The sequence below is a fragment of the Moraxella nasibovis genome (assembly GCF_029581575.1).
GTDB classification, from domain to species: Bacteria; Pseudomonadota; Gammaproteobacteria; order Pseudomonadales; family Moraxellaceae; genus Moraxella; species Moraxella nasibovis.
Window position 1 is genome coordinate 922747 of the sequence record NZ_CP089975.1, and the last position, 57671, is coordinate 980417.

49 protein-coding genes (1 of these 49 running past the window's edge) are annotated in these 57671 nt (G+C 47.6%); 31 read left to right on the forward strand and 18 right to left on the reverse strand.

The features are described 5' to 3' along the window. Positions 1-6 precede the first annotated feature (6 nt). Positions 7-747 carry a lipoyl(octanoyl) transferase LipB gene (gene lipB, locus LU290_RS04380; RefSeq protein WP_370688544.1) on the reverse strand — a complete coding sequence of 247 codons (741 nt, stop codon included), beginning with the start codon at positions 745-747 and terminating at the stop codon, positions 7-9. Positions 748-819: 72 nt separating this feature from the next. Between lipB and LU290_RS04385 the strand changes: the two genes are divergently transcribed. Both LU290_RS04385 and pncB read left to right on the forward strand, forming a co-directional pair. Next, a complete protein-coding gene (locus LU290_RS04385) occupies positions 820-1020 on the forward strand; it encodes a hypothetical protein (protein WP_277809327.1) in 201 nt (66 codons plus the stop codon). Next, positions 984-2201, forward strand: a complete 1218-nt coding sequence (pncB, locus tag LU290_RS04390) for a nicotinate phosphoribosyltransferase (RefSeq protein ID WP_277809328.1) — start codon at positions 984-986, stop codon at positions 2199-2201. Before LU290_RS04385 ends, pncB begins: the two co-directional genes overlap by 37 nt. Positions 2202-2356: 155 nt before the next feature. Here pncB and xseB read toward each other — a convergent pair whose 3' ends face one another. Together xseB and LU290_RS04400 are read right to left on the reverse strand one after the other, a co-directional pair. Next, positions 2357-2560, reverse strand: a complete 204-nt coding sequence (gene xseB, locus LU290_RS04395; protein ID WP_277809329.1) for an exodeoxyribonuclease VII small subunit — start codon at positions 2558-2560, stop codon at positions 2357-2359. Between the two features lie 120 nt (positions 2561-2680). Then, complete coding sequence (locus LU290_RS04400; RefSeq protein ID WP_277809330.1) at positions 2681-4132, reverse strand: NAD-dependent succinate-semialdehyde dehydrogenase; 1452 nt, start codon at positions 4130-4132, stop codon at positions 2681-2683. Positions 4133-4444: 312 nt separating this feature from the next. Between LU290_RS04400 and LU290_RS04405 the strand changes: the two genes are divergently transcribed. From LU290_RS04405 to LU290_RS04470, 14 genes are all read left to right on the forward strand, one after another. Beyond that, positions 4445-5884 carry an SLC13 family permease gene (locus LU290_RS04405; RefSeq protein ID WP_277809331.1) on the forward strand — a complete coding sequence of 480 codons (1440 nt, stop codon included), beginning with the start codon at positions 4445-4447 and terminating at the stop codon, positions 5882-5884. A 472-nt stretch (positions 5885-6356) separates the two neighbouring features. After that, on the forward strand, positions 6357-6674 hold the full coding sequence (locus LU290_RS04410; RefSeq protein ID WP_277809332.1) for a PepSY domain-containing protein: 318 nt from the start codon (positions 6357-6359) through the stop codon (positions 6672-6674). Positions 6675-6957: 283 nt separating this feature from the next. After that, positions 6958-7683: a UMP kinase gene (gene pyrH / locus LU290_RS04415; RefSeq protein ID WP_277809333.1), complete on the forward strand. Its 726-nt coding sequence runs from the start codon at positions 6958-6960 to the stop codon at positions 7681-7683. 138 nt (positions 7684-7821) lie between these two features. Beyond that, positions 7822-8376, forward strand: coding sequence for a ribosome recycling factor (frr, locus tag LU290_RS04420; protein ID WP_277809334.1), 555 nt, complete (start codon positions 7822-7824; stop codon positions 8374-8376). A gap of 122 nt (positions 8377-8498) precedes the next feature. Continuing rightward, on the forward strand, positions 8499-9260 hold the full coding sequence (gene uppS / locus LU290_RS04425) for a polyprenyl diphosphate synthase (protein ID WP_277809335.1): 762 nt from the start codon (positions 8499-8501) through the stop codon (positions 9258-9260). A 3-nt stretch (positions 9261-9263) separates the two neighbouring features. Continuing rightward, the gene (locus tag LU290_RS04430; RefSeq protein ID WP_277809336.1) at positions 9264-10112 is read left to right on the forward strand and encodes a phosphatidate cytidylyltransferase; all 849 of its coding nucleotides are present in this window, start codon (positions 9264-9266) and stop codon (positions 10110-10112) included. A 33-nt stretch (positions 10113-10145) separates the two neighbouring features. Continuing rightward, positions 10146-11378 carry a 1-deoxy-D-xylulose-5-phosphate reductoisomerase gene (dxr, locus tag LU290_RS04435; protein WP_277809337.1) on the forward strand — a complete coding sequence of 411 codons (1233 nt, stop codon included), beginning with the start codon at positions 10146-10148 and terminating at the stop codon, positions 11376-11378. Further along, on the forward strand, positions 11375-12739 hold the full coding sequence (gene rseP / locus LU290_RS04440) for an RIP metalloprotease RseP (RefSeq protein ID WP_277809338.1): 1365 nt from the start codon (positions 11375-11377) through the stop codon (positions 12737-12739). The genes dxr and rseP overlap by 4 nt, the downstream gene beginning before the upstream one ends. Positions 12740-12963: 224 nt before the next feature. Beyond that, on the forward strand, positions 12964-15387 hold the full coding sequence (gene bamA / locus LU290_RS04445; protein ID WP_277809339.1) for an outer membrane protein assembly factor BamA: 2424 nt from the start codon (positions 12964-12966) through the stop codon (positions 15385-15387). Then, positions 15387-16400, forward strand: coding sequence for a UDP-3-O-(3-hydroxymyristoyl)glucosamine N-acyltransferase (gene lpxD, locus LU290_RS04450; protein WP_277809340.1), 1014 nt, complete (start codon positions 15387-15389; stop codon positions 16398-16400). Before bamA ends, lpxD begins: the two co-directional genes overlap by 1 nt. Positions 16401-16451: 51 nt before the next feature. After that, complete coding sequence (gene fabZ, locus LU290_RS04455; protein ID WP_277809341.1) at positions 16452-16976, forward strand: 3-hydroxyacyl-ACP dehydratase FabZ; 525 nt, start codon at positions 16452-16454, stop codon at positions 16974-16976. Positions 16977-17135: 159 nt separating this feature from the next. Beyond that, the gene (gene lpxA / locus LU290_RS04460) at positions 17136-17909 is read left to right on the forward strand and encodes an acyl-ACP--UDP-N-acetylglucosamine O-acyltransferase (RefSeq protein WP_277809342.1); all 774 of its coding nucleotides are present in this window, start codon (positions 17136-17138) and stop codon (positions 17907-17909) included. A gap of 202 nt (positions 17910-18111) precedes the next feature. Then, positions 18112-19620 carry a sodium-dependent transporter gene (locus LU290_RS04465; RefSeq protein ID WP_277809343.1) on the forward strand — a complete coding sequence of 503 codons (1509 nt, stop codon included), beginning with the start codon at positions 18112-18114 and terminating at the stop codon, positions 19618-19620. Next, on the forward strand, positions 19613-19738 hold the full coding sequence (locus LU290_RS04470; RefSeq protein WP_277809344.1) for a methionine/alanine import family NSS transporter small subunit: 126 nt from the start codon (positions 19613-19615) through the stop codon (positions 19736-19738). The genes LU290_RS04465 and LU290_RS04470 overlap by 8 nt, the downstream gene beginning before the upstream one ends. A gap of 91 nt (positions 19739-19829) precedes the next feature. Here LU290_RS04470 and LU290_RS04475 read toward each other — a convergent pair whose 3' ends face one another. Then, positions 19830-20282, reverse strand: a complete 453-nt coding sequence (locus LU290_RS04475) for a threonine/serine exporter family protein (RefSeq protein ID WP_277809345.1) — start codon at positions 20280-20282, stop codon at positions 19830-19832. Next, a complete protein-coding gene (locus LU290_RS04480) occupies positions 20282-21118 on the reverse strand; it encodes a threonine/serine exporter family protein (protein WP_277809346.1) in 837 nt (278 codons plus the stop codon). Before LU290_RS04480 ends, LU290_RS04475 begins: the two co-directional genes overlap by 1 nt. Before the next feature lie 209 nt (positions 21119-21327). Between LU290_RS04480 and LU290_RS04485 the strand changes: the two genes are divergently transcribed. The 7 genes from LU290_RS04485 to LU290_RS04515 all read left to right on the forward strand — a co-directional run bounded on the left by LU290_RS04485 (position 21328) and on the right by LU290_RS04515 (position 28109). Then, positions 21328-22260: a branched-chain amino acid transaminase gene (locus LU290_RS04485; protein ID WP_277809347.1), complete on the forward strand. Its 933-nt coding sequence runs from the start codon at positions 21328-21330 to the stop codon at positions 22258-22260. A 155-nt stretch (positions 22261-22415) separates the two neighbouring features. Beyond that, positions 22416-23678 carry an O-succinylhomoserine sulfhydrylase gene (locus tag LU290_RS04490; protein ID WP_277809348.1) on the forward strand — a complete coding sequence of 421 codons (1263 nt, stop codon included), beginning with the start codon at positions 22416-22418 and terminating at the stop codon, positions 23676-23678. Between the two features lie 108 nt (positions 23679-23786). Next, positions 23787-24680 (forward strand): SEL1-like repeat protein, encoded by an 894-nt coding sequence (locus LU290_RS04495; RefSeq protein WP_277809349.1) that lies wholly within the window; start codon positions 23787-23789, stop codon positions 24678-24680. 24 nt (positions 24681-24704) lie between these two features. After that, complete coding sequence (locus LU290_RS04500; RefSeq protein ID WP_277809350.1) at positions 24705-25583, forward strand: EamA family transporter; 879 nt, start codon at positions 24705-24707, stop codon at positions 25581-25583. 268 nt (positions 25584-25851) lie between these two features. After that, on the forward strand, positions 25852-26982 hold the full coding sequence (nrdB, locus tag LU290_RS04505; RefSeq protein WP_277809351.1) for a class Ia ribonucleoside-diphosphate reductase subunit beta: 1131 nt from the start codon (positions 25852-25854) through the stop codon (positions 26980-26982). Positions 26983-27018: 36 nt separating this feature from the next. Then, the gene (locus LU290_RS04510) at positions 27019-27342 is read left to right on the forward strand and encodes a 2Fe-2S iron-sulfur cluster-binding protein (RefSeq protein WP_277809352.1); all 324 of its coding nucleotides are present in this window, start codon (positions 27019-27021) and stop codon (positions 27340-27342) included. A gap of 14 nt (positions 27343-27356) precedes the next feature. Then, positions 27357-28109, forward strand: a complete 753-nt coding sequence (locus tag LU290_RS04515) for a hypothetical protein (RefSeq protein WP_277809353.1) — start codon at positions 27357-27359, stop codon at positions 28107-28109. 82 nt (positions 28110-28191) lie between these two features. Here the strand turns inward: LU290_RS04515 and ppk2 are convergent, their stop codons facing one another. Further along, on the reverse strand, positions 28192-29283 hold the full coding sequence (gene ppk2 / locus LU290_RS04520) for a polyphosphate kinase 2 (RefSeq protein ID WP_370688545.1): 1092 nt from the start codon (positions 29281-29283) through the stop codon (positions 28192-28194). A gap of 508 nt (positions 29284-29791) precedes the next feature. Here ppk2 and LU290_RS04525 point away from each other — a divergent pair. The 5 genes from LU290_RS04525 to LU290_RS04545 all read left to right on the forward strand — a co-directional run bounded on the left by LU290_RS04525 (position 29792) and on the right by LU290_RS04545 (position 34622). Next, positions 29792-30157, forward strand: coding sequence for a hypothetical protein (locus tag LU290_RS04525; RefSeq protein ID WP_277809354.1), 366 nt, complete (start codon positions 29792-29794; stop codon positions 30155-30157). A 299-nt stretch (positions 30158-30456) separates the two neighbouring features. Beyond that, positions 30457-32586, forward strand: a complete 2130-nt coding sequence (uvrB, locus tag LU290_RS04530) for an excinuclease ABC subunit UvrB (protein ID WP_277809355.1) — start codon at positions 30457-30459, stop codon at positions 32584-32586. A 12-nt stretch (positions 32587-32598) separates the two neighbouring features. Then, positions 32599-33153 (forward strand): DUF8453 domain-containing protein, encoded by a 555-nt coding sequence (locus LU290_RS04535; RefSeq protein WP_277809356.1) that lies wholly within the window; start codon positions 32599-32601, stop codon positions 33151-33153. Positions 33154-33260: 107 nt separating this feature from the next. Then, positions 33261-33920, forward strand: a complete 660-nt coding sequence (locus LU290_RS04540; RefSeq protein ID WP_277809357.1) for a barstar family protein — start codon at positions 33261-33263, stop codon at positions 33918-33920. A 120-nt stretch (positions 33921-34040) separates the two neighbouring features. Further along, a complete protein-coding gene (locus LU290_RS04545) occupies positions 34041-34622 on the forward strand; it encodes a uracil-DNA glycosylase family protein (protein WP_277809358.1) in 582 nt (193 codons plus the stop codon). A gap of 27 nt (positions 34623-34649) precedes the next feature. On the opposite strand, the gene LU290_RS04550 is transcribed toward LU290_RS04545, so the two are convergent. Continuing rightward, positions 34650-34979 carry a branched-chain amino acid transporter permease gene (locus tag LU290_RS04550; RefSeq protein ID WP_277809359.1) on the reverse strand — a complete coding sequence of 110 codons (330 nt, stop codon included), beginning with the start codon at positions 34977-34979 and terminating at the stop codon, positions 34650-34652. A 52-nt stretch (positions 34980-35031) separates the two neighbouring features. Next, positions 35032-35730, reverse strand: a complete 699-nt coding sequence (locus LU290_RS04555; protein WP_277809360.1) for an AzlC family ABC transporter permease — start codon at positions 35728-35730, stop codon at positions 35032-35034. A gap of 201 nt (positions 35731-35931) precedes the next feature. On the opposite strand from LU290_RS04555, the gene gpmI reads away from it, so the two are divergent. Then, positions 35932-37497: a 2,3-bisphosphoglycerate-independent phosphoglycerate mutase gene (gpmI, locus tag LU290_RS04560; protein WP_277809361.1), complete on the forward strand. Its 1566-nt coding sequence runs from the start codon at positions 35932-35934 to the stop codon at positions 37495-37497. A gap of 138 nt (positions 37498-37635) precedes the next feature. Further along, a complete protein-coding gene (locus LU290_RS04565) occupies positions 37636-39066 on the forward strand; it encodes a S41 family peptidase (RefSeq protein ID WP_277809362.1) in 1431 nt (476 codons plus the stop codon). 179 nt (positions 39067-39245) lie between these two features. Here LU290_RS04565 and nfsB read toward each other — a convergent pair whose 3' ends face one another. Together nfsB and xseA are read right to left on the reverse strand one after the other, a co-directional pair. Continuing rightward, entirely contained in the window at positions 39246-39914 is a 669-nt protein-coding gene (gene nfsB / locus LU290_RS04570; protein ID WP_277809363.1) for an oxygen-insensitive NAD(P)H nitroreductase, read from the reverse strand. Between the two features lie 89 nt (positions 39915-40003). Beyond that, positions 40004-41557 carry an exodeoxyribonuclease VII large subunit gene (xseA, locus tag LU290_RS04575; RefSeq protein WP_277809364.1) on the reverse strand — a complete coding sequence of 518 codons (1554 nt, stop codon included), beginning with the start codon at positions 41555-41557 and terminating at the stop codon, positions 40004-40006. 301 nt (positions 41558-41858) lie between these two features. Here xseA and LU290_RS04580 point away from each other — a divergent pair, with 301 nt between their 5' ends. Beyond that, on the forward strand, positions 41859-46253 hold the full coding sequence (locus tag LU290_RS04580) for an NAD-glutamate dehydrogenase (protein WP_277809365.1): 4395 nt from the start codon (positions 41859-41861) through the stop codon (positions 46251-46253). A gap of 296 nt (positions 46254-46549) precedes the next feature. On the opposite strand, the gene LU290_RS04585 is transcribed toward LU290_RS04580, so the two are convergent. The 8 genes from LU290_RS04585 to argF form a co-directional block, all read right to left on the reverse strand. Continuing rightward, positions 46550-47785: a ribonuclease D gene (locus LU290_RS04585; RefSeq protein WP_277809366.1), complete on the reverse strand. Its 1236-nt coding sequence runs from the start codon at positions 47783-47785 to the stop codon at positions 46550-46552. A gap of 15 nt (positions 47786-47800) precedes the next feature. Beyond that, positions 47801-48394, reverse strand: coding sequence for a recombination mediator RecR (gene recR / locus LU290_RS04590; protein WP_277809367.1), 594 nt, complete (start codon positions 48392-48394; stop codon positions 47801-47803). 10 nt (positions 48395-48404) lie between these two features. Further along, positions 48405-48737, reverse strand: a complete 333-nt coding sequence (locus LU290_RS04595; RefSeq protein WP_277809368.1) for a YbaB/EbfC family nucleoid-associated protein — start codon at positions 48735-48737, stop codon at positions 48405-48407. A gap of 88 nt (positions 48738-48825) precedes the next feature. Continuing rightward, positions 48826-51102, reverse strand: coding sequence for a class 1a ribonucleoside-diphosphate reductase subunit alpha (gene nrdA / locus LU290_RS04600; protein ID WP_277809369.1), 2277 nt, complete (start codon positions 51100-51102; stop codon positions 48826-48828). Positions 51103-51513: 411 nt separating this feature from the next. Further along, complete coding sequence (putA, locus tag LU290_RS04605; RefSeq protein ID WP_277809370.1) at positions 51514-55095, reverse strand: bifunctional proline dehydrogenase/L-glutamate gamma-semialdehyde dehydrogenase PutA; 3582 nt, start codon at positions 55093-55095, stop codon at positions 51514-51516. Positions 55096-55400: 305 nt separating this feature from the next. Further along, the gene (locus LU290_RS04610) at positions 55401-56483 is read right to left on the reverse strand and encodes a L,D-transpeptidase family protein (protein ID WP_277809371.1); all 1083 of its coding nucleotides are present in this window, start codon (positions 56481-56483) and stop codon (positions 55401-55403) included. 145 nt (positions 56484-56628) lie between these two features. Further along, positions 56629-57345: an SIMPL domain-containing protein gene (locus LU290_RS04615; protein WP_277809372.1), complete on the reverse strand. Its 717-nt coding sequence runs from the start codon at positions 57343-57345 to the stop codon at positions 56629-56631. Between the two features lie 200 nt (positions 57346-57545). Beyond that, on the reverse strand, positions 57546-57671 hold the 3' end of the coding sequence (gene argF, locus LU290_RS04620) for an ornithine carbamoyltransferase (protein WP_277809373.1). It continues 795 nt past the right edge of the window; only the last 126 of its 921 coding nucleotides appear in the window; the start codon falls outside the window, past its right edge — the gene reads right to left on this strand; its stop codon occupies positions 57546-57548.

Here is a 57671-nt window from a genome sequence, read left to right on the forward strand (position 1 = left end):
GTAATATTAAATCGCTCTAAGTGCAATTATTCCTTCATGCCTAAGCTGAATATTTTTAATGAATTTTTGAATAAAGGCGTGCGTGTCATCGGCGGTAAATTTGCCAAAGCTTGCCAGTTTGACCATGCTCATGCCCGCATAGCCACACGGATTGATGGCGTTAAAGGCGGTCAAATCATTGCTTAGGTTGATGGCGATGCCATGATAGCTGTGTCCTTGCTTGATTTTAAAGCCTAGGCTTGCGATTTTGCCAAGCATATCGCCATCATTATTATAGACATACACACCAGGGGCGTCCTTGCGAGCCTTGGCAGTCAGCTCATCTGGCAAATATTCGCTCACCACATCTTCAATCGCTTGCTCGGCATGGCTGACCAAATCACGCACGCCAAGCCCAAGCGTGTGCAAATCCCACAGCCAATACACCACAAGTTGCCCTGTGCCGTGCCAAGTCACCTGTCCGCCACGGTCGGTTTTGATGATGGGTGTGCCAGTGTGGTACAAAATATGCTCTTCTTTGCCCGCCTGCCCAAGTGTATAGACATCTTGATGCTCGACAACCCACAGCTCATCAGGCGTGGTTTTACCGTATTTTTTTGCGTCAATGCGTGCCAAAATGCAAGACAGCATCGCATCATGCGTGTGGTTATACTCAGCGTGAATGTGCGTGCTGGTATGTAGTCGTTCCCACTGTAAATCTTGGTTGTCAAGCGTGGCTAAATCAAGCGAAATGGCAGAATGAGTCATGGTTATGATGGTTTTTGTTGTGATGATTGTTGCATTATTGTACTCTGATTTTGTGGTTTTTTTAAGTAATTTTTGGCAAATTTTGATGGCTTTGGCGATGGCTTGCCAAAAATGATGCCAAAAATTGACAAATATGAGAAAACTTCTCAAAAATTTGCAACATTTTTAGCAAAAACGGTGCAAATTGGCAAAATTTTCGGTATGATAGCGGTTTTATTAGTATTTTTAGGGTCGTCATGCAAACCGCCAAGCCCATCATTACTTCGTTATTAGATAATGATTTGTACAAATTCACCATGCTCCAAGCCATGCTACACCAGTTTCCCCAGACGCATGGTGTGTATCGTTTTCGCTGTCGCAATAACGACCAGCTTGCTTTTGATTTGGGCGACATTAAAGATGATGTAGAGACTCAGCTTGACTTTTTGTGTTCGCTCAAATTCAAACAAGACGAGCTGGATTATCTTAGAAGTTTGCGGTTTATTAAGACGGATTTTGTGGATTATTTGGAGCTGTTTCAATTAAAACGCCGATTCATCAAGGTCTGGGCGGACGATGAAAATCGCCTAAACATTGAGATTGAAGGAGCGATGATTCAGGCGATGTTCTTTGAGATTTTTGTGCTTGCCATTGTCAATCAGCTGTATTATGAGCGACTCAATGACAATCACGCCATCAGCGAAGGACAAAAACGGCTTGATGAAAAAGTGCGAATTTTAAAGCATTATGAAATGCTGCAACAATCCGACCTAAAAAATCCGCCTTTTACGGTGGCAGATTTTGGCACTCGTCGCCGTTATTCAAAAGATTGGCATTATCATGTGGTCAAAACGCTTGCCAAAGAGTCGCCATCTATTTTTCGTGGCACGAGCAATGTTTATCTTGCCAAAGAGCTGGGGCTGACCCCAATTGGTACGATGGCACATGAGTTCATGCAGGCGTTTCAGGCATTAGATGTGCGTCTAAGAGACAGCCAAAAGGCGGCTTTGGAGGCGTGGGTGCGTGAATACCGTGGCGATTTGGGCATTGCTTTGACCGATGTGGTGGGCATGGACGCATTTTTAAGGGATTTTGATTTGTACTTTGCCAAGCTGTTTGACGGTCTGCGTCATGACTCTGGCGATCCGTACGAATGGGGTGATAAGGCGATTCGTCACTACCAGATGCTAAAAATCGATCCAAAAACCAAAAGTCTGACTTTCAGTGATGGACTGACCTTAGAAAAGGCATGGGATTTGCACCAATATTTTAAAGAGCGTATCAAAACAGGCTTTGGCATCGGCACAAATCTTACCAATGATGTGGGGCTGACGCAGTTAAATATCGTGTTAAAGCTCGTGCAGTGCAACGGTCAGCCAGTCGCCAAGCTCTCTGACAGCCCTGGCAAGACCATGATTGATGACGATACTTATTTGGCGTATTTACGACAAGTATTTGGCATTGATGGTGAGTAATTTGACCGTTTCTATCAAATACTAAAATTACCAAAAACTATGCGGTCTTGTAGGTTGGGTTGAGCAAAGCGAAACCCAATAAATTCAATGAGTTACGCCACAAAATGTTGGGTTACGCTCAGCTCGCCCTACGCCCTAAAAAACTGTCTTGCTTATCAAACCGATTCGTCATCAAATGCCTTTGCTAAGGCTTGCTCTACCGCCAAAATGCGTTCTTGGCAAATTTTGTAGGCGGCGATGGACTCTTCAACGGTGGTCACCAGATTGTCAATGTCTAGCTCGTCTGACTTTTCTAACTGTTCGGCATTGGTTTTTAAAATATGATAAGCGTCTTTAAAGGTGCTTGGTGCTGTGGTCATGGTTTGTCCTGTTTTAAGAGGCTGTTGGGAAATTGTTGGAAAGCTGCTTAAAAAACTTCAATGGGCAGAGCAACCATTGTAATGTAAAATCATCGCTTTGTTAAGTGTTGTTTGTTCGTATCATTCGCCAATGTCCAAGCACCAGTATTTGGTCGTTACATATTCATCCATGCCATATTTTGAACCTTCACGCCCAAAGCCAGATTCTTTAACCCCGCCAAAGGGGGCGACTTCGGTGGACAGCAGTCCTGTGTTTTGGGCGACCATGCCGTATTCTAGGCGCTCCGTTACTCGCCATGAGCGTGCGTGATTGTCTGTATAAAAATACGCCGCCAAGCCATAGGGCGTATCGTTCGCCTGTGCGATGACCTCGCTTTCTGTATCAAAAGGATAAAGGGCGGCAATCGGTGCAAAAATCTCTTCGTGAGCGATACGCATCTGACTGGTAATGTCTGTCACGACGGTCGGCAAAAAGCACGCTGGGTGCTTGGGGTGGGGCGTGCCACCTGTGATGAGCGTTGCGCCCTTGTCTAGGGCGTCTTTGAGTAGCTCTTGGGTATTTTTGATGGCTTTTTCATTGATTAAGCAGCCCAAATCAGGGTCGTCAAGTCCGCTACCTACCGACAGCGCTTCGACTTTTTGCTTAAATAGACTGACAAATTCATCAAAAATGCCTCGCTGTACATAAATGCGATTGGCACAGACGCAAGTTTGCCCTGCATTGCGGTATTTTGAGCTCATCACGCCTTCGATGGCTTTGTCAATATTGGCATCGTCAAAGATGATGAATGGTGCATTGCCGCCCAATTCTAGCGAGAGTTTTTTGAGTGTGGATGCAGACTGTGCCATGAGTAGTTTGCCCACTTGGGTGGAGCCAGTGAATGACAGTTTTTTGATGTCGGGATGTTCAGTCAGCACACTGCCGATGACCTTGGCTTCGCCTGTGACGATTTGTAATACGCCTTTTGGCAGACCTGCTTGAATGGCAAGCTCGCCCAGAGCTAGGGCGGAAAAAGGCGTTTGGCTGTCTGGTCGGACAATCATCGTACAGCCTGATGCCAACGCTGGTGCGACTTTGCGAGTAATCATCGCTGCTGGAAAGTTCCAAGGGGTGATGGCGGCACAGACGCCGATGGGCTGTTTTAGGACGATGTGGCGGAGTTTGGCGTGCTTGGCGGGTATGGTGTCGCCATAAATGCGCTTGCCTTCTTCGGCAAACCAGCGGATAAAGCTGTTGGCATAGCCGATCTCGCCTTTGGATTCTTTGAGCGGTTTGCCTTGCTCGGTGGTCATGATGAGCGCCAAATCATCGATGTTTTGGTCAATCAAATCCGCCCAGCGGTGCAAAATCTCGCCTCGTTCAAAGGCGGTCTTATCCGCCCAAGCTTTCTGTGCGTCTTTGGCGAACTGCACAGCATCCCTGACTTCATCTGCTGACAGGTCAGGAATGCTGCCGATGATGGTCTGGTCAAAAGGATTGGTAACATCAATGCGCTTGCCGTGCGCTGATTGGCGCCATTCGTGGTTGATGAGTGCGTGCTGACGAAATAAGGTGGGGTTTTGTAGCTGCATGGATGATCCTTTTGGTTTTTGTTGTTGGTACTGCGCTGTGGGCGGTGCTTGTATGTTAAACCGCATAATAACCGTACAATATTGAACCAAAATTGTAACAGCAACAATAAATTATTTTGCGTTATGTAACCTTTGTGTTATTATGATGTAATCTATGCCAATAGGATTTAGGCATAAAACATCATTGATGATTTGCTATCAGTCATGCATACCGCTGGATTTGGCGAGAGCATGGCTATTTTCATGGCTGTTTTTTGAATGTTTGAATTGGATATTTGGCATTCCAAGCAGCTGCTTTAAAAGGAACTTCACATGGTTCAACCAACTCAACAAAAAGATTTCTCATTAGAGACTGATTATCAGCATAATGATAATCACACTCCACCGTCAGGTAAGGTACGAAAAGATGTGATCAAAGGCGTCGTCATCACCACCATCGCTGCGATCATCGCTTATTTTATGGCGACAAGCATTTTGCCATTTGAGCCTCTGGTCAATAAAGGCTTGGCGCTGGCGACATTCATCGGTATTTTGTGGCTGACAGAGGCGATTCACATCACCGCCACCGCCATCTTAGTGCCGATGCTGGCGATTTTTATTGGCATTCCAGAGTTTGACACCAAAAAAGCACTGGCAAGTTTTGCCGACCCCATCATCTTCGTGTTCTTTGGTGGTTTTGCGCTGGCGGCAGCACTTCATGTCCAAAAGCTAGACCGTAAAATCGCCTTTGGCATCGTCAGTCTGGCTGGGGGTCATCTGGGTCGAGCGATCGTGCTGATCTTTGGTGCGACTGCATTATTGTCAATGTGGATCAGTAATACCGCAACGGCAGCGATGATGTTGCCATTGGCAGTCGGTCTGTTAAGCCATGTTGACAGCCAAAAAGACCGCAACACCTTTATTTTTGTACTGCTAGGCATCGCATATTCAGCGTCTATCGGTGGTATTGGCGCTTTGGTTGGCTCACCACCAAACGGCATCGCTGCCAAAGAGCTTGGTCTTGACTTTGTGGGCTGGATGAAATTTGGTCTGCCTGTGATGCTTGTGATGTTGCCAACGCTACTGATTGCCATGTACTTTGTGCTGCGTCCTAAGCTAAACCTTAGAGTGAGCGTCGAGCGTGAAGACATCCCTTGGACAATGCCACGCATTCTGACCATCGTGGTGTTTTTGATCACGGCATTTAGCTGGATTTTTGGCAAGCAGTTGGGTGATGCCTTTGGCTTTAAGTCGCCAGATACGGTGATTGCCCTGTTTGCTGCGGTGGCAGTATTGCTGCTTGGTTTGGTGAGCTGGAAGCAAGTGTCGGACAACACCGACTGGGGCGTACTCATGCTGTTTGGCGGTGGTATTGCCCTGTCTGACATCATGAGAAGTACCGGTGCATCTGCGGTGCTTGCTGAGCAGATTTCTGGCGGTCTGGCGGGTGCATCTGCACTTGTGGTCATTCTTGCGGTGTCAGCTTTCATCATTTTCTTGACTGAGTTTACCAGTAATACCGCATCGGCAGCATTGCTTGTGCCACTATTTGCACCAATCGGCGCTGCGCTTGGCTTGCCTGAGCAGGTGTTGGTCATGGTTATTGGTATCGGGGCATCTTGCGCCTTCATGATGCCTGTCGCCACGCCGCCAAACGCCATCGTCATGGGTACAGGTCATGTGCGTCAAGGCGACATGATGAAGGTGGGCTTCTTCCTAAATCTCATAGCGGTCGTCATCGTCACCATCATGGCGTATCTATTTTGGATGTAACTCCTTTGCCATCAATGGCATGGTACGGACAGATGTCCTTAAAACACCCCAAACTGATTTGGGGTGTTTTTTTGTTGGATTGTGTTTTATTGTAAGTTTATGTAATTTTTTTAAATGAAAATGTGATATGAGGTCAAATTTGCGCCAAAAAATGCTGCAAAAATGCTATGATGTTGTAAGTTGTAAATAGCCATGTAGCCACTTGTTGTTATCATTTTTGTCATTTTACTTACTTTCCTACCCAAAACCCTTTAATTTTTTAAATCTAATGGATTGACTCAATTTGTTTAAGTTTGATTGATTTTATGGTGAGGGTGTGATGCAGGGATGCTAAGGATTGGTGTCTTGATTTGACTAAAAACCTGATTTAAAGCTTTGGCTAAGATAAAATTTTGGCTTAAATTAAAACCAAATAATCCATGTGCGGTCAATGGATGGCTGTGCGGATTTTTCTTTTATGGTCGAGTGTTTTATGATGTTACCAAAAAAGTTAGCGTTTTGCTCTGTATTGATGGCGGCGATGGCAATGCCTGCGATGGCGGATGGCTCGGTCTCTGCCGCTACGCTTGATGCTGTGGAGTTTAATAATAAACAATTCAACAAAAATCGCACGCAAGCCATTCGCAAGCTGCAAGAGCGTGGCTATCAAGTGCGCAGCATTCAGCTAAAATCGCATGGTGAGACGCCTGCATTTGTCATGTATGCCACAAAAAACGGCATGCGATATGTCATTAAGCTGACCTATGCCGACCTAAAAATCATTCAAGAAACCCGCTTGGACGCCGTCTGATACCAACCTTTCTACCCACTAAAACAACGCCGCTACAAAAGCGGCTTTGCCATTAAAGGCTGGCATGACAATAATGCTGGCAAATCAGCCACCAACCAGCAAATACCACAGGGCGAAAATTCGCCATTTTGCCCAATCTTGTAGCAAAATTGACCCAAAATCAACTTTGTCTGCCATTGTATGTTAGAAAAATTATCAAAATTGTCGCAAAATGTGATAAAATTATAAAAATTTATCTATGAGCTTTTGGGTAAGTTTGATTGATTCACCAAATGGGGTAGTTATGTCTGATAAAAATCCAAAATTTTCTCGTATTTTATTAAAACTGTCTGGCGAGGCGTTGGCGGGTGGTCGTGACATGGGCATTGATGCGTCCATTCTTGACCAGATGAGCCTATCTATTGCGCACTTGCGTGGCTTGGGCGTGCAGGTGGGCATCGTCGTCGGCGGTGGTAACCTATACCGTGGCTCAACCCTACAAAAAGAAGGCTTGGTCGGTCGTGTGACGGGTGATCAAATGGGCATGCTTGCCACGGTGATGAACGGTCTTGCCATGCGTGATGCACTGGTGCGTCGCAACATCACCACCCGACTCATGTCAGCGGTCGCCATCTCTACCATCGGTGAGCCGTATTCTAGCCGTGATGCCATTCGCCACCTTAATAACGGCGAAGTGTGTATCTTTGTGGCAGGCACGGGCAACCCATTTTTTACCACCGACACGGCGGCGTGCTTGCGAGGCATTGAGATCGAAGCGGGCTTGATTTTAAAAGCGACCAAAGTCGATGGCGTGTATGACAAAGACCCAAGCATTCATGACGATGCCGTCAAATATGACAGCCTGTCTTTTGATGAAGTGCTTGAAAAGAAACTGGGGGTGATGGATTTGACCGCCATCGCTTTGTGCCGTGAGCACAATGTGCCACTACAAGTCTTTGACATGAATAAGCCAAATGCGCTCTTGAATGTCGTGATGGGCGAGCCTGAGGGTACTCGGGTGTATCACTGATCGCTTTTAACGGTAGATAGTCCGTATTTTTAAAGTATTTTAATTTTGAAAACTTTGTTAAATCCGTTTGTGCCTTATGCTTGTTTTTAAAGGTACTTTGATTTGGATTTAAACCATACAAACCATGAAGGAATGACCATGATTAACGACATTAAAAAAGACGGCGAAGGTCGTATGCAAAAATCACTTGACGCCTTAGAGACAGCATTTGCCAAGCTGCGTACAGGGCGTGCGCATCCAGGCATCTTGTCAGGTGTGATGGTGAGCTACTACGGCTCTGACATGCCACTCAACCAAGTCGCCAGCGTCAATGTTGAGGACAACCGCACGCTTTTGGTGCAGCCGTTTGATCGCTCTATGGTGCAGGCGGTAGATAAAGCGATTCGTGAGGCGGATTTGGGTCTAAACCCGATGACTGCCGATGTGATTCGTGTGCCAATGCCTGCCTTGACCGAAGAGACTCGCCGTGACATGCAAAAACTGGCTCGCTCTGATGCTGAGTCTGCGCGTGTGTCTGTACGCAATATCCGCCGTGACATGCTGGGCGACATCAAAAAACTGGTCAAAGACAAAGAAGTGAGCGAAGATGATGAGCGTCGTGCTGAGACCGACATCCAAAAGCTTACCGATGACTTCATTAAGACCATCGATGCTCGCCTTGCCAAAAAAGAAAGCGAGCTGATGGAAGTGTGATTGCACACCTGATACATTGTGCAAACCAAAAAAGACTTACGCAGGTTTCAAAATTGGACTTTGGTTTTGAGATGGTTTGGCGTAAGTCTTTGTTTTTATAAGTTTAATTAGCCAAAAATTTTATGCAACAGACCGCCAATTTACCGCCACTTGCCACCGTGCCAAAGCACATCGCCATCATCATGGATGGCAATAATCGCTATGGCAAATCAAACAATCTTGCCACAGGGCAGGGGCACATCAAGGGTAAGGATGCGCTTGATCCCATTGTTGAGCATTGCTTGGCTCGTGGTGTGTCGGTGCTGACGGTGTTTGCATTTTCCAGTGAAAACTGGGCAAGACCTAAGGCGGAGGTCGAGCTTTTGATGCATCTTTTGGAGCAGACCATTCATGAGCAGATGCCCCGCATGAATCAATACCGCATTCGCTTGCGTTTCATCGGTGATAGAAGTGCTTTGTCGCCCAAGCTTGCAGCACTGATGGCGGATGCTGAGCAAAAAACAGCGCACTTTGAGGCGATGACTTTGGTGATTGCCATCAGCTATGGCGGTAAGTGGGACATTGCTTGTGCTGCCAAAACACTTGCCCAAAGGGTCGCTGATGGCACTTTGGATGCTGATGCCATCGATGAGACGATGCTGGGTGAGTGCGTGGCGCTTGCCGATCATCCGCCAGTGGACATGCTGATTCGCACAGGTGGTGATTATCGCATTTCTAATTTTTTGCTGTGGCAGGCGGCGTATGCAGAGCTGTTTTTTACGCCGACGCTGTGGCCTGATTTTAGTGCCGATGAGCTTGACGGCATGATGCAAAATTTTGCCAATCGTGAGCGCCGCTTTGGCAAGACCAGTGAACAGATCGCTTGTGAGCAGATGGGAGAGTAAGCCATGTGGCAACGAATAAAAACCGCCATCGTATTGGTGCTGATAGTTGGCTTTGCGCTGTTTGCCAGTAAGACGCCGATTTTTGTGATTCCGCTTTTGTCCATCGCAGTGCTCATCGCAGCCCACGAGTGGACAAGGCTCATGCCCAAATGGGGCAGCCCCTTGACCTTTATCGCCATTACTTTTGTGCTGACGCTTGGGTCGGTGTTTGTGCCGCAGACTTGGGTGCTGTGGTGGGCGCTGTCACTCGTCATCTGGACGATGGCGATGATGTGGGTCAAGCAATATCCCGATAAAGAAAAATGGTACGGTCGCCGTTTGGTATATATGGGAGGCGTGATTTTGACTGCCGCCATCACCGCCATGTATGGGCTGTGGCAGATGTCGCCTTGGTGGCTGATGTATGTGTTTTTGCTGGTGTGGTGTGCCGATAGCGGTGCGTATTTTGTTGGTCGTAAGTTTGGCAAAAGAAAACTTGCCCCCAATGTTTCGCCAAATAAGTCTGTGGAAGGGCTGATTGGCGGCTTAATCACCGCAGGCGTGGTCGCGGGCGTGGTCGGTCATTATTTGCAGTTGTCAGGCGTGGCGTTGTTTTGGTTTTTGGGCTTGTCTGCCTTGACGGTGGGGGCGAGCGTGCTTGGCGATTTGTTTGAATCCATGCTCAAACGCCGTGCAGGTATTAAGGATTCTGGTAATATTCTGCCTGGACATGGCGGTGTGCTTGACCGCATTGACAGTCTTTTGTCTGCCACGCCTGTGTTTGCCTTTGGATTTTGGGTGTTGCTTGAAATGGGTGTGTTCGCTGAAGTGTGGATGAAAATTTACATGGCGAGCTTATCGCAGATTTTGTGATGTTTTTAATTGATGATAAAAGTAGCTAGTGTTATGAATGAGCCAAAATCCTCTTGTGTGCAACGCCTTGCTGTATTGGGTGCGACAGGCTCAATCGGGGATAGTACATTGCAATTGGTGCGTCTGCACCGTGAGCGATACCGTGTGGTGGCGTTGTCAGGATTTCATCAGGTGGATAAGCTGTTGTCGCTGTGTCAAGAGTTTTTGCCTGATTTTGTGTGTGTGTCCGATGAAAAAGTGGCTGAATGTCGCCAAAAAATAGATGAGCTTGGGCTGGGTATTCAGGTGTTGTCAGGCGATGATGGCTTGGCTAAGATGGCGACTTTGCCTACGGTGGATACGGTGGTGGCGGCGATTGTTGGGGCGGCGGGGCTGTCATCTACACTGGCGGCAGCTCATGCGGGTAAGCGGATTTTACTTGCCAATAAAGAATCACTCGTCATGGCGGGGCATTTGGTCATGGCGGCTGCCAAAGCGTCAGGTGCGAGCATTTTACCGATTGACAGCGAGCATAATGCGATTTTTCAATGTTTGCCAAAGCCTGTGCAGACGGACAATCAAGCCATTCATGACAGCAGTCACGGCATCAAACAGCTTTGGCTGACCGCATCTGGTGGCGGATTTTTACACAAATCCATAGAGCAAATGCGCAGCGCAAGCCCTGCCGACGCCATCAAGCACCCAAATTGGTCAATGGGTAAAAAGATTTCCATTGACAGTGCCACCATGATGAATAAAGGGCTTGAGCTGATTGAAGCGTGTCATTTGTTTGATTTGCCAGAAGAGCATATTGGCATTGTCATTCACCCTGACAGTGTGGTGCATTCGTTGGTGGAATATGTCGATGGGTCGCTATTGGCACAGCTTGGCAGTCCTGACATGAAAACGCCCATCGCTCATGCCTTGGCTTATCCAGAGCGTATCAGTACAGGTGAGCGTTCACTGGATTTGTATGCGTTATCTAATTTAAGCTTTTTAGAGCCAGACCTTGAAAAATTCCCTGCACTTACTTTGGCAAGAGTCGCCGCTCAGCGTGGCACGGGTGCGTGCATTACGCTAAATGCTGCCAATGAAGTGGCGGTGTCGGCGTTTTTGGCAGAACAAATCCGCCTAACTGACATTGCCGCTGTGGTGCAATATTGCTTAGAGCACCCATCATTGATTGCTCATTTTGATGATGATTTTGCTCAATTATCGGACATTTTGGCGATGGATCAAAAAGTACGATCGGTGGCGATGTCTTGGGTTGATGAGGGCTTGGCATGACGGCGATATGGATGTTTTTGGCGGCGGTGTGTGTGCTAGGACCGCTTGTGGCGCTGCACGAATGGGGGCATTACATCGTGGCTCGTCTGTGCGGTGTGAAGGTGCTGACTTATTCGATCGGATTTGGTCCTAAGCTTTTTGGTTGGACGAGTAAAAAGACTGGCATTGATTATCGCATCTCAGCCATTCCTTTGGGCGGCTATGTGAAGATGCTTGATGGGCGTGAGGGTAGTGTGGCAGAGCATGAGCGTCATTTGGCGTTTGATCAGCAGCACCCACTCAAAAAAATCGCCATCGTTGCGGCAGGTCCTTTGATGAATTTTATCATCGCCATTGGGCTGTTTTTTGTGCTGTTTTTGCAGCCAAGCGAGCAGTTAAACACTCGCATTGGCAAAATTTTGCCTGATACGCCTGCATCGCAAAGCTTGGTGGTGGGTGAGAAAATCACTGCCATTGATGATAAGGCTGTGACCACTTGGGAAGAGGTAAATTATGCCTTGGCAGGTCGCATGGGCGAGTCTGGCAGCCTTAGCGTCACCACTGAGCAAGGTGGCAAATACAGCCAAAAAACCGTCAGCATCAGCACTTTCATGCAAGGCGAGCATAAGAGCCAAGACGCCATATCCAGCTTTGGGGCGCTGCCTTACCAGCCAGTGATTGAGCCTGTGCTGGCAGAAGTCGTGCCAGATGGTGCGGCTGCGCTCATGGGTCTAAAAGTGGGCGATAGGGTGGTTGCCATTGATGGCACTAAGATTGACAACTGGGCTGATGCCACACCCATCATTCGCCAAAACCCTGAAAAAATGCTGTCCTTTGACATCATCCGTGATGGCAAAATGATGACGGTACCAGTGATGCCAAGAGGCGTCACGGTGCGTAATCAAACGATAGGTCAGATCGGCGTGAGGGTCAACTATGATGCCCAAAGCGCCATACCTGACGAATATCGCACTACCATCGACCACACGCCCATGCAGGCGCTGGACAAGTCATTTGCTAAGACTTACGATTTGGCAAAAATGACGCTTGATGCGATGAAAAAAATGATCACAGGGCTCATTGGCGTTGAAAATCTTTCAGGTCCTATTACCATCGCTGAGGTGTCCAAGACCAGCTTTGAAATCGGCTGGCAGCAGGTGTTATCCACTGCCGCCATCATCAGCTTGTCTTTGGCGGTGATGAATCTTTTGCCCATTCCTGTGCTTGATGGCGGTCATTTGGTGTATTATACTTATGAGCTGATCCGTGGTCGCCCGATGAGCGAAAAGGTGCAAGTGTTTGGCATGAAGATTGGCTTTACCTTGCTTTTGTGTTTCATGGTGCTAGCAATTGGTAACGACATCATGCGGTTGTTTGGCTGAGTGGACAAAAAGTCACCAATTTTTAAAAAAACCCTAAAAAATTGCGAATAAATCTCTTTTAGGGCTTGCCAAAATTGTTTTTTTGGCTTAATTTAGCACCATTATTTGCACGCTGACATCAATTTTGCTCATCTTTGAGTAGTTTTGAGATCGATTTGCCATAAAAATGAGCAGAATCGGCGTGATGTTTTAGATTTTAATGATTTTAATCGTGGAATGATTTTATGCGTATGCCTAAATTTTCAGGTTTTGTAACCACTTCGATCACGACGGCAGTCATCATGGCGATGGCAGCCCCTGCGTATGCCGCCACTTTTGTCGCCAATGACATCGCCATATCAGGCTTGCAGCGTGTGACTGCCGAGAGCTTGCAATCGGCACTGCCGATCCGCTTGGGACAGAGTGTGACTGATGAGATGCTGGCTCAGAGCATTCGTGCCCTGTATGCCACTGAGCATTTTTCTAATGTGCAAGCCGATGTCAATGGCGACCGTGTGGTGTTTTATGTCACTGAGCGCCCTGTGATTGCAGAGCTGAACTTTAAGGGTAATAAACTCATCCCCAAAGCAGGTCTTGAAGAAGGTCTAAAAAGCACAGGGCTTGCGGTGGGCAATGTCTTAAAGCAATCGACCGTCACCGCCATCGAAAATGAGCTAAAAAACCAATACATCTCGCAAGGCTACTACAACAGCGACATTCAAGTCAAACAAACCGAGCTTGATGGCAACCGTGTTAAGCTGGACATTGAGTTCATCGAGGGCAAGGCGGCTCGTGTCGTCGATGTCAATATCATCGGCAACCAATATTTTAGCGATGACGACATCAAAGATGAGCTGGCACTCAAAGACAAAGTCATCAATCCACTCTCCAAAGCCAACCGTTATAGCCAAGAAAAGCTGAACGCCAGCCTTGAATCTTTGCGTGCGCTGTATCTGAACGAAGGTTTTGTTCGCTTTAAGGTCGATGGCTCATCGCTGTCTATTGATGAAGACAAAAATAAAGTCTTTGTGGAGATTGCGCTGACTGAGGGCGAAAAGTACAATTTTGGTAAAGTGCAGTTTTTGGGTGATGTCACTTATGATTTGACTGAGCTCAATGACCTTGTGACTTTCAAAGAAGGCGAGGGTTATTCACAAAGTAAGCTTGAAGCTTTGACCGCAAGCCTTGGTGAGAAGTTTGGCGACGACGGCTATTATTATGCTCAGATTCGCCCTGTCACCCGCATCAATGACGAGACACGCACGGTCGATGTCGATTATTATCTTGACCCTGTGCGCCCTGTGTATGTGCGCCGTATCAACTTTGGTGGTAATGTCAAGACCAAGGACGAAGTACTGCGCCGTGAGATGCGTCAGCTTGAAGGGGCGCTCGCATCAAACAGCAAGATTCAGCTGTCTAGAGCACGCTTGATGCGTACGGGCTTTTTTAAGGATGTGCAAGTGCAGGTCGTGCCTGTGCCAAACACCCCAGACCAAGTGGATGTCAATTATACCGTGGAAGAGCAGGCATCAGGCTCATCGACCATCGCCGCAGGTTATAGTCAGTCGGGCGGGGTTACTTTCCAAGTGGAGTTATCTCAAGCCAACTTCATGGGTACGGGCAACCGTGTCAATGCGTCATTTTCTCGCTCAGAGACACGAGATGTGTACAGCCTTGGTATGACCGACCCTTATTTCACCGAAAATGGCGTTTCACAGAGTCTGAGTGCTTATTATCGTAAGACTAAGTATGACAACAAAAACATCAGCGGCTATGTGCTAGACTCGTATGGCGCATCTTTGCGTTATGGCTATCCGATCAATGAAAATCAGCGTATCAGTGCTGGCATTAACATCGACAATACCGAAGTGCAAGGCGGCTCTGGCATGGCAATCAGCAATGTCAAGCAGCTCATTGAAGACGGCGGTACAATCACAGCATTTGATAACAACAACACAGGCTTTAATAACGACTACACCACCTATAATGCGACGCTGGGCTGGAGTTATTCTAGCCTAGACCGCCCAGTATTCCCAACCAAAGGCATGAGCCATGATGTCGATCTGACTTTGGGCTTTGGTGATAAGACTTATCAAAAGGCGGTTTATACAGGCAATATTTACCGACCATTCCTAAAAGGCACGATTTTGCGTGGCTATACTCGTCTGGGTTATGGTAATGATTTGCCATTTTATGAAAACTTCTATGCAGGCGGCTATGGCTCGGTGCGTGGCTATGACGCATCTAGCCTAGGTCCCCGCTCACAGCCTTACAATGTGGCAAGCGTCAATCAGCGATATACATTGGGCGAAAATGTCGGTGGTAATGCGCTGGCGACTTTTGGTGCTGAGCTGATTTTGCCAATGCCATTTAAAGGCGACTGGGCAGATCAGGTGCGTCCAGTGCTATTCTTTGAAGGCGGTCAAGTCTTTGACACCACGGGCATGGACAAAGAGACGGTCAATCTAAACGCACTGACCAATGGTTTGGCACAATCTACCGATTATCCGCTATTAGAGCAGGACAAAGAGTTCCGTTATAGCGCAGGTGTCGGTGCGACTTGGTACACGCCGATCGGTCCTTTGTCAATCAGCTACTCTAAGCCGATCAACAGCAAAGATACCGATGAAACCGAAAAAGTCCAATTCCAAATCGGTAGTGTGTTTTAATGGTTGGTGTTTCTTGCCTGATTCGCGCCATCGAAGAAAAGCAGCCAGTGCTGAATAAAGCAGCGCTGGCAAGCTTTGAGGGCATACAGGTCAGCCGTGTGGCAGATCTGTCAGACGCCGATGGCAGCGCATTGGCGTTTTTGTCTGCTCAAAAGTACGCTGATGACTTAGCGCATACGGCGGCAGGTGTGGTCATTGTCAGTGAGTCATTTGCCAGTCTTGTGCCACCAGATGTGTGCGCATTGATTGTCAAAGATGCTTATTTGGCTTATGCTTGTGTCAGTGTGCTTTTTGAGTATGAGGCGGCATCGCCTAGTATTCATCCAAGCGCCATCATTGCGCCATCTGCCATTTTGGGCGAGGGCGTGTCGGTGGGTGCTTATGCGGTCATCGGTGAGCGTGTCAAGATTGGTAAGCATGGTCATATCGGACAGGGCGTATCCATAGAAGATGGTGCGGTGCTGGGCGAGGGGTGTCACATTGCATCTCATGTCACCATCGCTCATCACAGCCTGCTTGGCGATAGAGTGCGCATCCATGCGGGGGCAAGCATTGGCTCGGAGGGCTTTGGCTTTGCACCACACCCCACCAAAGAAGGTCTAAAATGGCAGCGCATCGCTCAGCTGGGGCGTGTCATCATCGGTGATGATGTTCGCATCGGCAGCCACACCTGCATTGATCGTGGGGCGGTGGGCGATACGGTCATTGGCAATCATGTCATCATCGACAATCTGGTGCAAATCGCTCATAATGTACGCATCGGAGACGGTACAGCGATCGCTGCTAAGGTCGGCATCGCAGGCAGCACGCACATTGGCAAAGGCTGTATCATTGGCGGTGCGGTGGGTATCGCAGGACATCTGCACATCGCTGATGGCGTGACTTTGACTGGTATGACGATGGTTACCGGTCACATCAAAGAATCAGGTAGCTATTCATCAGGTACGACAGCCATGCCATCAACCAAGTGGCGACGGGCGGCGGTGAGATTCCGCCAGTCTGGCGAGAAATGAGTGCTTTTAAGCGATTTTTGAGGCTTTTTTAAGGATTTAAGGATTTTATCCATGTCAAATACAAACATCGACACAGAATTATTGACCCAAGAAGACTTGGGCGCATTGGCTGAGCGAGGCGTTAAGCTGCCACTAAAATACGACCAGATCAAGCATTATCTGCCACACCGCTATCCATTCATGCTCATCGACCGTGTGACCGCCTGTGCGCCAAACCAATGGATTACAGGCTATAAAAACATCACGATCAATGAAGAGTTGTTTAATGGGCATTTTCCTGACAATCCTGTCATGCCGGGCGTGCTGATGGTGGAGGCGATGGCGCAGCTGTCTGGTATTTTGGGTTTTATCAGTGCAGGTCAGACTTCAGAAAGCGGCTATCTGTACCTGTTTGCAGGGGTGGATAAGGTGCGCTTTAAAAAGCTGGTAAGCACGGGCGATACGCTGGTGATTCGCTCAAAAGCGACCCGCAGTATGCGAGAAATTTATAAATTTGAATGCACCGCCCATGTAGATGGCGAGTTGGCTTGTAGTGCTGAGATCATGATTGCTCGCCAAAAAGTCGCTGAAATGTGAGTGATTTGACGACATTGGTCATTTAAGGGTAAAATAGACAATTAAAAGCCATTTAACAAAAGCTTTTCTCAGGCTTTTTAGAGGGCTTATTTGTGACAATTTTTAATTTTTATCATATTTTCATAATAAAGACAAAAATGCCTTAATTGTGGGAGGCGCATGAACATTCACCCAACCGCCATCGTCGATGACTCTGCCAAAATCGATGACTCTGCCGTCATCGGTCCGTATTGTATCGTCGGTAGAAACAGCAGTATCGGTGCGCACACCATCTTGAAAAGCCATGTCATTGTCGGTGACAACACCACCATCGGCAGGTATAACGAGATTTATCAATTTGCCAGTATTGGCGAGGTGCCACAGGATCTAAAATACGCAGGTGAGACCACTTATTTGGAGATCGGTGATTACAACCGCATTCGTGAGTCTTGTACTTTTCACCGTGGCACGGTGCAGGACGAGGGTCTGACCAAGATTGGCAGCCATAATTTGTTCATGGTCAATACACACATCGCTCATGACTGCGTGGTGGGAGATCACAATGTGCTTGCCAATAATGTCGGTGTAGCGGGACACAGCCACATTGGCAGTCATGTCATCATCGGTGGTCAGTCTGGTGTGCATCAGTTTTGCCGCATTGATGATTATAGTATGATCGGTGGGGCGAGCCTTATTTTAAAAGATGTGGCGGCATTTACCATGGTCTCTGGCAATCCCGCCAAGACACACGGCATCAATAAAGAAGGCATGCGCCGCAAAGGTTGGTCGGCACAGACCATCAAGTCGCTAGACGATGCTTATCGCTTGATTTTTCGCTCAGGATTGCTTCGTGATGAGGCGCTCAGTGAGCTGGCTAAGCTTGTGGTAGATGAGCCTAAGGTGCAGCTTTTGATTGATTCGCTCAATAACAGCAGCCGAGGTCTGGTGCGCTGATTTTCCTTTTTCTTTTTAAACCCATAACGATGTGTTATGGGTTTATTTATTTTTATTTATTTGACATTCTTTATGCAATAAATCAAACTATAATAGCAACATTGTCGCAAGTTTATTTTAGACTTGCTAGACTTTGTAAAAAATGGTATCGCCTGACTTTGTTAATGGCGATGATGAATGATAAAACAATTAAGGAGAGTATATGTCTACACAACGAGAGAGTTGGTCGGCACGCTCTGGATTTATTTTGGCCGCCATCGGTTCGGCGGTCGGCTTAGGAAATATTTGGCGTTTTCCTTATGTGTCTTATGAAAATGGCGGCGGTGCGTTCGTCATTCCATATTTGATCGCACTGGCGACGGCAGGTTTTCCACTGCTATTTTTGGATTATGTTGTCGGTCAAAAGTACCGTGGCGCACCACCGACCGCCTATGGTCGCATGATTAAGTCTGCCGAAGGTGTGGGCTGGTGGCAGGTGTTGGTTTGCACCGTGATTGGCATTTATTATGCGTCAGTGCTTAGCTGGGCAGGTCAGTACACATTATACTCATTCACCCAAGCATGGGGTGAGGATACCGAAGGCTTTTTCTTTAACCACTATCTACAAATGGGTTCAGGCTTGGACTTTACTTTTGTACCAAGTCTGTTTGTTGGTCTGATTGTGGTTTGGGCGGTTGTGCTGTTCATCATGTATGGCGGTATCCGTAAGGGTGTCGAGCTTGCCAACAAGATTTTCATTCCGCTACTTGTGGTGATGTTTATCATCATGGTCATCCAAGCGGTGCGTCTGCCGGGTGCGGTTGAAGGTCTAAATGCTTTCTTTACACCAAACTGGGCGGCGATGGCTGATCCAAAAGTGTGGCTGGCGGCTTATGGTCATGTGTTCTTTTCTATGTCCATCGGCTTTGGTATCATGGTTACTTATTCATCATACCTAAAACGCAATGCCAACTTGACAGGTTCTGGTCTGGTGGTGGGTTTTGCCAACTCATCATTTGAAATCTTGGCAGGTATTGGTATTTTCTCGGTGCTTGGCTTTATGGCGGTGGCATCAGGCAAGCCTGTATCTGAGGTGGTGTCTGGTGGTATCGGTCTTGCGTTCGTGGCGTTCCCAAAAATCATCTCAAACATGGGTGATGCTGGTACGATCATTGGCGTGCTTTTCTTTGCGTCGCTGTTCGTGGCGGGTCTGACTTCTATGGCAAGTATCATTCAGGTGCCGATTTCGGCGGTTGAGGATAAATTTGGCTGGTCACACAAAAAGGCGGTTACTGTCGTTGGCGGTATTTCAGCCCTGATTTCTGTGGTGCTATTTTCTACCAAAACAGCGATCACTTTCGTTGATGTGATTGATCATTTTGCCAACAACATTGGTGTTGTCTTGGGTGCAATTTTGTCCATCATCTGGGTAACTTGGCTAAACCGTGGTCTGCTAGATACGCTGATTCGCCACATCAATGGCATTTCAAGCTTTAAAGTAGGCGCTGGTTGGTCGTTCGTATTGACTGTCATCACACCGCTGTCACTCATCATCGCGCTGCTGCTGAGCCTAAAATCACTACTGACCGAAGGCTATGGCGGCTACGACTTCATCACGCAAGTTATCTTTGGCTGGGGCGTGGTGGCAGTGTTTGCCATCGGAGCGATGCTGCTGACTAAGGTAAAAGGTCATGTTTCACACGGTGAGCAAAAGGGGAATTATTATGAATAGTACTGCACTCATCATCATGATCGTGGCGCTGATTGCCATCTGGGGCGGACTCATCTTGTCTGCCATCCATCTGGTCAAACATCCTGACATTGACATGGATAAAGTGCCAAATGAGTAATCACTCATGAATAAAAAACACACGCTTTTTTGGGCGTGTGTTTTTTTGTGGTTGGATTTTGTCAATCAAAGCTCATCAAATCACTCTCATTTTAGACAATCGGCTTTCTGCGATAAAACAAAATACCAGGAATGGACAAGCCAAGCACCAACGCACAAATCACAAAAATCGCTTCAAAAAAGTGCGACATCATGGTAACAAACAGCGTCATATCAAAGCCAAAATAACCAATTTGCACCATACTCACCATCGCTTTATAGGCAGCGATGCCGGGCATTAGACAGATGACACTGGGTACGATGAGTGCCTTTGGGGGTAGGCGAAATCTTTGGGCAAACCACACGCCTAAAAAACTGGCAAACATCGAGCCAAAAAAAGTCGCCACTGCCAAATGCACGCCGCCATAGACCATGAGGCTTTTTGAGCCAAAACCCAGTGCAGTCATGACAAGGCAATACACGATATATCGGCTTGGCAATGTAAACATCAAGCACCAGCCGAGCGTGATGACGCAGGATAACAAAACATCAGACAATAGCCACATCACAGCCCCCAGTGCGGAATTCGTAATAAAATCAGTGCAATGACAATGCCAACACACGCAGACAAGGTCAGCATGGTGGCGAACATCCAGCGACCCACACCCATGTTCATGTAGCCCTTTAAAATGTCGGATAAGGCGTTGATGATGGGAAAGCTTGGCACGAGCAATAGCACGCTTGATGCCACGGCGATGTCGGCACTGTCAATCTGAGCCCAGCCAAAAGAATCCAAAAAGTACGCCATCGCCCCAAGCAATGTCGCCACAAAAGCGGTGATAATAACCACCACAAAAGGATTGAAATGATGGGCGGACAAATACAGCCGTGTCCGCATGGCACAAAATCCAGCAACCAGCGTGATGAGTGCGATGGTAAGATTGCCGCCATTTAAATAAGCAAAACTGGCACACGACAGCCCAACGAACAGCGACATCAAATTTTTTGGATAAGTGCCACGATCAATGCCATCAAAGCGACGCTCCACTTCGTCAATGAGGTGTTCGTTTTTTAGGGCGGTTTCGGCGTGCATGACGATTTGTTGGATTTGTACCAGTACGCTGACATTGATGCCTTGATGTACGGTGTTTCTGGCGGTGGTGATGCACCGACCGTTGTACAGCGTGGTTAAAGTTACCGCATTAAAGGACAAGGCGCATTCCACACCGCCCACACCCAGCGATGCACCCAGTCGCTTGGTCAAATCAACCACCACCGCCGATTCGCCACCGTATTGCATGAACAACAGCGCACAGCGGACGCACAGTCTGGTGATGCGCTGCTGCTCTTCATAAGAAATATAAGGCAGGCGACGGGGTGAGGGCGGAGCAAAGTTGGACATGAAAACGGCTGCTTTGTCTTTTTATTGAAATACAAATGAATGCTTATGATGCACATATTTTAATGGCAAATGCCAAAAAAATCATCACAAAATGGCGAATTTGTACAAAAAACATTGCAAAACTGAGTCAGGCTAGCTATAATCATTCGACCGTTTTTTATTTCTTTTATTTTGCGATGTTGGTTTTTTATAAACCATGAGGAATACCTATGAATATGGCAACCAATCCTGGAAAGTTATGGCTGGATGGCACGATTGTTGAACAGCCAGACGCAAAAGTTCATGTACTGACGCACAGCCTGCATTATGGCTTGGCGGTATTTGAAGGCGTGCGTGCGTATCAGACACCAGACGGTCGCACGGCAATTTTCCGCCTGCATGAGCATACAGAGCGTCTGTTAAATTCTGCCAAAATTTTCCAATTAAATGTCCCTTATGACCACGACACGCTAGTACAAGCCCAAAAAGATGTGGTGCGTGAAAGCGGCTTGGCGTCTGCCTATATTCGTCCGCTGATTTGGGTGGGTTCTGAAAAATTAGGCATCGCCGCCAAAGACAATACCATTCATGCGGCAGTGGCGGCTTGGCATTGGGGTGCGTATCTGGGTGAAGACGGCATCAAAAACGGCATTCGTGCCAAAACTTCAAGCTACACCCATCACCACCCAAATGTGACGATGTGCAAGGCAAAAGCCGCTGCCAACTATCCTGTTTCTATCCTAGCCAACCAAGAGGCGACCAAAGCAGGCTATGACGAAGCCATCTTGATGGATCCTTTGGGTTATGTGTGCCAAGGCTCTGGCGAAAACTTATTCTTGGTAAAAAATGGCGAATTGCACACGCCTGATTTGGCTGGCGGTGCGTTGGACGGCATCACTCGTCGTACCATCATTGAGTTTGCCAACGATTTGGGTATTAAAGTCGTTGAACGCCGTATTACTCGTGATGAGTTCTATTTGGCGGATGAGATTTTCATGACAGGTACGGCCGCAGAAGTCACGCCAATTCGTGAGTACGATGACCGTGTGATTGGCAATGGCTCTCGTGGTCCGATTACCGAACAATTACAAAGCCTGTATTTTGATGTGGTGCAAGGTCGCAACGAAAAATACAAGCACTGGCTGTCATTCGTTGATGAGTGATTTGCTTGGTACTTAAAAAAAGACGGCATTTGCCCGTCTTTTTTTGTTGAATAAGTATGCGTGTGATGGCAATTGCGTGATTTTCAAAAAGCGTCATTGTTAAAATTGTGATATGATAGGACGAATTTCTATCGAAAAATAATCAAGGTGCAAACATGACCCAACTTGACCCAAAACTAGACTTAAACTGGCAATCTGATGCCTTAGACCCTGCCTTTGGCTTTTTTGAGCAAACTTTGGCTGTGCGTGGCGGATACCATCGCACCGATGAAGGCGAGCATAATGAGGCGATTTTTGCCACCAGTAGCTATGTCTATAAATCTGCTGCCGACGCTGCCGATCATTTTAACGGCAACAAAAAAGGCAATGTCTATTCTCGCCACACCAACCCCACCGTGCGAGCCTTTGAACGCCGTCTTGCCCTGCTCGAAAATGGCGAACGCTGTGTGGCAACAGCGAGCGGCATGGGGGCGATTTTGACCATGTGTTTGGCGTACCTTAAAGCTGGCGACCATCTTTTGTGCGCCAAGCAATTATTCGGCTCATCGGTGGCGCTCTTTGATACTTATTTTAAAGCCTTTGGCGTGGAAGTCAGTTATGTGGACTGCTTTGACAACGACGCTTGGGCAAAGGCAATGCGCCCAAATACAGCGGTGTGCTATCTTGAAAGTCCATCCAATCCTTTGGCTCAAATCGCTGACATTTCTGCCATTGCCAAAATCGCCCACGAGGGTGGGGCGCTCTTAATCGTGGATAACTGCTTTGCCACCCCTGCCATTCAAAAACCGCTTGATTTGGGAGCGGATGTGGTCATTCATTCAGCGACCAAATACATTGACGGACAAGGGCGAGTGCTGGGCGGAGCGCTCGTCGGCTCAGATACGCTGATGGAAAAAGCCTTTGGTGTGGTACGCACGGGGGGCATTAGCCTATCACCTTTTAATGCGTGGGTGTTGTTAAAATCGCTAGAAACCTTATCACTTAGAATGAAAGCCCACTCTGAAAACGCCAATCGTGTCGCAGAATTTTTAAATAACCACCCCAAAGTCACAAAAGTGCATTTTTCAGGTTTGCCAAGTCACGCCAGTCACGAAGTCGCCAAAGCTCAGCACACCGCCTTAAAAAATGTTGGCGGCGGGGCGATAACGGGTGCGTTTGGGGCGATCATCGGCTTTGAAGTGGCGAATCAAGAACAAGCTTGGCACATCATTGACAGCACAAAAATGATCAGCATTACCAATAACTTAGGCGATGCCAAAACCACCATCACCCACCCTGCGACCACCACGCATTTTCGCATGACCCCTGAGCAAAGGGTAGAGGCAGGCGTGAGTGACGGCTTGATAAGATTATCTGTTGGGCTTGAAGAGGTGGATGACATCATCAAAGATTTGGCACGAGGGCTTGATGGCTTGTAAATCAAGCGAAGCTTTTGTTTATGTTCTTTTGGCAAATTTTTTTTGTTAGATTTGCCTATAAACCAACTGGCATGACTGCACTAAGGCGTCATAAAAACAAGTGATCATATGAGCTTATTGGGTAAATTATTTAAATCAAATCACAACGACTCCATCGCATCCATCAAAAAGACACTGCCGCACAATGCGGATGCGGAGCGTGAGCAGGCAGCGGCGTTGTACGAGCAGGCGAGCGTTTTGCATGAGCAGGGCGAGCATGAAAAGGCGGCGCCACTACTGCTTGAAGCGGCATCGCTTGGGCTGGCGGAGGCGCAGCGAAGTCTGGGTGTGATGCACTGTGAAGGCATGGGCGTGCGCCAAGATTATCAAAAGGGGCATGAGCTTTTGATGAAAGCCGCCGAGCAGGGCGACTTTAAAGCCTGTCATAATTTGGGCGTCATGTATCATCATGGCTTAGGTGTCGCCACCAATCACCAGACGGCATTTGAATGGTATCAAAAAGCCGCCGAGCAAAACCATGCAGCAGCTTGCCATAACATCGCTTTGATGTATGAATATGGTGTGGGCGCGCCTGTCGATGACGAGCAGGCGGTGCGCTGGCATGAGCGTGCAGGCGAGCTGGGCTTTGTGCTGTCTTATTTGAATCTGGGCAATTTGTACTGCTTGGGGCGGGGTGTGCCGCAAGATTATGCCAAGGCGATGGCGTGCTTTGAAAAGGCGGCGGATAAGGGCGTGGCTGAGGCGATCTATAACTTGGCGGTACATCATCAGCGAGGTGAGGGCGTACCACAAGACCTGCTACGGGCGCATGATTATTTCAAACAGGCGTCCGAGCTTGACTTTGCGCCTGCAATGCATCAGCTTGCACTTTGTTATTTAGATGGTAAGGGTGTGGAAAAAAATGAGTCGGTGGCAATGGACTGGCTGCGTCAATCGGCAGAGCAAGACTATGAGCCAGCTGAGCAGCTGCTGACTAAGCTTGCGGTAGACTCGGCAGACTAAGTCTTAAAACGGACAACAAAACTCATGGTAAAAAAGGACTGGCTGATCGCATTGTCGGTGGTGCTGATCTGGGGCATCAACTTTATTTTTATGAAGATTGCCCTACATGATGTCTCGCCGATGGTGCTTGGAATGCTGCGTTTTGCCTTTTTGCTCATGCCTGCCTTGTTGTTTTTGGCGCGTCCAAAGGTGGCGTTGCGATGGCTTATTTTGTATGGCTTGACCATCAGCTTTGGGCAGTTTGCCTTCATGTTTTTGGCATTGTCCATGGGTGTGCCGACAGGGCTTGCCGCATTGGTGCATCAAAGTCAGGTGTTTTTTACGGTGCTGTTGTCGGCGTTGATTTTCAAAGAAGGGGTGCGCTCTCATCATCTTTTAGCCATGCTGATGGCGGCGGCAGGTCTTAGTTTGATTGGCATGGGTCAGTATCAGGGCGATTTGGCACTTGTTGGGCTGTTTGTGGTGATGGCGGGGTCATTTTCGTGGGCGCTGGGCAACATCGTCGTCAAAAAGCTTGGTAATGTCAATCCTGTGTCGCTCGTCATCTGGGGTAATGTCTCGACATTTTGGGCATTTGCCATCGGTTCGCTGCTGCTTTATGGCATCGATGGCGTGGTGGCGCAGGTTGTCTCTTTGCGTTTTGGTGGCTGGCTGAGCGTGCTGTATCTGGCGTATGTGGCGAGCTTGCTGGGCTATGGTGGCTGGGGCTATTTGCTGTCTAGACATCCTGCCAGCCAGGTAACACCACTGGCGCTGCTTGTGCCTGTGGTGGCGCTTGTCGCTGGAATGGTGGTCTTTGGTGAGCGTCTGACGCTTTTGCACTGGCTTGGTATTGTGGTGGTGATGGCGGCTTTATTGGTGCATGTATTTGGGGCGAAGGCTTTGTCTGGGTCTCGTCTTTGAACATCTGCCAGTGCAAGTGCGGATTTGGCATGATAAAGCGGGTCTTAATGATTGCCAAGCCTAATGCAACTTTGCATTGATATTAAAATTTTGTGGCAATCATCGCTAAAAAAAATCATGCGAAATTAAAAAAACTGTGTTAAAATTAGCCGCATATTTACACCATATCATGTATTATCCATAAAATATTACACTACATATTGTCAAGTCATTTCGATTTTCTAACAATCACATCAATTTTTAGTCAGTTAAGGGTGTTAAAAAGCTCATGCAATATTCTATTTTTTGCCAAACAAAAAACGATGTCTTAAAAGAACCCATGTTCTTTGGTCAGCCTGTCAATGTCTCTCGTTATGACCAACAAAAACACCCGATTTTTGAGCAGCTCATTGAAAAACAGCTGTCGTTTTTTTGGCGACCAGAAGAGATCGATGTGTCTCGTGATCGCATTGATTTTAGCGAATTGTCCGCCCATGAACAGCACATTTTCTTATCAAATCTAAAATACCAAACCTTGCTAGACAGCATTCAAGGTCGCAGCCCAAATGTGGTCTTGCTGCCTTTGGTGTCGATCCCTGAGCTTGAAACTTGGATTGAGACTTGGAGTTTTAGTGAGACCATTCATAGCCGCAGCTACACGCACATCATCCGTAATGTCGTCAATGACCCTAGCAAGATTTTTGATGACATTGTGGAAAATGAGCACATCTTAGAGCGTGCGTCAGACATTGCCAAGTATTATGACGATTTGCACCATGCGGCAAAATTGTACGACCTGCACGGCGAAGGCGAGTACGAGATTGATGGTGTGATGACGCCAGTCAATTTGCAAACGCTTAAAAAACAGCTGTATCTGTGCATTGTGGCGGTCAATGTCTTGGAGGCGATTCGTTTTTATGTGTCGTTTGCTTGCTCATTTGCCTTTGCTGAGCGTAAAGTGATGGAAGGCAATGCCAAAATCATCAAGATGATCGCGCGAGATGAGGCTTTGCATTTGAACGGCACACAGCACATGATCAATCTGATGCGTACAGGGCGTGATGATGCCGAGATGATGCAGATTGCCAAAGACTGTGAGGCGGAGGCGATTGAGATTTTTAAAAGTGCTGCCGAGCAAGAAAAAGCATGGGCGGAATATCTGTTTAAAGACGGCTCAATGATCGGGCTAAATAAAGACATTTTGTGTCAATATGTGGAGTTCATTACCAATACTCGCATGGCGGCGATTGGTCTGCCTGCCATCTTTGATGCCAAGTCTAACCCGATTCCTTGGATCAATGCATGGCTGTCATCGGACAATGTGCAAGTCGCTCCGCAAGAGACGGAGATCACCACTTATTTGGTGGGTCAGATTGACTCTGACTTGGACGATGTGGACTTGGACGACTTTGAGCTTTGATGTGCTGACTGCATGACGAAATGAAACAGGGTTGAAATGGGCTGGGTATTTACCGACGAGATGCGCTTTTATTTGCATGAAAATGAAACGCTGCTGGACGGAATGAAGCGCACTGAACATCAGACGGTGCGCTTTGAGTGTCAGCGAGGCTATTGTGGCTGCTGCAAAATGCGCATCACGGCAAACACTGGCGAGCTGATGATGGTGCAAAAACCCATCGCCATGCTGGACGATGATGAGGTACTGGCGTGCTGCTGCCGCCCGATGGGAACGGTGTGCGTCACTTATGCGCCCAAATGCGAGGGTGAACAGCTGAGTTTGTTTGAGGATAAAAGTCTGGCGTCGTGGCTGACGGTCTAGATGGGAGGTTTACCATGAAGCATGAGACAGTTAAGCAAAGCATTTTTAAACGCCGCATTTCAAAAAAAGCGCTCATCATGGCGGCAATCGGTCTGGTGGCGGTATCTGGTGTATGGTATGCACGCCCAAGCCCTAAGGTGGAGACGAACAAAGGGGCGGATGAGACGGATTTGTCGGGTTTGGTGGTAGCCAGCGCTCATGCGGAAGTTTTGCCAGCAAAGTCGCCGCATTTGGTGCGTTACATTTCCATCGATGAGGCGCCGCACTCAGAACAAAAAGCATTGCGTAGGCAGCTACACTTACTCCAAAAGACAGGCAGTCTGTCGGGTGGGGCGCTCACGGTGGAATTTAAGCAGGCCACGCACGCTAAGATGACCTATCGTTTTGGTCGTAGGCAGGCGCTCAGCTTTGAGCCTGCCGCTTTGAGTCCAGATGGCTTTGTCCTGACGGGTCGGCAGTATGAGGGCGTCAAAGGCGAGCAGGGCTTTGATGGTCTGTATCGTCTTTTTGAAAATCCGACGACAAAAGCCCGAGTTGAGCTTTTAGAGACCAAGATTTTGGCGGATGATCCTGTGGTGCTTTATGGCGAATTTGTCAATAAAACCATCGGCACGACATCAGTCATCTTTGAGACTTTGACCGACAAAAAAGGCACTCGTCATCACAATGCTCGCTTTGTACATCATGATAAGCTGTATGTGATGAGCGCTAAGGGCGTGGCTGAGCAGGATTTGGATGCACTGATCATGAATATTGTCCAAGAATAAGCTGCTCATTTTTTGGCTTTGATAAATGTAAAAGATAAAAAATACCGCACATCGCGGTATTTTTTGTGAAAGCTTATAAGGCTTATTTGTCCTTAGTGGCTTTGGTCGCTGCGACTCGGGCGACACTGACCGCAAGATCGGTGCGCTCGTCTTTTTCGTACAATGCGCCTGCACGACCGACGATGAGCGGATCGATGTTGCCAATCTGAGAAGCGTCTTTATTTTCATAATTGAGCTTGTTTAATACATAGCGCATGGCGTTAAGTCTGGCACGCTTTTTGCAGTCGGATTTGATGACAATCCAAGGCGACTCGGCGGTGTCGGTATTAAAGAACATCGCTTCTTTTGCCAAGGTGTAATCATCCCATTTATTCAAAGATGCCTTATCGACTGGCGAGAGTTTCCATTGTTTTAATGGGTCGTTTTCACGGCTGGCAAAGCGTGCTTTTTGCTCATCTCTTGATACCGAGAACCAGAATTTTACCAGCTGAATGCCAGATTCGATCAGATGTTTTTCAAACTCTGGCACTTGGTGCATGAAGGTCTGGTATTCTGTGTCTGTACAAAAGCCCATCACACGCTCTACCACCGCACGGTTGTACCAAGAGCGGTCAAAGAGCACGATCTCGCCTGAGGTCGGTAGGTGCTGAACATAGCGCTGAAAATACCACTGACCCTTTTCTTGCTCGGTGGGTTTTTCTAGGGCGACGACTCTGGCGCCACGAGGATTTAAATGCTCCATGAAACGCTTGATGGTGCCGCCCTTACCAGCAGCGTCACGACCTTCAAAGATGATGACAAGCTTTTGCCCTGTGGCTTTGATGTGGTGTTGTAGTTTGAGCAGTTCGATTTGTAATTTGTATTTTTGTGCTTCGTAGTTTTTGCGGCTTAGGCGATATTTGTATGGATAGCCGCCTTCACGCCAGTTGTCTGACAGCTGAGTGTCTTTGGATTTGTCGCCACGCAGCTGATTGGAAACCTGATGGGCGGTGGAGGGAAGGTAGTGGCTGAGCAGCTGCTCAACTTCTGCAAGATCATCAGGGGTGGCATGAGTCAGTAAATCTTCAAGCTGGCTTGCGGTGCTTGGCATGAGCGCTTTTTCAGCTTTGGGGGTGATTTTGGTGGTGCGGCGAGTTCTTGGGGGTTTATTGATGGTTTTGCCGTCGGTTGACATGACACACTCCTAATGAAAATGAAAAAAAATTAAAGGTTTGTTTCTTTTTCATGTTTTATATTACCACTTTCTATATCATGTGGCAATGTGTTTACTCTGATGAATATATCTAAAATTCTGATGAATTTGTCGATTTTATAAAGATTTTTTGATGAAATATGTTTTGCAGTTATAGGGTGGGATTTTGTTATGGGGGCGAGATGCAATTGACATTAAGATGGTTTGAAATATTTAGAAAATATTTAGACTAACCTGTCAAACTCTCTCAAAACCCTTGCAAATCCTAGCAATCGCCGTCGTAATTTCAACCAGCTTTTTTGTTTCCGATTCAAATGCACAAACCTGCGCACATGATAGACTGCCGTATGAAAAATCTAATAACAATTGACCCAAAAACAAAACTGCCAAAATCCTTTTAGGCGATGATTACGAATCTTTTGAATTATGCACAAAAGATTGGCAGTTTGAGCAGTATGTTCAGCAGTGGAAAGATGCTGTTAGGTTGCTATTGGACACAGGCAGTACGGTTTGTTTGATTAAACATTATGAAACGGCAAAAGACCATGTCAAAATGATGCATTTTTATACTGTTTTTACAAAAGAGGCGGCCTATCCGCTTTGTGATGACATCGGTGATGATGAGTTTCTTATCACTGAAAGCTTTGTTTTTGTCACACAAGATGAAAAGGTTCTTACGACAAGTCATTATTATGATAAAATTTTTGACAGCTTTTCTGAATATTTTCCCATCTATTATTTTAATCCGGATCGCATCGAGCATTTTTATCTTTACTTAGATGCAAGAACAAACGGCATTTCAACATGGCAAGTGTCCAGACAGCAGCTTAGCACAGTTCTTGAATTAAAAGCGTGACCCAGCATTTATATTGCAGCGCATTAAATTTGCCAAATTTTAAGCATACCAACAGAACCTTAAAAATGATACAAACAAACCTTGTGCCGTAGGGGCGGATAATATTCGCCCAGCAATTGAAGGTTTGTATAAGGCAAATGTGATCTGCCCCTACAAATTTGTACCAAATTTTGCGTTCGATTGGTGTGTATGCCAATCTACCAAGCAAGCGACGCCCGACCACCCTTGCAAAATCTGCTCATCGCCACCATAATGGCAAGCACTATTTATTGCCATTACCTAAGATGATAATTTGACACATGCGAATCCCAGACACCAAAAACACCACTCGACAAGACCGCCACCTAAACCAACTTGCCAAACAGCTCCAAGAGTCCGCCGAGCTGACGGGCGTCAATGTTTCTGGCACGCAGATCAGTAGCCAAGCCTTTGATTTGGTGAGTGATTATGAGCCAGCAGGCGATCAGCCAACCGCCATCGAAGGCTTGGTGGAGGGCGTGCGTGCGGGCAAAAAAGAGCAGCTTTTGCTTGGCGTAACTGGCTCTGGCAAGACCTACACGATGGCAAAAGTCATCGCCAAGCTTGGGCGACCTGCGATCATCATGGCGCATAACAAGACGCTTGCCGCTCAGCTGTACGGCGAGTTTAAGGCGTTTTTTCCGCACAATGCGGTGGAATATTTTGTCTCATACTACGATTATTATCAGCCTGAGGCGTATGTGCCAGCGTCTGATACTTTTATTGAAAAGGACAGTGCGATTAACGACCACATTGACCAAATGCGACTGTCTGCCACGCGTGCCTTGTTAGAGCGCCGTGATGCGATCATCATCGCCAGTGTGTCCGCCATTTATGGCTTGGGCGACCCAGAAAGCTACCTAAAAATGCTCCTGCACATCGTCGTGGGCGACCGTCTCGACCGCACCGCACTTATTAAGCGTCTGGTGGAACTGCAATACGAGCGCAACGAGCTTGACTTTGGGCGGGGTACTTATCGTATTCGGGGTGAGACTTTGGACATTTATCCTGCCGAGAGCGAGAGCCTTGCCGTGCGCATTGAGATGTTTGATGATGAGGTGGAAAAAATCGTCTGGTTCGACCCTTTGACGGGCAAAAATGTCCGTACCGCCCCACGCATCACCATTTATCCCAAGTCGCACTATGTGACGCCACGAGAAAAACTGGAAGCGGCGAGCGAGACCATCAAGGCGGAGCTTGCCGAGCGGTTGGAGTATTTTAGAAATAACGACAAGCTCATCGAGGCGCAGCGCATCAAAGAGCGCACGCAGTACGACCTTGAAATGATTCAGCAGCTTGGCTACTGTAACGGCATTGAGAACTATTCTCGTCATCTGTCTGGGCGACCTGCTGGCGTGGCACCGCCGACTTTGTTTGATTATGTGCCAGAGGATGCGCTGCTATTCATTGACGAAAGTCATGTCACCGTGCCGCAGATTGGGGCGATGTATAAGGGCGACCGCAGCCGCAAAGAGACTTTGGTGAATTATGGCTTTCGTCTGCCCAGTGCGATGGACAACCGTCCGATGAAATTTGAAGAGTGGGAGCGCATCAAGCCTGCCACCATCTATGTCTCAGCGACGCCCGCCGCTTATGAGCTTGAACAAAGCGAGCAGGTGGTGGAGCAGGTCGTGCGCCCGACAGGTCTTGTCGATCCTGTGCTTGAAATCCGCCCTGTGCTTACCCAAGTGGACGATGTGCTGGGCGAGATCAACCTACGAAAGCCCTTGAACGAGCGAGTGCTCATTACCACACTCACCAAACGCATGGCGGAGGATTTGACGAGCTATTTAAAAGAATATGGCATTAAAGTGGCGTATTTGCATTCGGACATCGACACGGTCGAGCGCATGAAAATCATCCACGAACTTCGCACAGGCGTGCACGATGTCTTGGTGGGTATCAACCTTCTGCGTGAGGGGCTTGATATGCCTGAGGTGAGCCTTGTGGCGATTTTTGATGCCGATAAAGAAGGCTTTTTGCGCTCGGAGCGCTCGCTCATCCAGACCATCGGGCGGGCGGCTCGCCACATCAACGGCAAGGCGATTTTGTACGCCGACAGCATCACCCCGAGTATGCAAAAGGCGATGGAAGAAACTGAGCGCCGCCGTGCCAAGCAGATCGCCTTTAATGAGGCGCATGGCATCACGCCAAAATCGGCAAGCCGTGCCATCACTGACAAGATCGATACGGGTGAGGAAGAGGCGATGCACGCTTTGGGCAGCACCATCATCAACCAAACCGCCATCGCAGGCGTGGATGAAGAGATTCTGCGCCGACCAGAGCTGATTGTCAAAGAAATCGCCCGTCTTGAAAAGCAAATGAAAGCTTTGTCTGGCGAGCTAAAATTTGAAGAAGCGGCTCGTGTGCGTGATACTGTCTTGGCACTAAAAGAGCGATTGGTGGGGTAGGCGATGGGATTAATGAGTGTTTTAACCATTGTAATATCTTTATTATCTGTGTTGATTGCGTATATGGTTTTTGCAAATAATCTTAAACCAAAAATCATTATATTTGCTCAAATGCACAAAAATAAGAAAACAATCATTAATCTTGTGGTGAAAAACATTGGTAATGATATAGCGTATGATGTTAAGTTTGTAAGTGATAGACCGATTCCAAGAAGCGCTTTTGGATTACTCAAATTAGAAAATCCGAATGAATTTTTTGAATCTGGAATTTTTAGCTATGGAATAAAAGTTTTCAATCCTCAACAAGAGTTTGTGTATGAATGGGGGCAATTTTATGGTTTGATGGAGGCTTTAAATGAGCAACCTTTGGAAATAAAGGCTTATTATAAATATAGAAACCCTTTAAAATTATGGTATCCTAAAGGCAAGGATGTGTCTGTGATTGATATTAGAGAAATGTCCGGACTTCCTGTTAATTATGGCAGTGTTAGAGTTGAATTAAAAAACTTAACCGAAGAAGTGAAAAAAATTAGACAAGTGTTGGACAAAATTGATGATAAAATCTAAGTCTCTACACCGCCACTACAAACTTCGTCAAATTAAAAACCAGCAAAAGGATTTATAGTGCCAAGGGTTGGGGCTACGATACTTGACAATTATTATTGGAATGAAACATGTATCTTATCAATTTTTTCACTCATACCAATGATGAGATTTATTCCATCAAATCTAATGAAATTTTCTGTAAGCAACAGCAAATTTTGCAAATAAAAACCAAAGCGAAGGCTTTACAAATCAATTTGCAAGCTTTTGATAGGGTTGAAATTTTTGTAGAAAATTATTTGAGAAAGCTATCCAAAATTTTTGTGTCAAGTTTTCAAAAAATCTTAATCAATGGGGATTGTATTGTGATAACCATTGATGAATGCTTGGCGTTTGATGAAGTTTTTGAAAATAATTTGTTTTATTATATCAATACAATGATAACAAAGCAAAAATTTTCTTGGCTTAATTATAGCGATAAAGAGAAATTTTTATGGTTAAGGTCAAGTTATTTTTATTGCAGAAATCACTGTCATTATAATCATTTTTTGGAAATCGATGGAAAAAACATTCAAACAAAAAATGATTTTCTGTGTTATTTTGCAGAAAGCTTAATCGGAATTGGGGCTTATTTTGGCTCGGATTTAGATGGTTTTGATGAGTGTTTTGATATATACAAAATTAAAGATATTCATTTAAAATGGCATAATTTTGAGTGTAATGATTTTTGTTATAAAAATGATATTGTTGATATACTGACAAGTAGAAATGTAAAATTAACCATAGGGTAATTTTGATAGGTGGATTGTAAGGTGCTTACCCATCGCACCATTTAAGATATTTTATTTAGAAACGGTGCGTAATACGCACCTTACCTTTTAATTACCAAAACCCCCAAACCATATCAAACTATGAACAACCCAGAAACCCATCCACTTGCCCCTTTTACCCCGCCTGATGCCAAAGTGTTGATATTGGGCAGTTTTCCGCCGCCGAAGTCACGCTGGAAAATGGACTTTTATTATCCTAATTTTAATAACGATATGTGGCGAATTTTGGGGTTGGTATTTTATAAGGATAAACATCATTTTATAGACATTGTTAATAAAACTTTTAAAGAACAATTAATCAAAGAATTTTTAAATGAACAAGGCATTGCGATTAGCGATACCGCCTATCAAATCAAACGCCTTGCGAATAACGCATCGGATAAATTTTTGGAGGTGGTAACAGAACAAGACATCAAGGCATTGCTGGATAAACTGCCAAATTGCCATACGCTGATTACCACAGGCGAAAAGGCAAGCCAGATTTTGTGTCAGCGTTATGACGCCCCCGCCCCAAAAGTGGGCGAAAGTGTTAAGATGATGATTGGTGATAGAAAGGTGCAGTTATACCGTTTGCCGTCATCGTCTCGGGCATATCCTTTGGCGACTGAGAAAAAGGCAGAGTATTATCAGGCGGTGTTTGAGCGGATTTTTGATGTTGACTAGGGTTTTGCCAATCTTAGACTTGCTACTTTATACAAAAAATTTTTGCACCAAAAACATATACAGGCAAGTGCCAACGCCGATGGACAAAAACATATTGCGTCGCCATGCGTGTAGCACGATGACCACAAGCCCTGCGATGAATTCTGGCAAGCCGTGATGCCCTTCAAGCAGATGGACATTTTTATAACAATACACCACCAAAAGACCAAACACCGCAGCAGGCAGGGCTTTGCCAAGATATTGGACGAATTTTGGGATGGGCTTATGAGCAGGAAAGGCGATGAACGCAATGTGCCGACAAAACTGCACAGCGATGATGGCGGTTAAGATGGTGATGAGTTGCTCGATGATGGTCATGATTTGCCCTAAGTACTACCCAACTTTTACCCAAATACTGCCCAAGATACGCCTAATGATACGCACGCAGGCGAGAGCGAAACACGCCCAATAGCACCAAAATACCCGCCATTGCGGGGATTAAAAAGCTGTCTTTGCCAAAAATGACGAGTGATAAAGCACTGACACCAAGCCCAATCAGACCGCTGATGTGGCTGTCTTCTTTGAGCCATTGCTCCAAAAAAATTACCAAAAACAGCGCCGTCATGGCAAATTCTGAGCCTTTGAAGTCAAAGGGTAAAATGTCCGTCAGCACCGAACCAATCGCCGAGCCGGTCACCCAATAAATGTGCAAAAATAAGGTAACCAGTAGCATGAACCAAGTTTTATCAATGCCATCGTCCAGTTTGGCAGAATAATTGATGGCAAAAGATTCGTCCGTCATCGCACTGATGAGATACAGCCTGCCAAGCCCTTTGGTGTCTTTGAAGCGATCAAGCATGGAAATGCCATAAAAAATCTGTCTGGCACTGATCATGCCAATCAAAAGTAGCACCGACATGGGGCTAAAAGTGGCGAGCAGAACGCTTGCCATGATAAATTCCACCGAGCCTGCAAAAATAAACAACGCCATCAAGATGGGGTATAGCGCCGAAAATCCCAAAGTCCGCATATACACGCCATACGCCATGCCCAAAAACAAAAATCCCGACAAAATGGGCAAGCTATGAATAAAAGCGGTCTTGATGGTGGCAGATGATGGGCGAGACATATGATGAGATGACTAAGATAAAATCGGCAAGTAAAAAGGCGTTATTATAAGCCAAAGCACGCTTAAAATAAAGGCTTTATCAGGGTTTTGTCAAGGTTTGATGTGTGCGAAATTTTGGTGCTTGATGTGTCAATTTGCCTGAAATATGCTACAATAAGAAACGAGTATTTTTAAAAATTTTGGAAAATTTTGGAGAATTTTATGACGGCGACCAAAAAGACCCCGCATGTACTGATGATCTTGGATGGCATTGGACATCGCACCGACCCAAGAGACAATGCGGTGCTTGCTGCCAACACGCCAAATTTAGACGCATTGACGGCAAGTTGCCCAAACGGACTGATTTCAGGCTCAGGCATGGATGTGGGTTTGCCTGATGGTCAGTTTGGCAATTCAGAAGTGGGGCATATGAATTTGGGTGCAGGACGCATTTTGTTCCAAGATTCTACTCGTATCATGAATGACATCAATACAGGCGATTTTTTCGCCAATCAAACCCTGATCAATGCCGTCAAAGCCGCTAACGATGAAGAGGGGGCGGTGCATATTTTGGGATTGCTCTCTGATGGCGGAGTTCATGCACACATCGACCATATGAAGGCAGCAGTGCGTTTGGCGCTGCAGCAAGGGGCATTGCAGGTGTTTGTGCATGGTTTTATGGACGGTCGAGACACGCCGCCTAAGTCTGCCGATGGCTATGTGGCTGATTTTGAGGCGTTTTTGGAAGAAGTGAATGGCGAGTTTGAAGGCGAGGCAAAAATCGCCAGCATGATTGGGCGATTCTTTGCGATGGACAGAGACAAACGCTGGGATCGTGTGCAGTCGGCTTATGAGCTACTTACCCAAGCTAAGGCGGTGCGTGAGGCACAGTCGGCAAGCGATGCGGTGCGTTTGGCGTACGAGGCAGGCGAGACGGACGAGTTTATCCAAGCAACCATCATTGATGATAATGGCATCATCTGCGACAACGATGCGGTGATTTTTATGAATTTCCGTGCCGATCGTGCCAGAGAGATTTCGCAGGCGTTTGTGAATGCTGATTTTGATGGTTTTGAGCGTAAAGTCGCGCCAGCATTGTCCGCTTATGTCATGCTGACCAAATATTCGGACGAACTTGAAAATAATGCCAAAACCACGATTGCCTATTATCCGACCAGCCTTGCCAATACGCTTGGCGAATATTTACAAAACAATGGCAAAACCCAACTGCGTATCGCCGAAACCGAAAAATACGCCCATGTTACCTTTTTCTTTAGCGGTGGTCGAGAAGAGCTGTACGAGGGCGAACAGCGTATTTTGGTAAACAGTCCAAATGTTAAGACTTATGATTTAAAGCCTGAGATGAGTGCTTATGAAGTAACTGACAAGCTCAAAGCCGCCATTGAATCTGGTGAGTTTGATGTGCTTGTCATCAACTATGCCAATGGCGACATGGTGGGTCATACTGGCGTGTTTGAGGCGGCGGTCAAGGCGGTAGAAGCGGTTGATGAGTGTATTGGCGTGATTGTAGATGGCGTGCGTCAGGCGGGCGGTCATCTGCTCATCACTGCCGACCACGGCAACTGCGAACAAATGCAAGACTACGAAAGTGGTCAGGTGCATACACAGCACACCACCGAGCTTGTGCCGTTCATCTATGTGGGCGATAAAGCGCTGAGCGTCCGCACAGGTGGTAAATTGTGCGATGTGGCACCGACCATTTTGCACCTGATGGGCATGGAAAAGCCTGCCGAGATGACAGGTGAGAGCCTGCTTGTTGAAATCTGATTTGCCTTGATGTGCATGGGTGAGTATTTAAAAATGCTCACCGTTAAGCGTACGGCTTAGGTGTTATTTAGATGCTAATTAGATACTAAGATGTTTTAGATTGGCTTTTGTAAATGGCGGCATTTTTAAGGCATGGTTATGAAAAATATGGCTAAAAAACAATTACCCACTTTGACTTTGCTTGCACTGATGATGGCAAGTCCACTGCCTGCCCAAGCAGAGCTGCCCAAGCCAATCGCTAAGATGGCGAGCTTTTTTGGCATCATCGATGCGCCTGATGAGCAAACGGTGCAGGCGGGCGAGAGTGTGCCAGATGATGAAAGCTTGGCGCAGACACAAGACATTGCGCTTGATGTGCTTGACACTCAGCCAAACACATTGCACGGCATTGAGGGGCTACACCAAGGGCGAGTACCGCTCAACGCCATCTCGCCAAATACGCTAAAAACCTTCGTGTCGGTCATCGATCTGGTGCGCCGTGAGTATCCAGAGCAGACCAACGACGATGAGCTGTTTTATCACGCCATCAACGGCATGCTCCATAAGATTGACAGTCATGCTGAGTTTTTGGACGCCAAAGCTTTTGAAAGCTTGCAGTCTTTTACCGTGGGCAAGGTGGCGGATGTGGGGGTGAGCGCTGTTTGGCAAGAGCGGGCAGGGCATTGGGTCGTTGAGCGGGTCATCGCCGACTCACCTGCCGCCAAAGCTGGCATACAGGTGGGGGATTATCTGCATCAGATTGGCGATGTGCGGCTATCCATCCAGCAAAGCGCCAATGATGTCGCTCAGCTGCTCAATGGCATCTTAGGCAGCAAGGTGGATGTGACTTTTTCTAAGGCGGGACGCTCCAAGCTCACCAAGACGCTTGAACGCACGCACGAGACGCAGTCCAACATCGAGGCGATGGTCAAGGGTGGTATCATCATCATTAAGCTGCCTGTTTTTCAGGCAAATACTCGTGAGCAGATTTTAAATGGTGTTGCCAGTGCAGGCGTGCCGATACAAGGCATGATCATCGATGTGCGTAACAATCCGGGTGGCGTCTTGGAGTCGGCGGTGGATGTGGCGTCGCTGTTCATGCGCAATCAGGTCGTCACACAGGTGCAAGGTCGAGATGGTATTGAGCGGGTGATGCACACGACAGGCTCGCCGCTGCTTGATGAAATTCCGCTCATCATCCTACAAAACCGCTACTCTGCATCGGCAGCAGAAGTTTTATCAAGCAGCTTACAGACCCAAAAGCGTGCGCTCATCATCGGTGAGACAAGCTACGGCAAAGGCTCGGTGCAGTCAGTGATTCCCATCGCAGACAATCAAGCGGTGAAAATCACCACCGCACATTATCTCACCGCAGAGGGTGGGCAGATTGACAAGGTTGGTGTCAAGCCTGATTTGGTGCTAAATCCACCACAAACTGACAAAGCAGCGCCCATAAGCCAAGATATGCCTGCCAAAGGTGCGTCAGCAAGCACATCGCTCACTGACGACTGGCTGGATCAGGCACTGTTGGTCATGGAGGAAGGTAAGCTTGCTGAGGGCATTGAGTTTGCGCCTGTTGGTGGGTTTTAGTGGTTTTGATTTGCCAGTTAAAAGTTGGTTTATCAGTGAAAAGACGGTGATGGTATATTTAAAAGCCAGTGATGACAGGTTTATCTTGCCAATACGCCTAAAACGACAAAAAGAGCGATGAATTATCGCTCTTTTTTATTGGCAAAATACATGATGGCGCAGCGCACCTAAAAAGCTGATTAAATAAATGCAAACACTTCATCAAAGTCAAGTCGTGCTTTGGGCAGGTGTTTATTAAAATCTTCATCGCTGCCATAGCCAAGGCTGACTATGACGCTGGCGGTGAGTGCCTGATTTGGCAGATCAAATGCTTGATTGATGACATCGGCATTAAAACCGCCGATCGGCGTGGCATCGACGCCAGCAAGCTTTGCCGTCATCAGCAGATGCCCTAAGGCGATGAAAGTCTGCTGCTCTGCCCAGCGGGCGAGTAGGACGGGGTCTTTGGCGTATTCATTGAGATAATTTTGGCACAGGCTTAGCCGAGCGGTTTTGCTTTGCGGCGTTTGAAATCTGCCTGCTTTTTCTTCGGCATCTAGGATTTTTTGGAGATGTGAGTCATCCAGTGTGGTGCGAGTGCAAAGAATGAGCGTGTGCGAGGCGTTCATGACCTTTGGTGCATTATGCGCATCGCCATCAGTCATGCTCGTAGCGATGCGTGTTTTGGTGGTGTCATTGTCCGCCACCAAAAACCGCCACGGCTGAATGTTGATTGACGATGGCGCAAGACGCAGTGATTCTAACAGCATTCTTAAAGTCTCATCGTCAATGCGTTTGTTTTTATCATAAGCTTTACAGGTGTGGCGAGCTTGGCTTAATGCGGCTGCGTTGAGTGTCAAATCGTGCATGTGGTCTCCTAAATATTTACCTTAAAAGCTGACACTTTCCATGACTTGCATGGTAGGCTGAGCGTGTCTTTTAAAAATGGGTGTGGTGGCTATTTGTCTTGATTGTCAAGCTGCTCGTTTTTATTGCTGGTTTTGCCATGAATGCTGCCTTGCACGCTGCCATCATGAAACTTGATACAAATGTCATGCTCGGGCTTGGCATCATGGGCTGATGAGATGATCTTGCCATCTTGATAGACAAGTGCATAGCCTTTGGCGAGTGTCTTGGCAGGGTGCTGGATTAAAATCAGGCTTTGCAAATGCTTGCAATGCTCACGCATCAGCACAAGCTTGGTCTTGGCGACTTTGTGCCGAGAAAACAGATTTGCCGTCTTGGATTTGGCATGAGACAGCTTAGCCGTCGCGTGCGTCTGGCTTTGGCTGATGAGATGAGCGTTGTGAGTTTTTTGTTGATCCAGCTGATGTTTTGCTAAGATTTTGGTGGTGCTCATGAGATTTTGGCTGTCTTTTTTGGCAAGCTGTACCAATTTTAGTGCCGCTGCTTGACTTTGCTTCATGGCGTGATCGCTGGTATTTTTGGCAAAGGTGAGCTTGGCTTGACTGCTCATTTGAATGTGCTGCATGGCGTCTTTGGCGTTTTGGGTGATGGTGATGAGCTGCCGCTCGATGGCTGCGATGACCTTGGATGGCGTGTCAAAGCGTGTGTGCGCCACTTCATCAAGCAGTACCCGATCACGCTCATGACCAATGCCCACCCACACAGGGATAGGCTGTTCGGCGATGAGTGCGGCAAGCTCAAAATCGTTCAGATACGCCAAATCACCCACCGCACCGCCACCACGAATGATGACCATCAAATCTGGCAAATGTAAAAAACGCTTAGCAAACTCCGCCATGCTCTTGGTGATGGCGCCCCGTATCTCATCGGGCGCATGATTGCCTTGAAAGGTGGCGTGATGATAATGAAATGTGCAAGCGCCTGCTTGTTCAAGTCGGTCTGCTTCACGGCGAAAATCGCCCAAACCTGCGGCACTTTCTGGGGCGATGACGATGACATGACGAATGTCAAAAGGGGTGGGCAGGGCTTTATTAAGCGTCGTCAATCCCTCGTCGTGCAGGCGTTTGAGCATGGCATGATACGCCGCCGCAAGCTCGCCCAGCGTGTAGGTGGGGTCGATGTCGCTGATGTTGATGCTAAATCCATACTGAGCATGAAATGACGCAGCGGCCTTGATGAGAATGCTGGTGCCTGCTTGTAGCTCTCGTCCTGTCGCCGTGTGAAATTTCGCCAAGATGCTCGGTGCTTTATAACGCCACAGCGTGCCACGACAGCTGGCGACGATCTGGTCGTTGTCGTCTTTTTCTGCCAATTCAAAATAATAATGACCGCCCTTGGACGACAAAGCACGCACCTCGGCACGCACCCAGACTTCATGATCAAAAGTATCAGAAATGACCATCTTGACCGCCGTCAAATAGTCGCTCAGTGACAGCTCTGCGCCTTGCAGGGTGCTTTGCGTGTCCATTTGGTCGCTCAGCTCGTCCATCTCAGCAAGGATTTTGGCGTGCAGCTCATCGACCTTGTCATCTGGGGTGTAGAGTGTCTGGGCAAGATCTGCGATGCGTTTGGCTGTTGGGTTCATGATGTGCTTATATTAAAAATATCCGCTACTATATCATAAGCTTGGGTTTTGTGAAAATGATTTGACGATTTGCCAAAAAGATTGGGTGGATTTATAAGTAAATTAGCATAAAAAAAGTCTATTTATAGATTTTTATGATAACTAAACAATAATTTCCCATTTGTGTTTGTGCAAATGTTCGGTTAATTTATGCGCTAATTGGCATTTAAGCTTGTATGATTTTACAAACAGGCTTGGCGGTTGTGATTGCCGCCTTGCATGTTTGCCAATCAAAAGTATAACGAACTACGGAATAACCACCATGAATCTCACCATCGATCAAGAACGCATCTCAAACATCGCTGCCATCGCCTGCGACAAAAGCCATGAGAATGCGACAATGTTACAAAAATTCATCCGCATTTATTATCAGCACTTGCCGCACGATGTCGCCGCCACGACTGATGATGCCAAGCTTTGTGGTATGGCGCTGCATCATTTTAGCCTGCTAAAACATCATAACGGACAAAACCCACGCCTGTCTGTAATCAATCCTGTCAGCGACGAGCATTATTTTGCCAGTAAAGACAGTGTGATTCAGATGGCGGTTCTGGATCGCCCGTTTTTGACCGACACCATGCTGATGAGCCTTGAAAGACTTGGCGTTTCGGTCAAGCGCATTCATAATGTCATCGTCAAAGTCGCACGCAACGAGCAGGGCGATCTCATCGACATCATGGCGACGGATGAAAGTGGCGCAGACATCGCTCAGCAGTATTCGCTGCTGCATTGCCAGATTGCCCGTCAGGACGAAAAGACGCTGGGGGAGATTCACGCAACCTTGCTGTCTGCGATCAATACGCTTGATGTCATCGTCTCAGACTGGACGCTCATGCGTGATAAGCTTTGCACCATTCGCACTCAGATGGCAGACATGCCTGTGCCAAGCACGCACCATTCCAAATCAGAGGTGCTTGATTTCTTGGATTGGATGGGTGACGAGCATTTTATCTTTATGGGTTTTCGAGAGTATCGCTTTGAGGGGCTTGGCGAGGATGCTAAGCTGTACTCGGTGGGCGGTAGTGGCTTGGGTGTGCTGCGTGGCGCCAAAGAGGATCAGATTTCACAGAGTTTTGATCGCTTGCCTGCCAAGCTCAAAGCGCTGCTGAGTGCGCCACGGGTGATTTTATTGTCAAAGTCTCGGCATGAGTCGCCCATTCATCGTCCTGTTTATATGGATTTTTTGGGCATTCATAAATACGATGAGTCAGGCAAGCTCATCGGCGAATATCGCTTTGTCGGACTTTTGACTTCTCGGGCGTATCATGCTCAGGTTGGCAGCATTCCGCTTTTGCGTGAAAAAGCCAAGCAAATCCTTGATATGTCTGGACTGCCAAAAAATGGACACAGCCATTTAAAGCTTGCCCACATCATCAACACACTGCCCCGTGATGATTTGTTTCAGGCGGGCATCGATGAGCTGTATCCGATGGTGGTGGCGATCAGTCAGCTACAAGACAAAAACCGTCTGCGTCTGTTTGCTCGCATCGATCATTATCAGCGTTTCGTGTCGTGTCTGGTGTATGTGCCACGCCATAAATTTGATACCCAGCTGCGTGTCAAAATTCAAGCGCTTTTGACCGAAAGTTATGGCGGTGTGTCATCAAACTTTACCACCGAATTTAATGAGCTGCACCATGCTCGTGTGCATATCCATGTGCGCACCACGCCAGGAAAAATCAAGGCAGTGGATGTCATCGCTTTGGAAAATAAGCTTGCAGCGCTCATGCAAGACTGGTCGGATGAGTATGTCAAAGTGCTTGGCGAAGAGCTGGGTGAAAGCGAGGCAAATCGCATCATGCGTGACTATGGCGACTTCATACCTGCGGCATATAAAGAGCGCTACGATGCGCATACGGCAGCTGCCGACACCAAGCGTTTGCTTGCCATCAATGAGACCAATCCGATGGCATGGCGACTGTATCAGCCTGTGGGCGAGGGGGCGGACAGACTGACTTTAAAACTGTATGGACAGGGTGAGCCGTCGATACTGTCGCATGTGCTGCCGATTTTGGAGAATTTTGGGGTGCAGGTATTAAGCGCTCAGACTTTCAAGCTTGATAATCACCTAAGCCTATGGCTACAAGAATATAAGCTCAAACTGCGCCAAGGCATCAGCATTGACCTAGATGCGGTGCGCCGTCAGTTTGAGGAGAGTTTGCGTGAGATTTGGGCAGGGCGCTTAGAATCAGACAAGCTGAATGAGCTTGTCTTAACGACGCATCTGGACGGCCATGAGGTGCTGATTTTGCGAGCTTTGGCAAGATATATGGTGCAGGCTCGTGCTCCATTTTCTAGCGACTACATTCATGCAGCGCTGGTGAATAATCCTGCTTTGAGTGAGCGGATTGTGGCGCTGTTTCATGCCAAGATGTCACCTGATGTGCCTGAGCGTCAATATGCCATCACAAGCGCCCAAGAGGCGGTGAATGCAGGGCTTTCTTTGGTTGAAAGTTTGGATGAAGATCGTATCATTCGTTGGTTCTTGGATTTGATCCATGCGCTGCTTCGCACCAGTTTTTATCAGCGTGATGAAGCAGGCGTGCGTAAAGATCGGGTGTCTTTTAAATTTGCCGCCAGTCAGATTCCGCATCTGCCCAAGCCCAAGCCTTTGTTTGAGATTTATGTGTATTCGCCCCGCATCGAAGGCGTGCATTTGCGTGGCGGTAAGGTGGCTCGTGGCGGTCTTAGATGGTCTGACCGCATGGAAGACTATCGCACCGAAGTGCTGGGGCTCGTCAAGGCGCAAATGGTCAAAAATGCCGTCATCGTGCCTGTTGGCTCCAAAGGGGGCTTTGTGTGTAAAGACCGCAGCAAATCGGTCAATCGTGAGACTTGGCAGGCAGAAGGCGTGGCGTGCTATCAGACTTTCATTCGTGGCTTGCTTGATTTGACTGATAATTTGATTGATGGCAAAGTTGTGCCACCTGCCAACACCGTGCGCCATGATGAAGATGACCCTTACTTGGTGGTGGCTGCCGACAAAGGCACGGCGACCTTCTCAGACATCGCCAATGCGCTGTCGGCAGAGTATGGCTTTTGGCTACAAGATGCCTTTGCGTCTGGTGGCTCGGCAGGCTACGACCACAAAGGCATGGGCATCACCGCTCGTGGTGCGTGGGAGAGTGTGAAACGCCATTTCCGCTTGATGGGCAAAGACATCCAAAATCGTGATGAGATCACGGTGGTGGGCATTGGTGACATGTCTGGCGATGTGTTTGGCAATGGTATGTTATTATCCAAAAACATTCGTCTGCAAGCGGCATTCAACCACATGCACATTTTCATCGACCCAAATCCTGACGCTAAGACTTCCTTTGCTGAGCGTGAGCGCCTGTTTCATTTGCCACGCTCTATGTGGACGGACTATGAGCCAAGTCTCATCAGCGAGGGCGGCGGTGTGTTTAGTCGCACGGACAAAGCCATCACAATCACACCACAAATGCAAGCAGCCTTTGACATTCATGATGAGACTTTGACGCCAAATGAGCTGCTGAATAAACTACTAAAAGCCCCTGTGGACTTGATTTGGAACGGTGGCATTGGCACATACATCAAAGCGTCTGATGAAGAGCACGCTGATGTTGGCGACCGTGCCAACGACGCCATCCGTGTCAATGGCAGCGAGGTGCGTGCCAAAGCCATCGGCGAGGGTGGTAACTTGGGCTGCACCCAAAAAGGGCGCATTGAGTATGCCAAAGCAGGTGGGCGCATTTATACCGACGCCATTGATAATTCGGCAGGCGTGAACTGCTCTGACCATGAAGTGAATATTAAAATCTTGCTTGGGGCGGTCGTTGAAAAAGATGACATGACCATCAAGCAGCGCAATGATTTGCTTGAAAGTATGACCGATGAAGTGGCAAATCTGGTGCTGCGTCAAAACTACTTACAGCCACAAGCGATCGAATTGTCAATCCGCCAAGCGCCTGACAAGCTGCCCGAGCATCAGCGCATCATGCAGTTTTTGGAGAGTGCTGGCAGGCTGGATCGTGCCATCGAGTATTTGCCAAGCGATGATGAAATCAAGGCGCGCCAAGCATCAGGACTTGGGCTGACCAATCCTGAATTTGCGGTGCTCTTTGCTTATGGCAAAATGTGGGTGTATGATGAGCTGCTTTCAAGCTCGCTGGCGGATGATGCTTACTTTTTAAATGAGCTGAAAAAATACTTCCCAAAAGCGCTGGAAGTGCCGTATTTTGATGAGATGGTAAAACATCGCTTGCACCGTGAGATCATCAGTACTTACCTGACAAATGGTCTGGTGAATCGTCTGGGCATTGAGACGGTGTTTGACATTCATCAAAAGACGGGGCGTGCGATCGATGAAATCACAAAAGCCTATGCAATGCTACGAGATGCTTTGGGTTTGCAGGCGCTGTGGAGTGAGCTTGAAGCGCTGGACAACCAAGTGAGTGCAGAGTTACAGCTTGATGTTGAATTGACCATGCGTGAGCATTTGAGTGGTATTTTGATTGCTCTATTAAACGATGGTGTTGATAATAGTACATTGACAAATCAAATCGCAAGCTTGGTAGCCACCGACAGCGTCGATGATGACTATCAGGCGCAGCTAGAAAATGCAGGTATGCCAAAAGCATCAGCCAAGCTGTTTGCCAAATTATCCGCCCAAGTGATTGCGCTAAATCTTGACTAAGAGTGGAGTCATCAACAAAAAATCAGAGCGTTGTTGGCGTTCTGATTTTTTTTGTGTCATCTTGGCGGCTGCAAAAGTTTTGGTGTATTCATATCTACCAAATTGATAAAGCAATACAACTTATATGGGTTGGGGTGCGTAACCCAATATTTTTATCGTAAATCTTTGAATTGATTGGGTTTTTCAGAAAATCTCAACCTGCGACATCACATAATTTTGCGGTAATCTTGCCATTCATTAGGTGTTTATATTTGCAAGAATGGCTTTGCTGTTATGTGGGCTTATCTTAGGCTGGTTTAAGGCGTTTTCATCCCAAGTCCTGCCAAAATTTGTGCTTTATATTCTCTTAACAAAGGAAGTAGGGTTTGGCTTGCCCATGCCTTGCGATAGCCTTGAAGACCCAAAGGCAGGCGGTCATCAGGGGCGTCTTGGGCGATCATGATGAGCATGTCATTGATCCAGCGACCACGCAAAAGCAGATTTTCTGGGATATTGGTGCTTTGACTGTATTCGCTGATGGCTTGATCGAGCGGTTTTTTAAAAGGCTTGTCTTTGCTGCGGTAGATGGGCGGTGGCAAAGGTGGTAGCTCGTTACTTGGGCAAGACTTGACTTCACGAATGATGCGCACGATTTCATCGCCATATTTACGCAGGGAACCACGGTTGATGGTGGTTCGGGCGAGTAGCTTGATGCTGTCTGGTAGCGTCTCAACGATCTCACGCAGCGCTTGCCTGCTGATGATGAAGGTTCTAGGCTCGTTGATGGCTCGTGCCAGCGTCTCTCGCCACAGCACCAGCTCTTTGAGTACGCCCATTTGTAGGCGGTCGTATTCTGGGGCGTAAAACTCCAAATATAAAAGCGCATCGCTTAAATTGGCGGTCTCGTGCAGCTCTTTGGCGTACAGATTGCTGTCCTCACAAGTTTGGCTAAGCACTTGATTTTGTTCAAGTTTTTCTTTGACGGCTTGATAAAGCGCCAGCAGGTAGCGCACATCGTTGGCGGCATAGGTCTCTTGTGTTGGGCTTAATGGTCGTGCCAGCCAATCGGACTGACTTTCTCCCTTATCAAGCTCAATGCCCAAGATTTCACTCACCGCCTGGCTGTATCCTGCTTGCAATTTCCCTGTCAAATACGCCACGCCAATTTGCACATCAAAAATGTTGGTTAGGGGTGCGTTTTTGGCAAGTAAATAAAAAATGCCCAAATCCTCACCACATGCATACCACACCATCGTCGGCACTTCTATGAGCGCTTGCCAAAATTCTGTCAAGTCCAACTTGGGCGCATCCACCAAATAAATGGCACGACCTGTATTGACTTGCACGAGCGCCAAAATCGGATAATAAGTGGTGCGTTTGATGAACTCCGTGTCAAGCGCGACGACATCGATCGAATCGATCTCATCGATGAGTGCATACAGCTCTTCTTCGCTGCGCACCCAAACGGTCGGCAGCTCATCTAGGGCATGAAGGTCAATGCCATCGGCACGGAAAAAGCCAAAGCGTTCGGCAGGGGTGGTAAGGTCGGTCATGTCAGATCAGATGAATTAGATAAAAGCACGGTTTTGTAAGGCTTGGTGCAGGGTTAGGCTATCAACATATTCAAGCTCGCCACCGATGGGGATGCCTTGGGCAAGTCGGGTGATTTTCTCGACATGGGGGCGGGCGGCGTCGTTGATAAAAAAAGCGGTCGTCTGACCTTCAACCGTCGCCCCAGTCGCCAAGATCAGCTCTGTGATGAACTCGTTTTTTAGCCGAAAAATCAGCTCATCGATGTGCAAATCGTCAGCATTGATGCCATCAATGGGAGACAAATGACCGCCTAAGACGAAGTATTTGCCACGGTAAGCGCCGCTTTGTTCGATCGCCATCACATCCGAGGCGCTCTCAACCACGCAAAGTAGGCTATCGTCTCGGCGAGGGTCGGCGCAGATGGGGCAGATCTCATCATCGCTGAATGAATGACAATGACGACATTCGACGATGTTTCGCATGGCATTGTCAAGCGCCTCGGCAAGACTGATGCCTTGCAAACGCTTTTTGGCGAGCAGCTGCAAAGCCATGCGCTGAGCGGATTTTTGCCCAACGCCGGGTAAATGTTGCAGCTCTTTGACCAGATGTTCAAAATTTGGGGTCAGCACGGCAGCTCACTTAGCCAAACAGACCCTGCATGCTTTTTGGCAGCCCCATGCCTGTGGTTGCACCAGCCATCACTTCCTCAGAAAGCTCGTCGGCTTGGCGTACGGCATCATTGATGGCGGCAGCGACCAAATCTTCGATCATGTCAGGCTCATCGTCCATCAAGCTTGGGTCGATTGATAGGCGCTTGACGACATGGCGACCAGTCATGGTGACTTTAACAAGACCGTTACCTGCCTCGCCATGCACTTCTTTGGTGGCAAGGCTGGCTTTGGCGGCTTCGACATTTTTTTCCACTTGCTTTTGCATGGCTTGAGCTTGTTGCATGAGCGCTTGGATATTCATGGTGTCATTCCTGTATTAAAAATTTTTGGTATTATAGCACATATTGGGGCATAAAATCCAAGCAGGCGCTTGCCTGCTCGGTGGCGGATTAAAGCTTGCAGGCACCGCCAGCGCAGCCGTCATCGATGTCGCCTTGGCTGTCATCGGCGCCATCACGCGTGTTGTGATAATACAGCGTTTTGACACCAAATTTATAGGCGGTGACAAGGTCTTGTAGCAGTACTTTCATCGGCACTTTATTGCCCTCAAACTTCGATGGGTCGTAGTTGGTGTTGGCAGAGATGCTTTGGTCGATGAATTTTTGCATGATGCCGACCAGTTTTAGGTAGCCGTCATTGTTTGGCATTTGCCACAAAAGCTCATAGTGATTGGCTAGGCGTTCAATATCAGGCACAACTTGCTTTAAGATACCGTCTTTGGACTGCTTGACCGACACCAGTCCGCGCGGCGGCTCGATGCCGTTGGTGGCATTGGCAATTTGCGAGCTGGTCTCTGATGGCATGAGTGCGGTCAAGGTGGAGTTTCTAAGACCGTGAGTCTTAATCTCTTGGCGAAGTGCCTCCCAGTCATAATGCAAAGGCTCTTGGCAAATACTGTCCAAGTCCGCCTTATAAGTGTCAATCGGCAAAATGCCTTGGCTATAAGTGGTTTGGTCAAACCAAGGACACGCTCCTTGCTCTTTGGCAAGCTTGTTGGATGCTTTTAGTAGGTAGTATTGCAACGCTTCAAAAGTGCGGTGCGTCAATCCTAGTGCGGCATTGTCCGAATAGCGAGTGCCATTTTTGGCAAGATAATAAGCAAAGTTAATCACGCCCACGCCCAGCGTACGGCGGTTTAGGCTGCCTTTTTTGGCGGCGGCGACAGGGTAGTCTTGATAATCCAGCAAAGCATCAAGCGCACGCACGATGAGCTCGGCAGGCTCTTCGATGTCTGTCAGATTTTCAATCTTGCCCAAATTAATCGCTGACAAGGTGCAAAGGGCAATTTCGCCATTTTCATCATTGATGTTGTCAAGCGGTTTGGTGGGCAGGGCGATTTCCATGCACAGATTTGACTGGCGAATTGGCGCCACACTTGGGTCAAATGGCGAATGCGTGTTGCAGTGATCGACATTCTGCACATAGATGCGACCTGTGCTGGCACGCTCTTGCAGCATGAGACTGAACAGCTCTCGGGCGGCGATGGTGCGCTTTCTGATGTTTGGATCTGCCTCATACAGGGTGTATAAGCGTTCAAATTCGGCTTGATCGGCAAAGAAAGCCTCGTACAAGCCTGGCACATCAGATGGCGAAAACAAAGTGATGTCTTTATTTTGGATAAGGCGTGTGTACAGCGTTTTGTTGATTTGCACGCCGTAGTCCATGTGGCGCACACGGTTGTCCTCTACGCCACGGTTGTTTTTTAGGACAAGTAGGCTTTCGACTTCCAGATGCCACATGGGATAAAATAAGGTCGCAGCCCCACCTCGCACACCGCCTTGTGAGCAAGACTTAACCGCCGCTTGGAACATCTTAAAAAATGGAATACAGCCTGTGTGCTGAGCCTCGCCGCCACGAATCGGGCTACCCAGCGCACGGATGGCGCCAGCGTTGATGCCGATACCGGCTCGCTGCGACACATAGCGGACGATGGCTGAGGTGGTGGCATTGATGCTGTCTAAGTTGTCATCGCACTCGATCAACACGCACGAGCTGAACTGGCGAGTTGGCGTACGCACGCCTGCCATGATCGGTGTTGGCAATGAAATATAAAAGTTGGAAGTGGCGTCATAAAAACGCTTCACATAGTCAAGGCGCTCTGCCTGTGGGTACTTGCTAAATAAGCACATACCAACCAGCATGTACAAAAACTGCGGACTTTCAAACACTTGCTTGGTGACACGGTCTTGCACCAGATATTTGCCCATCATCTGCTCGACGGCAGCATAGGCAAGATTCATGTCTCGCTCGTGTTCGATGTAGGCGTTTAATTCGTCAAATTCTGCCTTGGAGTAATCTGCCAAAAGGTGCTTGTCGTATTTGCCAGCGTTGGTCAGTTTGCTGACATGGTCAAACAAATGCGGCGGCTCGTACTCGCCATAGGCAATCTTACGCAGATGAAAAATCGCCAAGCGAGCGGCTAGGTATTGATAATCAGGCGTGTCGGCTGAGATTAAGTCGGCAGCCGCCTTGATGATGGTCTCGTGAATGTCTTTGGTGGCGATGCCATCATAAAACTGAATGTGCGATTTTAATTCTACTTGCGAAACAGAGACATTGGTCAGTCCTTTTGCTGCCCAATTGATGACCTTGTGGATTTTTTCTAGGTCAATCGGCTCTGATCTGCCGTCTCTTTTTGTCACTTGGATTTTGTCAATGTGTACCATGAACGCAGTTTTCCGTATGATGAGTGGATGATGAAATCGTCGTCAAGCTGTGTCAATTTGTGCATAGCACAAGCAAAAATAACGGATTTTCAAGCAGTTAGACGCGTGATGCTGGCAATCTTGATTCCAAAAAATATTTGATCGCTCATCACTACATCTAGATGCCTACTGATGAATGAACACAATATAGCCTAAAAATTTTTAAAAAACTAGCTTGTTTTTTCTGCAGATTTATGAATGAGTTTTTGTGAATTTGGCAAGGCTAGGGGTGGTAAGGGGTAGAGGCTTGTCAATAGTTTTAAAAAATTTTTTGTATTATTTTTTCAATCAAATGGCGATGTTTGATTGGTTTTGCTTGATTTTAAAAAATAAACACGCACCCAGATGTGAGTGCGTGTTTTTGGGCATGTATTAAGCACTTGCCATCAGGCTGGCATTGCCACCAGCGGCGGTGGTGTTGTAGCTTTGGCTGACTTCATGGTATAGACGAGTGATGTCCAGACCATGCATGGCGTCAATCACACGGCGAATCGCACCATCTAGTGAGGACAGGCGCACCCGCTCTGCCACTGGCATTGGCTCTAAGGCGATGACGATGCTGTTTTTGTCCGCACCTGCCTGCTCTGCCACCAGCACACACTCGCCAAACTCATCAGCGTGAGCGGCAAGCACATGGTCTGGCGTGATGACCGCTTGAATGCCATTGGCAGACAGCTGTACCAGTGCTTGCATGGTGTTAAGGACATCGCCACCGTATAGGCTGACAGCGTGCGGCGATCTCCATGACAGCGTGTTACGCTCGCCAGTCGGTCCAGGCAGAGTCACTGATGCACCGTTTAAAGAATGCTTGCTGGTATGGTTTGCCGCTTGGTTGAGTGTTGATAGCTCATCAGAGGCAAGCCCAAGTTTATTAGCAACAGTCAGCACACGGTTTAGTGCGTCTTCATGAATTTGGGCGGGCGTATGCACTTGTGGTGTGTGCCAAGTGCTCAGACGGCTTAGGCGTTGTAGATAGAATGGACCGCCTGCCTTTGGACCTGTACCGCTCATGCCATGACCGCCAAACGGCTGTACGCCCACGACCGCACCGACAATGTTGCGGTTGATGTAGATGTTGCCTGCTTCAATGCGACTGGTGATGTCGTCAATCGTGCCATCAATACGGCTATGAATGCCGTGTGTTAGGGCAAAGCCTTTTTTGTTGATGTTTTCAATCAAATCGTGCAATTGATGTGCCGCAAAACGCACCACATGCAATACAGGACCGAACACTTCCTTTTTAAGCTGTGCTAGGTTTTGTAATTCAAACATGATCGGTGCCACAAAAGTCCCTTCGCTGTTTGAGCGAACTTTTACTTCGTGGAATGGTGCGGTTTGTTTTAGGGTGTTGATGTGATTTAGCAGGTTTTCTTGGGCTTCAGCGTCAATCACAGGTCCCACATCGGTTGCCAAATCAGCAGGATTATTAACCACCAGCTCATCCATCGCCCCTTTGATCATCTCAATCATATGATCGGCAATGTCTTCTTGGACGCATAAAATACGCAGTGCTGAGCAGCGCTGACCTGCCGAATCAAAGGCGGAGGCAAGCACATCGGTGCAAACTTGTTCTGGCAGGGCGGTGGAATCGACAATCATCGCATTCATACCGCCAGTTTCGGCGATGAGAACTGGATTGTCCGTACGCTGTGCCAAAATGCTGTTAATGCGTTTGGCAACATCGGTTGAGCCTGTGAAAATCACGCCATCAATGCGAGCATCGCTTGTCAATGCTGCACCAACATCGCCTGCACCCAGCACCAGTTGTAGGGCATCGGCAGGTACGCCCGCTTCGTGTAGCCAGCTGACCGCCAAATGAGCGATGATGGAGGTTTGCTCAGCAGGCTTGGCAACCACCGTATTACCTGCTGCCAATGCCGACACCACTTCACCAACAAAAATCGCCAATGGGAAGTTCCAAGGGCTGATCGCCACCATCGTACCTACTGGGCTGTTTAGATTTAGGCGTTCAATTTCATCGGCATAATAACGGCAAAAATCCACCGCTTCACGCACTTCGGCGATTGAGTTGAGCAAGGTTTTGCCAGCTTCATGCACCGCCACCATCATCAGTAGTGCCATGCGTGGCGTCTCTTCCATCAAGTCGGCAAAACGGCGTAAAATGGCAGCTCGCTCACTTGGCGTGGTCGCCTGCCAGCTGTTTTGGGCGTTGATCGCTGCGGTGATGACATCAGGGATACAAGTTGGCTCAACGAATGATACTTGACCGACAATGTCGCTGTGATCGGCAGGGTTTTTGACGCTGTGAGCGCTTTGGTGCTGAACAGCGATGGAAGTTAAAGAGCTGACATTAAAGTCAATTTGCGTGGCTGCGTTCATGTTGGCTTCAAGTCTTGCCAAGACATGCTCATTGGACAAATCCAAACCATAAGAATTATGACGCTCGCCATAGATGTGGCGTGGCTTTGGTGTCAGTGGGTTGGTGGTGATGTTATTGATGTCAATGTCATCTAGTGGCGAGACAGTCAGCTCATCAATGCTGACTTTTTCATCAACGATGCGATTGACAAACGATGAGTTTGCACCATTTTCAAGCAAGCGGCGCACCAAATAGGCAAGCAAGGTTTTGTGCGTGCCAACGGGGGCATAAATGCGCACACGGCGACCCAAATTTTTCTCGCCAACCACTTGGTCATAAAGCGTCTCGCCCATACCGTGCAAGCATTGAAATTCAAAATCTTTGCCTTCGCCCATCTGATAAATGGTGGCAAGACTTTGGGCGTTGTGCGTGGCAAATTGTGGGAAAACTGCATCTTGAGCAGCGAGCAGTTTTTTGGCGCAAGCAAGGTAGGACACATCGGTATGTACTTTGCGAGTATAAACAGGGTAGCCGTCCATGCCATCCACTTGCGCCCATTTGATCTCGCTGTCCCAATACGCACCTTTGACAAGGCGAATCATCAGTTTTTGGTTGTTGCGGCGAGCCAAATCAATCAGATAATCAATCACATAAGGACAGCGTTTTTGGTAGGCTTGCACCACAAAGCCAATGCCGTTAAAGCCTGCCAAATCAGGATCTGATACCAATTTTTCCATCAAATCCAAGGACAATTCTAGGCGGTTGGCTTCTTCGGCATCAATGTTTAGACCGATGTTGTATTCTTTGGCAAGGACGAACAGGGCTTTTAAGCGTGGCAAAAGCTCTTTCATCACTCGGTCATGTTGGGCTCGCACATAGCGTGGGTGAATGGCGGATAGCTTGACCGAAATGCCGTTGCCATCATAGACACCACGACCTTTGGCGTCTTTGCCGATGGCATGAATGGCGGTAACATAGTCGTTATAATAACGGTCAGCGTCAGCAGCAGTCATCGCCGCTTCGCCCAGCATGTCAAAGCTAAAACGATAGCCTAATTTTTCACGCTCTTTGCCATTAGCCAGCGCCTCTTCAATGGTTTGCCCAGTAACAAACTGCTGGCCTAAGATTTTCATGGCGTGATTGACACCAGCGCGGATAAAAGGTGCGCCGCCTTTTTGGAGAATGCGGGTCAGCGCAGCGCCCAAGCCGTCATTGGTAGGCTGAGTCAGTTTGCCAGTCAGCACCAAGCCCCAAGCGGCGGCATTGACGAACATTGAAGGGGAGTTGCCCACATGGCTTTTCCAGTCGCCATCAGACAGCTTGTCTTGGATCAGTTTGTCACGAGTGGCGGTGTCTGGAATGCGTAGTAGTGATTCTGCCAGACACATGAGTGCCACGCCTTCTTCGCTAGATAAAGAAAACTCCTGCATGAGCGCATCGACGCCTGATGATTTGCTGCGATCGGCACGCACTTGCGTGATAAGTCGGTGTGCCAGTGTGCGGATTTCGTCTTTTTGGGCGGCGTCAAAATCCAGCGTACTGGCAAGATTTTTGACGGCGGTTGGTTCGTCTAAGCGATAGGCTGCCGTGATGGCATCACGAAGTGGGCTTTGGGTGTGGGCAAATTGGAACATCTTAGATTCCTTAAAAAGGATGGGTAGGTGAGTGTTAAAAATGTTATTTATTGTAAATGCGTATTATAACACCATCTGAAAAATTCTAAAAGCGGTCAGGGCTTGGTGCGTCTTTGGGGTGTTTGATAGGCAAAAATTGATGGGTGGTTTGTCCATGCGATTTACATGCGATTTATCCATGTAATGCCCATACAAATTAACCTATGTAAATTCATCTTATGCGATTGAATCGATGTATTTTACAAGTGCAAACAAAATGTAGCCAAAAGCTAAACTTTTGGCTACATAAAGCAATGAGTGAAACATCAGCGAATTTCGACGGTTGCGCCGTTTTGGATGTTGGCGTGTAGTTCTAAGACATCCCAGTTGGTCAGACGAATGCAGCCAAGCGATGCTTGACGGCTGATGCCCTCTGGTACAGGCGAGCCATGAATGCCGTAGCTTGGCTTATTTAGACCCATCCACACCACGCCAACAGGACTGTTTGGACCAGGTGGCAGGATAAAGTGTTTTTTGTTATCGCTGTCACGATTGACGGTAGCCTTGTAGTGTGGCATTTTCACTTTATTGATGATTTTGTATTTGCCGCCAGGGGTGGAGCTGGCTGAGCCGCCGACGGTGGTTGGGTAGGTGGCGACCAGTTTATCGCCGTTGTAGGCGTACAGCACATTTTCGCTGCGGTCAGCAACGACACGAGTCACACGCTCAGCAGCAGGCTTGCCTGTATTGATGACGGTGATGGTCTCACCTTCGGCAAATTTTTTGTTTGGATTAAGCTTTTTGAGATATTTGACATCCATATGAAAGCGCTCACCAAGCATCTCTTCAATGCTCTCATAGCCGAGTGCTTTGAGCTTAGATCTTGCCTCAGCATCGCTTGGCAGTGCCTTATAAGGACCCTTGACATCCTCTTTGGTGATGGTATAAGACACCAAGACAGGCTGATTTGGGTCGATGTTCTTAGTCAGCGCTGCCCAAGTTGCTTCATCCATCTTGCCTGTGGCTTCAAGATTGTGCATTTTTTGGAAGTTGATCAGCGCTTTTTTGCTGTTCATGCCCCAACCGCCATCAATCGGACCTGGACTTGCGTGATTCCAGTCTAATAATGCTTGCATCTTGACCGTCATGGCGGTATTGACTTTCATGTTTGGTGACCAAGTAGAGACATTGACTTGCTTGGCGTAGTCAGACAGATTGACCGTGGTGGTGCGTCTGCCGCCTTGCTCAATGCTGTTAATCGTGCTGCTGTCGGCGCTTTCGGTGGCTTGCACCACCTCGCCATCGACGATGTCGCCGTCGGTCTGTGCATCGTTTGCCAAAGCAAGACCGCTAAATCCCAATGAAAAAGACAGTAGAGCGCTGCTGATAAGTTTTGTATGCTGTGTCATAAGATTGCCAATTTGGTTGCACTTAAAAATGGCACCATGATAGCATAATTTAGCATCTCTTAAAAGTGAAAATTTTACCACTTCAATGACGCTTTTAATGCCATCAGGTAACCATTTGTCATAAGACCTCACTGCATGAAAGCGATCATTTGATCAGCTCGATCGTGCCGCTGGCATCGTAGCCAAGCGTGGTTTTGCCACTTTCAAAGTTTGGCACATCAATGCCTGCGCTGGCGTCTTTTGCCATCGCCATCATTGCCACAGGGCGTGCGTAGTAGCTGTTGTCATTGCCAAGCTGTACAGAGACGATTTTAAAGTCTTTGGCACCAAAGGCTTGGCTGATGGTGACTGCCTCTTCTTGAAAGCGTTTGGCAGCATCAAGCGTGAGCTGTTTTTTGATGTCGTCATTGGTCTTGGATGAGACATTAAATGACAAATCTTCAAGCGTCAAGGCTGCCTGCAAGTCGGCAATCAGTTGGCTGGCTTGTTCAAAGTTTTGGCTCTTGATGTCGATGGATGCTGAGCCTGTAAAGCCTGTGATGGTGTTGTTGGTGTTGTAGCGCGGGTAGGTGCTATGGCGACCCGTCTCAACGACTACTTCTGGGTATTTTTTGGCGATGATGAGTGCGTCATTGATGGCGCTGTTTAGGGTTTGAGCGACTTCTTTGGCGGTCTTTGCCTGAGTGGTTTTGCTTAGGCGAGCACGCATTTCGTCGTTGGCGACTTCTTGCTTGGCGCTGACACTAAAACTGATGCGATTGTAAGCGTGGTTGTCATTGGCGATGGCGGCTGTGCTAGTCAGTAGTGAGCCAATCGCAAAAGCAGCGGCAAGGCGCTTGAAGGTGTGTTTGTGTGTATTCATGTTGTTTTTCCAAATTACAATCGGTAAAAATTGGCTTGGTTATTCTCGCTTGATTATAAGAAATTTTGGCGATGGGGTGGGTAATTTTGCGTAAAAATTGCCGTGCTTTGTAAATGGTATTTGTGGCGTGTTTTATAGATTTGTAATAAAAAAACGCACCAAAAAAGGTGCGTCTGCCAATGATGGATAAAGATGGGCAATCAGTCTAGTTTGATTTTGTCTTTTAGCAAAAATTCCATCAAGGCTTTTTGGGCGTGCAGGCGATTTTCTGCTTCGTCCCAAACCACCGAACGGGGGTCGTCCAATAAATCATGGCTGATTTCTTC

What these genes read in the sequence shown, in the direction of transcription:
- xseA (WP_277809364.1), bottom strand. Translation starts at nt 41,557, where the DNA reads ATGAACCCAACAGCCAAACGCATCGCAGATCTTGCCCAGACACTCTAC.
- LU290_RS04480 (WP_277809346.1), bottom strand. Translation starts at nt 21,118, where the DNA reads ATGTCCAACTTTGCTCCGCCCTCACCCCGTCGCCTGCCTTATATTTCT.
- LU290_RS04495 (WP_277809349.1), top strand. Translation starts at nt 23,787, where the DNA reads ATGAGCTTATTGGGTAAATTATTTAAATCAAATCACAACGACTCCATC.
- uvrB (WP_277809355.1), top strand. Translation starts at nt 30,457, where the DNA reads ATGCGAATCCCAGACACCAAAAACACCACTCGACAAGACCGCCACCTA.
- frr (WP_277809334.1), top strand. Translation starts at nt 7,822, where the DNA reads ATGATTAACGACATTAAAAAAGACGGCGAAGGTCGTATGCAAAAATCA.
- pncB (WP_277809328.1), top strand. Translation starts at nt 984, where the DNA reads ATGCAAACCGCCAAGCCCATCATTACTTCGTTATTAGATAATGATTTG.
- LU290_RS04595 (WP_277809368.1), bottom strand. Translation starts at nt 48,737, where the DNA reads ATGAATATCCAAGCGCTCATGCAACAAGCTCAAGCCATGCAAAAGCAA.
- LU290_RS04555 (WP_277809360.1), bottom strand. Translation starts at nt 35,730, where the DNA reads ATGTCTCGCCCATCATCTGCCACCATCAAGACCGCTTTTATTCATAGC.
- LU290_RS04500 (WP_277809350.1), top strand. Translation starts at nt 24,705, where the DNA reads ATGGTAAAAAAGGACTGGCTGATCGCATTGTCGGTGGTGCTGATCTGG.
- bamA (WP_277809339.1), top strand. Translation starts at nt 12,964, where the DNA reads ATGCGTATGCCTAAATTTTCAGGTTTTGTAACCACTTCGATCACGACG.
- LU290_RS04615 (WP_277809372.1), bottom strand. Translation starts at nt 57,345, where the DNA reads ATGAATACACACAAACACACCTTCAAGCGCCTTGCCGCTGCTTTTGCG.
- rseP (WP_277809338.1), top strand. Translation starts at nt 11,375, where the DNA reads ATGACGGCGATATGGATGTTTTTGGCGGCGGTGTGTGTGCTAGGACCG.
- nfsB (WP_277809363.1), bottom strand. Translation starts at nt 39,914, where the DNA reads ATGCACGATTTGACACTCAACGCAGCCGCATTAAGCCAAGCTCGCCAC.
- lipB (WP_370688544.1), bottom strand. Translation starts at nt 747, where the DNA reads ATGACTCATTCTGCCATTTCGCTTGATTTAGCCACGCTTGACAACCAA.
- nrdA (WP_277809369.1), bottom strand. Translation starts at nt 51,102, where the DNA reads ATGGTACACATTGACAAAATCCAAGTGACAAAAAGAGACGGCAGATCA.
- LU290_RS04535 (WP_277809356.1), top strand. Translation starts at nt 32,599, where the DNA reads ATGAGTGTTTTAACCATTGTAATATCTTTATTATCTGTGTTGATTGCG.
- LU290_RS04515 (WP_277809353.1), top strand. Translation starts at nt 27,357, where the DNA reads ATGAAGCATGAGACAGTTAAGCAAAGCATTTTTAAACGCCGCATTTCA.
- LU290_RS04540 (WP_277809357.1), top strand. Translation starts at nt 33,261, where the DNA reads ATGTATCTTATCAATTTTTTCACTCATACCAATGATGAGATTTATTCC.
- LU290_RS04585 (WP_277809366.1), bottom strand. Translation starts at nt 47,785, where the DNA reads ATGACCGACCTTACCACCCCTGCCGAACGCTTTGGCTTTTTCCGTGCC.
- lpxD (WP_277809340.1), top strand. Translation starts at nt 15,387, where the DNA reads ATGGTTGGTGTTTCTTGCCTGATTCGCGCCATCGAAGAAAAGCAGCCA.
- LU290_RS04580 (WP_277809365.1), top strand. Translation starts at nt 41,859, where the DNA reads ATGAATCTCACCATCGATCAAGAACGCATCTCAAACATCGCTGCCATC.
- LU290_RS04410 (WP_277809332.1), top strand. Translation starts at nt 6,357, where the DNA reads ATGATGTTACCAAAAAAGTTAGCGTTTTGCTCTGTATTGATGGCGGCG.
- LU290_RS04475 (WP_277809345.1), bottom strand. Translation starts at nt 20,282, where the DNA reads ATGTGGCTATTGTCTGATGTTTTGTTATCCTGCGTCATCACGCTCGGC.
- xseB (WP_277809329.1), bottom strand. Translation starts at nt 2,560, where the DNA reads ATGACCACAGCACCAAGCACCTTTAAAGACGCTTATCATATTTTAAAA.
- dxr (WP_277809337.1), top strand. Translation starts at nt 10,146, where the DNA reads ATGAATGAGCCAAAATCCTCTTGTGTGCAACGCCTTGCTGTATTGGGT.
- ppk2 (WP_370688545.1), bottom strand. Translation starts at nt 29,283, where the DNA reads ATGTCAACCGACGGCAAAACCATCAATAAACCCCCAAGAACTCGCCGC.
- LU290_RS04470 (WP_277809344.1), top strand. Translation starts at nt 19,613, where the DNA reads ATGAATAGTACTGCACTCATCATCATGATCGTGGCGCTGATTGCCATC.
- LU290_RS04400 (WP_277809330.1), bottom strand. Translation starts at nt 4,132, where the DNA reads ATGCAGCTACAAAACCCCACCTTATTTCGTCAGCACGCACTCATCAAC.
- LU290_RS04405 (WP_277809331.1), top strand. Translation starts at nt 4,445, where the DNA reads ATGGTTCAACCAACTCAACAAAAAGATTTCTCATTAGAGACTGATTAT.
- fabZ (WP_277809341.1), top strand. Translation starts at nt 16,452, where the DNA reads ATGTCAAATACAAACATCGACACAGAATTATTGACCCAAGAAGACTTG.
- LU290_RS04565 (WP_277809362.1), top strand. Translation starts at nt 37,636, where the DNA reads ATGAAAAATATGGCTAAAAAACAATTACCCACTTTGACTTTGCTTGCA.
- LU290_RS04490 (WP_277809348.1), top strand. Translation starts at nt 22,416, where the DNA reads ATGACCCAACTTGACCCAAAACTAGACTTAAACTGGCAATCTGATGCC.
- nrdB (WP_277809351.1), top strand. Translation starts at nt 25,852, where the DNA reads ATGCAATATTCTATTTTTTGCCAAACAAAAAACGATGTCTTAAAAGAA.
- LU290_RS04485 (WP_277809347.1), top strand. Translation starts at nt 21,328, where the DNA reads ATGAATATGGCAACCAATCCTGGAAAGTTATGGCTGGATGGCACGATT.
- LU290_RS04610 (WP_277809371.1), bottom strand. Translation starts at nt 56,483, where the DNA reads ATGACACAGCATACAAAACTTATCAGCAGCGCTCTACTGTCTTTTTCA.
- LU290_RS04430 (WP_277809336.1), top strand. Translation starts at nt 9,264, where the DNA reads ATGTGGCAACGAATAAAAACCGCCATCGTATTGGTGCTGATAGTTGGC.
- pyrH (WP_277809333.1), top strand. Translation starts at nt 6,958, where the DNA reads ATGTCTGATAAAAATCCAAAATTTTCTCGTATTTTATTAAAACTGTCT.
- uppS (WP_277809335.1), top strand. Translation starts at nt 8,499, where the DNA reads ATGCAACAGACCGCCAATTTACCGCCACTTGCCACCGTGCCAAAGCAC.
- LU290_RS04510 (WP_277809352.1), top strand. Translation starts at nt 27,019, where the DNA reads ATGGGCTGGGTATTTACCGACGAGATGCGCTTTTATTTGCATGAAAAT.
- gpmI (WP_277809361.1), top strand. Translation starts at nt 35,932, where the DNA reads ATGACGGCGACCAAAAAGACCCCGCATGTACTGATGATCTTGGATGGC.
- LU290_RS04545 (WP_277809358.1), top strand. Translation starts at nt 34,041, where the DNA reads ATGAACAACCCAGAAACCCATCCACTTGCCCCTTTTACCCCGCCTGAT.
- LU290_RS04465 (WP_277809343.1), top strand. Translation starts at nt 18,112, where the DNA reads ATGTCTACACAACGAGAGAGTTGGTCGGCACGCTCTGGATTTATTTTG.
- putA (WP_277809370.1), bottom strand. Translation starts at nt 55,095, where the DNA reads ATGTTCCAATTTGCCCACACCCAAAGCCCACTTCGTGATGCCATCACG.
- LU290_RS04550 (WP_277809359.1), bottom strand. Translation starts at nt 34,979, where the DNA reads ATGACCATCATCGAGCAACTCATCACCATCTTAACCGCCATCATCGCT.
- lpxA (WP_277809342.1), top strand. Translation starts at nt 17,136, where the DNA reads ATGAACATTCACCCAACCGCCATCGTCGATGACTCTGCCAAAATCGAT.